Annotated in this window: 54 protein-coding genes (2 of these 54 only partly in view); 23 read left to right on the top strand and 31 right to left on the bottom strand. The window is 61.1% G+C overall.

Annotated elements, in window-relative coordinates; genetic code table 11:
• From PYR65_RS01605 to PYR65_RS01585, 5 genes are all read left to right on the top strand, one after another.
• Positions 1 to 216 carry the final stretch of an ABC transporter permease gene (locus PYR65_RS01605; protein WP_060640309.1) on the top strand. Its footprint begins 759 nt before the window's first position, so 216 of the gene's 975 nt are visible here — the last part of the coding sequence; its start codon lies beyond the left edge, outside the window; its stop codon occupies positions 214 to 216.
• An 81-nt stretch (positions 217 to 297) separates the two neighbouring features.
• A complete protein-coding gene (locus PYR65_RS01600) occupies positions 298 to 1317 on the top strand; it encodes a zinc-binding alcohol dehydrogenase family protein (protein WP_276119633.1) in 1020 nt (339 codons plus the stop codon).
• Between the two features lie 208 nt (positions 1318 to 1525).
• Positions 1526 to 2800: a polyhydroxyalkanoate depolymerase gene (gene phaZ / locus PYR65_RS01595; RefSeq protein WP_276119632.1), complete on the top strand. Its 1275-nt coding sequence runs from the start codon at positions 1526 to 1528 to the stop codon at positions 2798 to 2800.
• A gap of 144 nt (positions 2801 to 2944) precedes the next feature.
• Positions 2945 to 3373 carry a DUF2852 domain-containing protein gene (locus PYR65_RS01590; protein ID WP_060640311.1) on the top strand — a complete coding sequence of 143 codons (429 nt, stop codon included), beginning with the start codon at positions 2945 to 2947 and terminating at the stop codon, positions 3371 to 3373.
• Positions 3374 to 3493: 120 nt separating this feature from the next.
• Positions 3494 to 4252 (top strand): M48 family metallopeptidase, encoded by a 759-nt coding sequence (locus tag PYR65_RS01585; RefSeq protein WP_276120934.1) that lies wholly within the window; start codon positions 3494 to 3496, stop codon positions 4250 to 4252.
• Between the two features lie 35 nt (positions 4253 to 4287).
• Here PYR65_RS01585 and PYR65_RS01580 read toward each other — a convergent pair whose 3' ends face one another.
• Genes PYR65_RS01580 through PYR65_RS01570 form a run of 3 tightly spaced genes read right to left on the bottom strand, consistent with a single transcriptional unit; the run spans position 4288 to position 5121 of the window.
• Positions 4288 to 4488 carry a YqaE/Pmp3 family membrane protein gene (locus tag PYR65_RS01580; protein WP_276119631.1) on the bottom strand — a complete coding sequence of 67 codons (201 nt, stop codon included), beginning with the start codon at positions 4486 to 4488 and terminating at the stop codon, positions 4288 to 4290.
• 58 nt (positions 4489 to 4546) lie between these two features.
• Entirely contained in the window at positions 4547 to 4912 is a 366-nt protein-coding gene (locus PYR65_RS01575) for a type II toxin-antitoxin system VapC family toxin (protein WP_276119630.1), read from the bottom strand.
• Positions 4906 to 5121 (bottom strand): ribbon-helix-helix protein, CopG family, encoded by a 216-nt coding sequence (locus tag PYR65_RS01570; protein ID WP_276119629.1) that lies wholly within the window; start codon positions 5119 to 5121, stop codon positions 4906 to 4908. The genes PYR65_RS01575 and PYR65_RS01570 overlap by 7 nt, the downstream gene beginning before the upstream one ends.
• 130 nt (positions 5122 to 5251) lie before the next feature.
• Between PYR65_RS01570 and PYR65_RS01565 the strand changes: the two genes are divergently transcribed.
• From PYR65_RS01565 to PYR65_RS01540, 6 genes are all read left to right on the top strand, one after another.
• Entirely contained in the window at positions 5252 to 5932 is a 681-nt protein-coding gene (locus PYR65_RS01565; RefSeq protein ID WP_276119628.1) for a phosphoribosylanthranilate isomerase, read from the top strand.
• Positions 5929 to 7149: a tryptophan synthase subunit beta gene (gene trpB / locus PYR65_RS01560; RefSeq protein ID WP_060640315.1), complete on the top strand. Its 1221-nt coding sequence runs from the start codon at positions 5929 to 5931 to the stop codon at positions 7147 to 7149. The genes PYR65_RS01565 and trpB overlap by 4 nt, the downstream gene beginning before the upstream one ends.
• 4 nt (positions 7150 to 7153) lie before the next feature.
• On the top strand, positions 7154 to 7993 hold the full coding sequence (gene trpA / locus PYR65_RS01555) for a tryptophan synthase subunit alpha (RefSeq protein WP_276119627.1): 840 nt from the start codon (positions 7154 to 7156) through the stop codon (positions 7991 to 7993).
• 50 nt (positions 7994 to 8043) lie between these two features.
• On the top strand, positions 8044 to 8958 hold the full coding sequence (gene accD / locus PYR65_RS01550; protein WP_276119626.1) for an acetyl-CoA carboxylase, carboxyltransferase subunit beta: 915 nt from the start codon (positions 8044 to 8046) through the stop codon (positions 8956 to 8958).
• Positions 8959 to 9086: 128 nt separating this feature from the next.
• Complete coding sequence (locus PYR65_RS01545; RefSeq protein ID WP_276119625.1) at positions 9087 to 10430, top strand: bifunctional folylpolyglutamate synthase/dihydrofolate synthase; 1344 nt, start codon at positions 9087 to 9089, stop codon at positions 10428 to 10430.
• 44 nt (positions 10431 to 10474) lie between these two features.
• A complete protein-coding gene (locus PYR65_RS01540) occupies positions 10475 to 11104 on the top strand; it encodes a GNAT family N-acetyltransferase (RefSeq protein WP_276119624.1) in 630 nt (209 codons plus the stop codon).
• A gap of 60 nt (positions 11105 to 11164) precedes the next feature.
• Here the strand turns inward: PYR65_RS01540 and trxA are convergent, their stop codons facing one another.
• The 12 genes from trxA to PYR65_RS01480 all read right to left on the bottom strand — a co-directional run bounded on the left by trxA (position 11165) and on the right by PYR65_RS01480 (position 29103).
• Positions 11165 to 11488 carry a thioredoxin gene (gene trxA, locus PYR65_RS01535; RefSeq protein WP_060640366.1) on the bottom strand — a complete coding sequence of 108 codons (324 nt, stop codon included), beginning with the start codon at positions 11486 to 11488 and terminating at the stop codon, positions 11165 to 11167.
• Between the two features lie 90 nt (positions 11489 to 11578).
• Entirely contained in the window at positions 11579 to 15145 is a 3567-nt protein-coding gene (addA, locus tag PYR65_RS01530; protein ID WP_276119623.1) for a double-strand break repair helicase AddA, read from the bottom strand.
• On the bottom strand, positions 15135 to 18326 hold the full coding sequence (gene addB, locus PYR65_RS01525) for a double-strand break repair protein AddB (RefSeq protein ID WP_276119622.1): 3192 nt from the start codon (positions 18324 to 18326) through the stop codon (positions 15135 to 15137). The genes addA and addB overlap by 11 nt, the downstream gene beginning before the upstream one ends.
• 1 nt (position 18327) lies before the next feature.
• The gene (locus tag PYR65_RS01520; protein ID WP_276119621.1) at positions 18328 to 19065 is read right to left on the bottom strand and encodes a nucleotidyltransferase family protein; all 738 of its coding nucleotides are present in this window, start codon (positions 19063 to 19065) and stop codon (positions 18328 to 18330) included.
• 41 nt (positions 19066 to 19106) lie between these two features.
• The gene (tsaE, locus tag PYR65_RS01515; RefSeq protein WP_276119620.1) at positions 19107 to 20594 is read right to left on the bottom strand and encodes a tRNA (adenosine(37)-N6)-threonylcarbamoyltransferase complex ATPase subunit type 1 TsaE; all 1488 of its coding nucleotides are present in this window, start codon (positions 20592 to 20594) and stop codon (positions 19107 to 19109) included.
• A complete protein-coding gene (locus PYR65_RS01510; protein ID WP_060640324.1) occupies positions 20594 to 23074 on the bottom strand; it encodes a sensor histidine kinase in 2481 nt (826 codons plus the stop codon). The genes tsaE and PYR65_RS01510 overlap by 1 nt, the downstream gene beginning before the upstream one ends.
• A gap of 401 nt (positions 23075 to 23475) precedes the next feature.
• Entirely contained in the window at positions 23476 to 24876 is a 1401-nt protein-coding gene (gene ahcY / locus PYR65_RS01505; protein WP_276119619.1) for an adenosylhomocysteinase, read from the bottom strand.
• A 185-nt stretch (positions 24877 to 25061) separates the two neighbouring features.
• A complete protein-coding gene (locus tag PYR65_RS01500) occupies positions 25062 to 25334 on the bottom strand; it encodes an HPr family phosphocarrier protein (RefSeq protein ID WP_060640326.1) in 273 nt (90 codons plus the stop codon).
• 13 nt (positions 25335 to 25347) lie between these two features.
• Positions 25348 to 25749: a PTS sugar transporter subunit IIA gene (locus tag PYR65_RS01495; protein ID WP_037096714.1), complete on the bottom strand. Its 402-nt coding sequence runs from the start codon at positions 25747 to 25749 to the stop codon at positions 25348 to 25350.
• A gap of 145 nt (positions 25750 to 25894) precedes the next feature.
• Positions 25895 to 26362 carry an HPr kinase/phosphorylase gene (locus PYR65_RS01490; RefSeq protein ID WP_276119618.1) on the bottom strand — a complete coding sequence of 156 codons (468 nt, stop codon included), beginning with the start codon at positions 26360 to 26362 and terminating at the stop codon, positions 25895 to 25897.
• Positions 26359 to 28140 (bottom strand): sensor histidine kinase, encoded by a 1782-nt coding sequence (locus PYR65_RS01485; RefSeq protein ID WP_276119617.1) that lies wholly within the window; start codon positions 28138 to 28140, stop codon positions 26359 to 26361. The genes PYR65_RS01490 and PYR65_RS01485 overlap by 4 nt, the downstream gene beginning before the upstream one ends.
• A 228-nt stretch (positions 28141 to 28368) precedes the next feature.
• Positions 28369 to 29103 carry a response regulator transcription factor gene (locus PYR65_RS01480; RefSeq protein WP_200953636.1) on the bottom strand — a complete coding sequence of 245 codons (735 nt, stop codon included), beginning with the start codon at positions 29101 to 29103 and terminating at the stop codon, positions 28369 to 28371.
• 341 nt (positions 29104 to 29444) lie between these two features.
• Here PYR65_RS01480 and PYR65_RS01475 point away from each other — a divergent pair, with 341 nt between their 5' ends.
• From PYR65_RS01475 to PYR65_RS01455, 5 genes are all read left to right on the top strand, one after another.
• Complete coding sequence (locus PYR65_RS01475; RefSeq protein ID WP_276119616.1) at positions 29445 to 31055, top strand: phosphoenolpyruvate carboxykinase; 1611 nt, start codon at positions 29445 to 29447, stop codon at positions 31053 to 31055.
• 139 nt (positions 31056 to 31194) lie between these two features.
• On the top strand, positions 31195 to 31629 hold the full coding sequence (gene arfB / locus PYR65_RS01470; protein WP_276119615.1) for an alternative ribosome rescue aminoacyl-tRNA hydrolase ArfB: 435 nt from the start codon (positions 31195 to 31197) through the stop codon (positions 31627 to 31629).
• A gap of 85 nt (positions 31630 to 31714) precedes the next feature.
• Positions 31715 to 32188, top strand: coding sequence for a peptidoglycan-binding protein LysM (gene lysM, locus PYR65_RS01465; protein WP_060640332.1), 474 nt, complete (start codon positions 31715 to 31717; stop codon positions 32186 to 32188).
• A 2-nt stretch (positions 32189 to 32190) separates the two neighbouring features.
• Positions 32191 to 32631 (top strand): hypothetical protein, encoded by a 441-nt coding sequence (locus tag PYR65_RS01460; protein ID WP_276119614.1) that lies wholly within the window; start codon positions 32191 to 32193, stop codon positions 32629 to 32631.
• An 8-nt stretch (positions 32632 to 32639) separates the two neighbouring features.
• Positions 32640 to 33251 carry an alpha-ketoglutarate-dependent dioxygenase AlkB family protein gene (locus PYR65_RS01455; protein WP_276119613.1) on the top strand — a complete coding sequence of 204 codons (612 nt, stop codon included), beginning with the start codon at positions 32640 to 32642 and terminating at the stop codon, positions 33249 to 33251.
• A gap of 4 nt (positions 33252 to 33255) precedes the next feature.
• Here the strand turns inward: PYR65_RS01455 and coaA are convergent, their stop codons facing one another.
• The 7 genes from coaA to hisB are packed head-to-tail and all read right to left on the bottom strand — an operon-like array spanning position 33256 to position 37873.
• Positions 33256 to 34251 (bottom strand): type I pantothenate kinase, encoded by a 996-nt coding sequence (gene coaA / locus PYR65_RS01450; protein ID WP_060640335.1) that lies wholly within the window; start codon positions 34249 to 34251, stop codon positions 33256 to 33258.
• Positions 34252 to 34258: 7 nt separating this feature from the next.
• Positions 34259 to 34573 (bottom strand): phosphoribosyl-ATP diphosphatase, encoded by a 315-nt coding sequence (locus tag PYR65_RS01445; RefSeq protein ID WP_276119612.1) that lies wholly within the window; start codon positions 34571 to 34573, stop codon positions 34259 to 34261.
• 19 nt (positions 34574 to 34592) lie between these two features.
• Entirely contained in the window at positions 34593 to 35369 is a 777-nt protein-coding gene (gene hisF, locus PYR65_RS01440) for an imidazole glycerol phosphate synthase subunit HisF (RefSeq protein WP_276119611.1), read from the bottom strand.
• Positions 35366 to 36109: a 1-(5-phosphoribosyl)-5-[(5-phosphoribosylamino)methylideneamino]imidazole-4-carboxamide isomerase gene (gene hisA / locus PYR65_RS01435; RefSeq protein ID WP_276119610.1), complete on the bottom strand. Its 744-nt coding sequence runs from the start codon at positions 36107 to 36109 to the stop codon at positions 35366 to 35368. The genes hisF and hisA overlap by 4 nt, the downstream gene beginning before the upstream one ends.
• 1 nt (position 36110) lies before the next feature.
• Positions 36111 to 36761 (bottom strand): imidazole glycerol phosphate synthase subunit HisH, encoded by a 651-nt coding sequence (hisH, locus tag PYR65_RS01430; RefSeq protein ID WP_276119609.1) that lies wholly within the window; start codon positions 36759 to 36761, stop codon positions 36111 to 36113.
• The gene (locus PYR65_RS01425) at positions 36761 to 37237 is read right to left on the bottom strand and encodes a DUF2628 domain-containing protein (protein WP_276119608.1); all 477 of its coding nucleotides are present in this window, start codon (positions 37235 to 37237) and stop codon (positions 36761 to 36763) included. Before PYR65_RS01425 ends, hisH begins: the two co-directional genes overlap by 1 nt.
• Positions 37238 to 37264: 27 nt before the next feature.
• Positions 37265 to 37873, bottom strand: coding sequence for an imidazoleglycerol-phosphate dehydratase HisB (gene hisB, locus PYR65_RS01420; protein ID WP_060640342.1), 609 nt, complete (start codon positions 37871 to 37873; stop codon positions 37265 to 37267).
• Positions 37874 to 38094: 221 nt separating this feature from the next.
• On the opposite strand from hisB, the gene hslV reads away from it, so the two are divergent.
• From hslV to PYR65_RS01400, 4 genes are all read left to right on the top strand, one after another.
• Positions 38095 to 38619 carry an ATP-dependent protease subunit HslV gene (gene hslV, locus PYR65_RS01415; protein ID WP_060640343.1) on the top strand — a complete coding sequence of 175 codons (525 nt, stop codon included), beginning with the start codon at positions 38095 to 38097 and terminating at the stop codon, positions 38617 to 38619.
• A complete protein-coding gene (locus tag PYR65_RS01410; protein ID WP_276119607.1) occupies positions 38609 to 39106 on the top strand; it encodes a GNAT family N-acetyltransferase in 498 nt (165 codons plus the stop codon). Before hslV ends, PYR65_RS01410 begins: the two co-directional genes overlap by 11 nt.
• Positions 39107 to 39121: 15 nt before the next feature.
• Positions 39122 to 40429, top strand: coding sequence for an ATP-dependent protease ATPase subunit HslU (gene hslU / locus PYR65_RS01405; RefSeq protein ID WP_060640345.1), 1308 nt, complete (start codon positions 39122 to 39124; stop codon positions 40427 to 40429).
• Between the two features lie 369 nt (positions 40430 to 40798).
• Positions 40799 to 41749: a DUF1402 family protein gene (locus PYR65_RS01400; RefSeq protein ID WP_407951265.1), complete on the top strand. Its 951-nt coding sequence runs from the start codon at positions 40799 to 40801 to the stop codon at positions 41747 to 41749.
• A gap of 41 nt (positions 41750 to 41790) precedes the next feature.
• On the opposite strand, the gene PYR65_RS01395 is transcribed toward PYR65_RS01400, so the two are convergent.
• Entirely contained in the window at positions 41791 to 42405 is a 615-nt protein-coding gene (locus tag PYR65_RS01395) for a hypothetical protein (protein WP_276119606.1), read from the bottom strand.
• 141 nt (positions 42406 to 42546) lie between these two features.
• On the opposite strand from PYR65_RS01395, the gene PYR65_RS01390 reads away from it, so the two are divergent.
• Together PYR65_RS01390 and PYR65_RS01385 are read left to right on the top strand one after the other, a co-directional pair.
• Positions 42547 to 44547, top strand: coding sequence for a hydantoinase/oxoprolinase family protein (locus tag PYR65_RS01390; protein WP_276119605.1), 2001 nt, complete (start codon positions 42547 to 42549; stop codon positions 44545 to 44547).
• Between the two features lie 109 nt (positions 44548 to 44656).
• Positions 44657 to 46825, top strand: a complete 2169-nt coding sequence (locus PYR65_RS01385; protein WP_276119604.1) for a malate synthase G — start codon at positions 44657 to 44659, stop codon at positions 46823 to 46825.
• 69 nt (positions 46826 to 46894) lie between these two features.
• Here the strand turns inward: PYR65_RS01385 and PYR65_RS01380 are convergent, their stop codons facing one another.
• The 3 genes from PYR65_RS01380 to PYR65_RS01370 all read right to left on the bottom strand — a co-directional run bounded on the left by PYR65_RS01380 (position 46895) and on the right by PYR65_RS01370 (position 49990).
• Positions 46895 to 48055, bottom strand: a complete 1161-nt coding sequence (locus PYR65_RS01380) for a YeeE/YedE family protein (protein WP_276119603.1) — start codon at positions 48053 to 48055, stop codon at positions 46895 to 46897.
• A 78-nt stretch (positions 48056 to 48133) separates the two neighbouring features.
• Positions 48134 to 49063 (bottom strand): sulfurtransferase, encoded by a 930-nt coding sequence (locus tag PYR65_RS01375; RefSeq protein ID WP_407951264.1) that lies wholly within the window; start codon positions 49061 to 49063, stop codon positions 48134 to 48136.
• Positions 49064 to 49327: 264 nt separating this feature from the next.
• Positions 49328 to 49990, bottom strand: coding sequence for a L,D-transpeptidase (locus PYR65_RS01370; protein WP_060640348.1), 663 nt, complete (start codon positions 49988 to 49990; stop codon positions 49328 to 49330).
• A gap of 181 nt (positions 49991 to 50171) precedes the next feature.
• On the opposite strand from PYR65_RS01370, the gene PYR65_RS01365 reads away from it, so the two are divergent.
• A complete protein-coding gene (locus PYR65_RS01365) occupies positions 50172 to 50711 on the top strand; it encodes an MmcB family DNA repair protein (protein WP_276119602.1) in 540 nt (179 codons plus the stop codon).
• 3 nt (positions 50712 to 50714) lie between these two features.
• Here the strand turns inward: PYR65_RS01365 and PYR65_RS01360 are convergent, their stop codons facing one another.
• The 5 genes from PYR65_RS01360 to PYR65_RS01340 form a co-directional block, all read right to left on the bottom strand.
• A complete protein-coding gene (locus tag PYR65_RS01360) occupies positions 50715 to 51299 on the bottom strand; it encodes an ActR/PrrA/RegA family redox response regulator transcription factor (RefSeq protein ID WP_276119601.1) in 585 nt (194 codons plus the stop codon).
• 78 nt (positions 51300 to 51377) lie between these two features.
• Complete coding sequence (locus tag PYR65_RS01355) at positions 51378 to 52682, bottom strand: ActS/PrrB/RegB family redox-sensitive histidine kinase (protein ID WP_060640351.1); 1305 nt, start codon at positions 52680 to 52682, stop codon at positions 51378 to 51380.
• Between the two features lie 54 nt (positions 52683 to 52736).
• Complete coding sequence (hrpB, locus tag PYR65_RS01350) at positions 52737 to 55199, bottom strand: ATP-dependent helicase HrpB (protein ID WP_407951298.1); 2463 nt, start codon at positions 55197 to 55199, stop codon at positions 52737 to 52739.
• Between the two features lie 17 nt (positions 55200 to 55216).
• Complete coding sequence (locus PYR65_RS01345; RefSeq protein ID WP_276119600.1) at positions 55217 to 55867, bottom strand: ATP-binding cassette domain-containing protein; 651 nt, start codon at positions 55865 to 55867, stop codon at positions 55217 to 55219.
• A gap of 12 nt (positions 55868 to 55879) precedes the next feature.
• Positions 55880 to 57293, bottom strand: partial view of an ABC transporter permease gene (locus PYR65_RS01340; protein WP_276119599.1) — the 3' portion only. The gene runs 275 nt beyond the window's last position; 1414 of the gene's 1689 nt are visible here — the last part of the coding sequence; its start codon lies beyond the right edge, outside the window; the stop codon is at positions 55880 to 55882.

Raw genomic sequence — 57293 nt, 5'->3', positions numbered from 1 at the left:
TTGCAGGCGATCGCCTCATCGGTGATCGGCGGCACCAGCCTGTTTGGCGCGGTGGGGTCGGTGCATGGGCCGCTGCTCGGCGCCTTCATCCTCGCAACCATCAACAATGGCGCCAATCTGCTCAACGTCAATGCGTTCGTGCAGCGCATCATCACCGGCGTGCTGATCATCGTCATCGTCTATTTCGACCAGCTGCGCCGCCGCGGTTCGCGCTGATCCCTGCGGCAAGCGGCGGTTCGATCCCAACGTTTGCCGTTACCATCCATCTGTGACCTGAGACTGCAAGGAATGCCTGCCATGAAAGCGGCCATCTGCCCGGAGCCCGGGCGCCTGGATATGATCGACAGACCGGCGCCGGGTTCGCCGCCAAAAGGCTGGGCGCGCCTTGCGGTCAGCCATGTCGGTATCTGCGGCACCGACTATCATATCTTCGAGGGCAAGCATCCCTATCTCGAATATCCCCGCGTCATGGGCCACGAAATTTCGGCAACGGTGATCGAGCCCGGCGAAGGCGTATCCCTGACGCCGGGCACGCCCGTCATCGTCAATCCCTATCTGTCCTGCGGCACCTGCGGTGCCTGCCTGAAGGGCAAGCCGAACTGCTGCACGGCAATCAAGGTTCTGGGCGTGCACACGGACGGCGCGCTTTGCGAGGAAATCCTCGTGCCTGAGAAAAATCTCTATCCAGCCGGCGATCTGTCGCTGGAGGCTGCGGCAACGGTGGAGTTCCTGGCGATTGGCGCCCATGCGGTGCGCCGTTCGCTGGCGCCGGCCGGCTCACGGGCGCTCGTCATCGGTGCCGGACCGATCGGACTTGGCACGGCGCTGTTCTCGCGCATTGCCGGTCATCAGGTAACGCTGCTCGACGCCAGTGCCGAACGTTTGCAGATGGCGGCCGAACGGCTTGGTTTTGCGGAGGGAATATTGGCGGGAGACGGCGCGCTTCAGGCTGTGCAGTCAGCTACGGGCGGCGACGGGTTCGACGTGGTCTTCGATGCAACCGGCTTCGGCGGCTCGATGGAGAAATCCTTCTCCTTCGTCGCGCATGGGGGCTGCCTGGTCTTTGTCAGCGTCGTGAAGGACGACATCCGCTTCTCCGATCCCGAATTCCACAAGCGCGAAATGATGCTGGTCGGCAGCCGCAATGCGACGCGGCAGGATTTCGAGCATGTGGCAGCCTCCATTCGCGCAGGCCATGTGCCGGTCTCGTCGCTGATCACGCACCGCACCACGCTGGATGCGGTGATCACCGACCTACCGCGCTGGGCGCTTGAAAAGACCGGGCTGATCAAGGCTGTGGTCAAGATTTCCGCTTAACATCGGCGGCATCAAAACCCTTTACCGACTATCAAGGCCTCTGTGGCAGGCTTGTCAGGCCTTGTCAGAGAGGCTTTGCGGCATATTTATTGCGTCGCACAAAAAAGGTGCTAGTGTCGGCCTTGCTTGCGGACACGAAAAACAAAATGCAAAGTTGCATCCCGATGGAGCGGCGTTGTCGTTTACGGTAACAAGGAGAACGCTGCCGATGTTCTACCAGCTTTACGAACTCAACCACGCGATGATGGCGCCCTGGCGCGCGGCGGCAGACGCCATGCGGCTTGCCTATGCCAATCCGCTGAACCCGATTTCGCACACCTATATGGGCAGGGCCGCCGCTGCCGGCCTCGAAGTTTTCGAGCGCACGACCCGCCGCTACGGCAAGCCGGAATTCGGACTGCCCGAAACGGTCATCGACGGCGACGCGGTCAAGGTGCGCGAACGGACCGTCTGGCGTCAGCCCTTTTGCAATCTCATTCATTTCGAACGCGCTGTTCCGAAGGGCAGGGCTTCCGATCCGAAAGTGCTGATCGTTGCCCCGATGTCCGGTCACTACGCAACGCTGTTGCGCGGCACCGTCGAAGCGCTGCTGCCGCAGTCCGATATCTACATCACCGATTGGATCGATGCCCGTACGGTTCCCTTGACCGAAGGCACGTTCGACCTCGATGACTACATTGATTACGTCATCCAGATGCTGCATTTCCTCGGCCCCGACACGCATGTCATCGCCGTCTGTCAGCCGGCAGTGCCGGTTCTGGCCGCCGTCGCGCTGATGGAAGCCAATGACGATCCGCTGTCGCCGTCGTCGATGACGCTGATGGGTGGCCCGATCGACACGCGCATCAACCCAACAGCGGTCAACCAGCTTGCCAAGGAAAAGCCGCTCAGTTGGTTCCGCGATAATGTCGTGATGCCGGTGCCCTTTCCGCAAGCCGGCTTCATGCGCCCGGTCTATCCGGGCTTCCTGCAGCTCTCAGGCTTCATGTCGATGAACCTTGACCGCCATTTGACGGCGACCAAGGATTTCTTCGAGCATCTCGTCAAGAACGATGGCGACGCCGCCGAAAAGCACCGCGATTTCTATGATGAATATATGGCGGTGATGGATTTGACCGCGGAATTCTATCTGCAGACCGTCGAGATCGTCTTCATGCAGCATGCTCTTCCGAAGGGCGAGATGATGCATCGCGGCCAGCGGGTGGATACGACGGCGATCCGCAAGGTGGCGCTCTTGACGGTGGAAGGCGAGAACGACGATATTTCCGGCGTCGGCCAGACGCAGGCCGCACAGACGATCTGCACCAATATCCCGGAGAACATGCGCCTGCACTATATGCAGCCGGATGTCGGCCATTACGGTGTTTTCAACGGCTCGCGTTTCCGCCGCGAAATCGCGCCGCGCATCGCCGCTTTCCACCGCGAACATGCCCGCAACGCCAAGCCGGTGCGCCAGGTGATCAAGGGCGGCAAGACGGGCTGACCGGAAAACATATCGATTTCATCGATCGATATCAGACGCTTGCCGGATTTTGCGGACAATTGTCTTGCAGACCGGCAGGCGTCTTCCCATCTCGTAATAAGCGGGCCCGAAGGAGAGGCCCACTTTTAGCGAGGACTTCTGAACATGAACCAATCTGCATTGATCCGTCCGGACTGGACGCCAGCGACCATTGCCATGATGGTGCTCGGTTTCGTGATTTTCTGGCCGCTTGGGCTCGCCATGCTTGCCTATATTATTTTCGGCGAACGGCTGAAGAGCTTCAAGAAGGACGCCAACAGCACCGTTGACGGTTTCTTCTCGTCCTTCAAGCGCAAGGGCCAGCGTTATGGCCGCCCAAACTTCGGCACCGGCAATGTTGCCTTCGACGACTGGCGTGATGCCGAACTGTCCCGCCTCGACGAAGAACGCCGCAAGCTCGACGAGATGCGTGAACATTTCGACGAATATGTCCGCGAACTTCGCCGCGCCAAGGACCAGGAAGATTTCGACCGCTTCATGCGCGATCGCAATTCCGGCGGTTCCGGCTCGGTCCCGGGCTTCCCGGCCAACTGATCTTGCCATCGGCAACACATCCAAAACCGGCATCCCAAAAGGTGCCGGTTTTTCTTTTTGATGTTGTCTCATCTGATCGGGATCATGCGCCCGTCAAACGAATCGGTTATCAAGACAGTCATGTTCTCCCTGCTTCGAAAGCCGCGTCAGCCCAAATCTCCGCCGCCTCCGGTGAAGCGGACGATCGACGTTGCCGGAAAGGTCATGCCGCTGACCATTCGCCAGAATGCGCGGGCAACGCGGATGACGCTCCGCATCGAGCCCGGTGGCCGTGCCTTGAAGATGACAATTCCGGCCGGATTGCCCGAACGCGAGATCAACGCCTTTCTCGATCGTCATCAGGGATGGCTGATGACCAAGCTAGCCCGGTTTTCCGGCGAGAGCGTGTTGGAGGAGGGCGGCACGATTCTTCTGCGCGGTGTCGCGCACCGGATCGAACGCACGGGCAAGCTACGCGGCCTGACTGAAGCGGTTGTTGTCGATGACGAACCGGTCTTGCGGGTCAGCGGTGCCGAGGAGCATCTGCGCCGACGGATTGCGGATTTCCTGAAGAAGGAAGCGCGCAAGGACCTGGAACACCTGGTATCGATCTATGCGCGCATGGTTGGCCGCAAGGTGAAGTCGCTGAGTTTCAAGGATACGCGAAGCCGCTGGGGGTCCTGCGCTGCCGATGGCGCCTTGAGCTTTTCCTGGCGCATCGTCATGGCGCCGCCAAAGGTGATCGATTATCTTGCCGCCCATGAGGTTTCGCATTTGCGCGAAATGAACCACGGGCCGGATTTCTGGGACCTGTGCGAAGAGCTTTGCCCTGCAATGGACGATGCCAAGCGCTGGCTCAAGCGCAATGGCACCATGCTGCACGCAATCGACTTCGATTGAGCCCCTGGGCTTAAGGCTCATCGACGTTAAGCGCCTCAACGCCGGTACTGATTGCCCAGCGCATTCCTGATCTTCTCGTCGGTTTTGTATTGGCTGAGCGCATAGACCGACCAGATCGCAGCCGGAATCCAGCCGACCAGAGTCACCTGCAGAATAAGGCAGATAATACCCGCAATGGGCCGGCCGATGGTAAAAAACTGAAGCCAGGGCAGGATGATGGCGAGCAGAAGGCGCATGGTACTCTCCGTTATGTCTGCTTGGGATATAGGAAGCCTTAGGAGCCTTGCAACGGGTCTATAACGCATAGGGCACGCGCACGAACGGCGAATCGGCTGCAAAATCCTTGATATTTCTGGTGACGAGCAACAGGCCGTTTGCCTGTGCCGAGGCCTCTATTATCGCATCCGGAAGCTTGATGCGCCGCTTGCGGCGAAGCGTCACGGCGAGATCGGCAATTGGTGCAGTCAGCCCGACCAGGGTAAAGCCGTTGAGAAAGGCACGCGTTCCCGCCTCAGCCTCTTCGCCCGCACCGGCCATCACCTCCATCCATGAAATGATGCTGATGACCTTTTCCTCATAAAAATCAAACTCGGTGCGTGCCTGAGAGATACCATTGAGATAATCAATCAGGATGTTGGTATCGAACAGCGCCTTCACCATTCGCTGCGCACTTTCTCTTGATAAGACAGACCGTCCATTCCGCTTTCGCCCCAGAGCCCGAAAGCATCTTGAATATCGACGCGCCGCCTGCGTTCGACGTAATCATCGATGGCAGCACGTATCACTGCCGCGCGCGACAATTTTTCTGTCCTGGCAATATCTTCCAGTGCTTGAACTTGAAGCTCGGTTATGTCGATCAAGGTTCTCAACGCGTCGTCCCATACATATATCGATATATGATATCGTTTTAACATTACCTTGTCATCGGAGTGTCCTGCAAGCCCTGATATGTCGGTTTTAAGCTCGACTCCGGCCCCATTTCATGTCAGTGCGCTGTGCATGAAAACGGAAGTTAAAATTTGCGGGCTGAAGACTGCCGAGGCGGTGGATCGGGCCGTGGCGCTGGGGGCTGGCTATACGGGTTTCATCTTCTTTCCCAAGAGCCCCCGCAATATCGAGCCCGACGATGCGGGCCGGTTGGCGGAGCGCATTCGCGGCAAGGCCAAGATCGTCGCCGTTACCGTCGATGCCGACAATGATGATCTCGATGAGATAGTCTCGGCACTGTCCCCGGATATTCTCCAGCTTCATGGGAACGAGAGCCCCGAGCGGGTCTTGAACGTCAAGGCCGTCTACGGATTGCCCGTCATTAAGGCATTGTCCGTTCGCGATGCTGATGATCTCAGGCGGATCGAACCCTATATAGGAATAGCCGACCGCTTCCTGTTTGATGCCAAGCCGCCAAAAGGCTCGGATCTGCCGGGTGGCAATGGCGTTTCTTTCGACTGGACGCTCCTGGATACGCTTGACGAAAGCGTGGATTACATGCTTTCCGGTGGTTTGAATGCGCAGAATATCGGTGAAGCCCTGGCGCTGACGGGCGCCAAGGCGATCGACACGTCCTCCGGCGTCGAAAGCGCGCCGGGGATCAAGGATCTGGGCCGCATGGAAGAGTTTTTCGATGCCGTCGCCCGCGCGGACGCGGCCGGAGCCAAAGCATTGGCAGGGAGAAGCAAGTGAACGAGACACCAAACCTGAATTCGTTCAAGACCGGACCTGATGAGGATGGCCGCTTCGGCATTTTCGGCGGCCGTTTCGTCGCCGAAACCCTGATGCCGCTGATCCTCGACCTGCAGGCGGAGTGGGATAAGGCCAAGACCGATCCGGAATTCCAGGCGGAACTGAAGCATCTCGGCGCCCATTATATCGGCCGCCCGAGCCCGCTTTATTTCGCCGAGCGCCTGACCGAGCATCTGGGCGGCGCTAAGATCTATTTCAAGCGCGAAGAGCTGAACCATACCGGCTCACACAAGATCAACAATTGCATCGGCCAGATCCTGCTCGCCAAGCGCATGGGCAAGACCCGCATCATCGCCGAAACCGGTGCCGGCCAGCATGGCGTGGCCTCCGCCACCGTTGCCGCCCGCTTCGGTCTTCCCTGCGTCGTCTATATGGGCGCAACCGATGTCGAGCGTCAGGCGCCGAACGTGTTCCGCATGAAGCTGCTCGGTGCCGAGGTCAAGCCGGTCACCGCCGGGTCCGGCACGCTGAAGGACGCGATGAACGAGGCCCTGCGCGACTGGGTCACCAATGTCGATGACACCTATTACCTGATCGGCACCGCTGCCGGTCCGCATCCCTATCCTGAAATGGTCCGCGACTTCCAGTCGGTGATCGGCATCGAAGCCAAGCAGCAGATGCTGGAGGCCGAAGGCCGCTTGCCGGACCTGGTCATTGCCGCCGTCGGTGGCGGATCGAATGCGATCGGCATCTTCCACCCGTTCCTGGACGACGACACCGTCAAGATCGTCGGCGTTGAAGCTGGCGGCAAGGGGCTGGAAGGCGACGAACATTGCGCGTCGATAACAGCGGGCTCGCCAGGCGTTCTGCATGGAAACCGGACCTATCTGCTCCAGGACGGCGACGGCCAGATCAAGGAGGGCCACTCGATTTCGGCCGGTCTCGATTATCCCGGTATCGGCCCCGAACATTCCTGGCTCGCCGATATCGGCCGTGTCGATTACGTGCCGATCATGGACCATGAGGCGCTGGAGGCCTTCCAGCTTTTGACGCGCCTGGAGGGCATCATTCCGGCGCTGGAGCCGAGCCATGCGATCGCCGAGGTGATCAAGCGGGCGCCGACGATGGGCAAGGATGAAATCATCCTGATGAACCTGTCGGGCCGTGGCGACAAGGATATCTTCACCGTCGGCAAACTGCTTGGAATGGGGCTGTAACAGCATGACTGCACGCATGGACAAACGATTTGCCGATCTGGCCACTGAAGGCCGGCCGGCACTGGTCACCTATTTCATGGCAGGCGATCCGGATTTCGAAACCTCGCTGGCGATCATGAAGGCGCTGCCATCGGCAGGGTCCGATATTATCGAGCTGGGAATGCCCTTTTCCGATCCGATGGCCGATGGCCTGGCAATCCAGCTTGCCGGACAGCGTGCGCTGAAAGGAGGCCAGACTCTGATCAAGACGCTCGAAATCGCCCGCCGCTTCCGCGAGGACGACCAGGACACGCCGATCGTCCTGATGGGTTACTATAACCCGATCTATATCCATGGCGTCGAGCAATTCCTCGACGATGCCCTGGCAGCCGGTATCGATGGCCTGATCGTCGTCGATCTGCCGCCGGAAATGGATGACGAGCTGTGCATTCCGGCGTTGAAGAAGGATATCAACTTCATTCGCCTGGCGACGCCGACCACAGACGACAAGCGTTTGCCGAAGGTTCTCGAAAACACCTCCGGTTTCGTCTATTATGTGTCGATGAACGGTATTACCGGCTCGGCTCTGCCCGATCCCGCGCTCATTGGCGGCGCCGTGCAGCGGATCAAGGGCCATACGAAACTTCCGGTCTGCGTCGGCTTCGGGGTCAAGACGGCAGAACATGCCCGCGCCATCGGCGCATCGGCGGATGGTGTCGTCGTCGGCACGGCCATCGTCAACCAGGTGGCGTCCAGCCTGACAGAGGACGGAAAATCAACAGGGGCGACGGTACCGGGCGTGGAAACGCTGGTTCGTGGCCTTGCAGCCGGCGTTCGTTCCGCAAAGCTTGCCGCGGCCGAATAAATGCCCACATTGTGGGGCACGACCGGTTTTGACACTTCAGGAGTTTGGATTTGAACTGGATCACAAATTACGTTCGGCCGAAGATCAATTCGATGCTGGGCCGCCGCGAGGTTCCGGAAAATCTCTGGATCAAATGCCCGGAAACCGGCGAGATGGTGTTTCACCGCGATCTCGAGGAAAACAAATGGGTCATCCCCGCCTCCGGCTTCCACATGAAGATGCCGGCCAAGGCGCGGTTGAAGGACCTGTTCGATGATGGCGTCTACGAGGCCCTGCCGCAGCCGAAGGTGGCGCAGGACCCGTTGAAATTCCGCGATTCGAAAAAATATGTCGATCGCCTGCGCGACAGCCGCATCAAGACCGATCTCGAAGACACGATCGTTGCCGGTGTCGGCCGTTGCCGTGGCGTCAAGCTGGTCGGTGTCGTGCATGAATTCAACTTCATGGGCGGCTCGCTTGGCATCGCTGCCGGAGAGGGCATCATCAAGGCGTTTGAAAAAGCGATTGCTGAAAAATGCCCGCTGGTGATCTTCCCCGCGTCAGGCGGCGCACGCATGCAGGAAGGCATCCTGTCGCTGATGCAGCTGCCGCGCACCACGGTTGCGGTTCAGATGCTGAAAGAGGCCGGCCTTCCCTATATCGTCGTGCTGACAAACCCGACAACCGGAGGCGTCACTGCGTCCTATGCCATGCTCGGCGACCTGCATCTGGCTGAACCTGGCGCGGAAATCTGCTTTGCCGGCAAGCGCGTCATCGAGCAGACCATTCGCGAGAAGCTGCCGGAAGGGTTCCAGACCTCGGAATACCTGATGGAACACGGCATGATCGACATGGTTATCAAGCGTCATGATATTCCCGATACGCTGGCCCGCGTCCTGAAGATCCTGATGAAGAAGCCGGTCGATGCCGCCAAGCTGAATGGTTCGACGGCCATCGCCGCTGTTCCGATGGCTGCCAGCGCCTGAACGTCAAAAAGATGAGGGGTGGCCGGAACCGTCCGGTCGCCCGTTCGCAATGAAATCACGTCCGTTGGCGCGTCTTGAGCGCGCTTGCATGAGCGCCCGGAGCTCCAGCGGCAGTTGGAGGAGCGGTGATGACGCAGGTTCACGTGTCCGAGGCCGGGCAGGAAATCGACAAGCTGCTGGCGCTTCACCCGAAGGGCTTCGACCTCTCGCTTGACCGGATCACCCGGCTTCTCGATGTCCTCGGCAATCCGCAGGATAGGCTGCCGCCTGTCATTCATGTGGCGGGCACCAACGGCAAGGGCTCGGTGACCGCCTTTTCCCGCGCCATCCTGGAGGCTGCCGGTCTCAGCGTTCACGTCCATACGTCGCCGCATCTGGTCAATTGGCACGAACGTTACCGCATCGGTCAAAAGGGCGGGCGCGGCGCGCTGGTTAGCGATGCCGTTCTGGCGGACGCTGTGCGCCGCGTGGGCGAAGCCAATGCCGGGCAGATGATCACGGTCTTTGAAATCCTGACGGCCGTCACTTTCGTGCTGTTTGCCGAGCATCCCGCCGATGCCGTCATCATTGAAGTTGGTCTTGGCGGACGCTTCGATGCCACCAATGCCATCAAGAACCCTGCCGTTTCGGTCATCATGCCGATCTCGCTCGATCACCAGGCCTATCTTGGCGATCGCGTCGAGCTGATTGCCGCCGAAAAGGCCGGGATCATGAAGCGCGGCTGCCCGGTGGTCATCGGTCACCAGGAAGAAGATACCGCGCGCGACGTCCTGATCTCCATTGCCGAACGGCTGAAATGCCCACTCTCGGTCTATGGCCAGGATTTCATGGCCTATGAGGAGTTCGGCCGTCTGGTCTATCAGGATGAGTTTGGCCTTGCCGATCTGCCGGTGCCGCGCCTGCCTGGCCGCCATCAATATGCCAATGCTGCCGCCGCGATCCGCGCCGTCAAAGCCGCCGGGTTCGATATATCCGATGCCGTCATCGATAAGGGGCTGGTTACCGTCGAATGGCCGGGACGCCTGCAGCGGCTGACAGAAGGCAATCTGGCACGTCTGGCACCAGTGGGATCGGAAATCTGGGTCGACGGCGGGCATAATCCGGGCGCCGGCCAGGTCATCGCCGAAACCATGGCCAATCTGGAAGAGCGTGACCCACGGCCGCTGTTCATGATCATCGGCATGATCAATACAAAAGACCCGGTCGGCTATTTTCAGGCGTTCAAGGGCTTGGCCGAACAGGTGTTTACCGTGCCGATTCGCGGCTCCGACGCTGGAATAGATGCGGTCGTGCTGGCCGACGATGCGGCTTCAGCAGGTTTTGAAGCCGGTGCGATGTCCACGGTGGCCGAAGCTCTTGCCGCCATCACGGCCATGTTTGACGACGATCCCGTCGCCCCGCGTATCCTGATCGGCGGCTCGCTCTATCTGGTGGGCGATGTGCTTTCCGATAACGGCACGCCGCCGAAATAACGGCGCTGCAGCGCCCCATTCATATGTCTGAACAGAGAAAATCAATGCAAGACGATCATCCCGAACTGCCAGATGGCTATTCCCCTGTCCCGGCTGGCAAGGTCGCCAATGTGGTGACATTTCTGGAAATGCGGGAGCGGCCAACAGGCGCGGCCAACGCAGCCGAGCGGCCTCTGACGCTGGTGCGGCTCGGTCCGCAGAACCTCGATATCTACCGGCGACTGTTTCGCGATGTCGGTGAGGACTGGCTATGGGGATCGATGCTGGGCGTCGGCGATGACGAGGTGCGCGGCATTCTCGCCAGTCCTTTAATGGAAACCTACGCACTGCGCGACGGTGAGCGTGATATCGGCCTGCTCGAACTGGATTTCCGCACCGCCGGCGAATGCGAGGTCGTCTATTTCGGCATCGTCAAGGAAGCGATCGGCAAGGGTACGGGCCGTTTCCTGATGAACCAGGCGATCGCCAGGGCCTTTGCCCATCCGATCAAGCGGTTCTGGCTGCACACCTGCACTTTCGATCACCCCTCAGCGCTCGGCTTTTATCAGCACCTGGGCTTCAAGCCCTATAAGCTCATGGTCGAGATCCATGACGATCCGCGTCTGATCGGCCTTTTGCCGAAAACCGCCGCTCCGCATGTGCCCTTGCTGGAGAAAGCCCAAAGCGGGAAATGAGCCTGCAGAAACGAGAAAAGCCCGGTCTCCCGGGCTTTTTTGATTCCATCTGGAATTCACTTACGCAGCAGCGTTGGAAATCCAGGAGGTCAGGGCTGTCTTCGGTGCGGCACCGACCTTGATGTCGGCAACTTCGCCGGCCTTGAACATGGCGAGGGTCGGAATGGAACGCACGCCATACTGGGCGGCGATTTCCGGGTTCTCGTCGATGTTGACCTTGGCAACCTTGACCTTGCCGGCCATTTCAACGGAAATTTCTTCCAGGCTCGGAGCGATCATCTTGCACGGGCCACACCATTCGGCCCAGAAATCCACGATGACAGGCTCGACGGAGTTCAGGACTTCGTCCTGAAAATTGGAAGTATCGACTTTTACGGTAGCCATAGGCTGCTCCTTGGTTTCGAAATCGGCGTTCTTCGAACGGTTGTCCATCATGTGATGGTTGAGCGTCAGCTTTTCAATCCCATTCCTATCTCACTTTGTCGCGAGCTCCACAAGGCTTGCGTCCAGCATCGCCGCCGGCAGGGTGAGCACGGTAGGGCCGCCGGTATAGATCAGGACACATTGGATGGTGTGATCCGGATAAAGCGGCTGCAGCAGCGCGCGGTAGATAGCGAGCTGCGCCCTGTAGACAAAGGGAACCGCCTCTGCAGAGGGAGGGATTTCGCGGTTGGTCTTGAAATCGGCAATAAGGACGGTTTTTTCCGAGACGGCCAGCCGGTCGATCCGGCCAGAGACCGCAAAGTCCTTAGGCCCCAGCTTGAGCGTCCCCATGACGGACACTTCCGCCCGGCTGCCGTCGGAAAACAGCGTTGAGAGTTCCGGATGCTCGATCACCTTCAGGACTGATTCGGTCAACGCCTGCCGTTGGGCGATCGGCCAGCGTGGAACGAAACGAAGCAGATAACGCTCGGCCGCAGCCCGGCGTTCGCCCAGTGCGATCGATGGCAGTATTTGCAGAAACCGGTGCAGGATCGCGCCGCGCAGCAGGGACGTATCGGCGCTGGGCTTTTGCGAGAACAGGGCGGAACCTGTCATGGCTCCGTTCTCGTCCTCATCGATCACCGCGCCCGCGCCGGAAGGGCTGAGCGGCCGTGGCAGATGCTTTTGCGGCGGCAGCGGTTGCAGGAGCGCCGGTGGCAGGCTGCCGCGTTGAAGCTCGTCAGGCTGCATGTCCTGTTCGAGCGTCTGAAGCTCGCGGCCGGACGTGGAAACCTGCCAGCGATAGCCGGTCCATTCCTGGCCGCCGGCCGAAAACGTCATCGGCGCACTGCGCCCGCGTTCATCGGCCGAAAGGCTGGCCGTGACCATGGCATGCCAGCTTTCCGGATTGGCGCGCTTGCCCTGATAGCCGCAGACGATCAGCCGGTCGGCGGCCCGCGTCATCCCGACATAAAGCAGCCGCCGGTATTCTTCTTCGGCCGCCGTCTTCAAGCGGTCCGTATCCGCATCCACCAGCAGGTTCGATGCAGCGCCCGGCGGACGCCAGACGGGCAGGGCCATGGCGCCCTGGTGGTCGTCCTGCTTGATCATGCGCAGGCCTGACACGTGTTGGGAATTGAACGCCTTGCCACCGCCATCGACAAGGAAGACCACGGGCGCTTCCAGTCCCTTGGCGGCATGGACCGTCATGATGCGGACCTCGTTGCGTTCCTTGTCCTGTTCGCGCTTGACCGTCGGCGCTTCCATTTCCAGCCCGGAAATAAAGGCCTGCAGGCCGGGCAGGCCGTTCTTTTCATGGTCGAGCGCAAAGGTCAGGAATTCGTCGAGGATATCGCTGACCTCGGTGCCGAGCCGTCCGAGATAGGCGGCGCGTCCACCATCCTGGCCGAGAATCTGCGCGTAGAAATCATGCACGGGCAGGGTGCGCGACAGCGATCTGTAGCGCTGCAGCTTGCGCAGGACGGGATGATAACGGCTGGTCTCGTCCGCGCCGGAATCCAGAAGCTTATTCCAGACGCTGACGGAGGGCGGCCGGCCCACCGCCAATGCGGCGATATCGTCTTCGCCCAGATTGAACAGCGGGCTCTTCAACACTGCCGCCAGCGACAGGTCGTCCGGTGGCAACAGCACGAAGCGGCCAAGCGCCATCAGGTCTTGAACGGCGATATGGTTGGTCAAAACCAGCCGGTCGGCACCGGCAACGGGAATGTTCTGCCGTGTCTTCAGGGCCCGGGTCAGCGCGTTGACGAAAGCGTCGCGCTTGCGCACGAGCACGATGACGTCGCCCGGCTGCATCGGCCGCTTGACGCCCTTTTCGATCACCGTTTCGTGGCCGATCCAATGGGCGAGCGTGGCGGCAATGCGCTGCGCCAGGATATTGGCGGGTGCATCTTCCGGCGTTGCGTCAAAGGCTGCCGTCCAGTCGTCTTCCTGGATGCTGTCGGCCGGCACAATCGCATCCCAGACCTCCACGACACCGGGATGGCCGATGCGGTTGGATGCGTGCACCACGGCGTCATTGCGGGCGCTAAGGCCACGCGCATGAAGCGGATTTTCGAACACGGTATCGACGGCCGAAAGCACATCCTCGGTGGAGCGGAAGGAGAGCTGCAGCCGGATCGGACTAAAGGCCTTGCCGCCATAGCGAACCCGCCTCGCGGTCTCAATGCTCTCGTTGGAAAAGCGCTCGGGCCGGGCGCCCTGAAACGAATAGATCGACTGTTTCTCGTCGCCGACGGCAAACATCGTCCGGTTGCCGCCGCGCGCCGTTTCGCCGGAGAAGAAATCCTCGGCCAGCGACTGGATGATCGTCCATTGCACCGGGCTGGTGTCCTGCGCCTCATCGACAAGAATATGATCGATGCCCTGGTCGAGCTTGTAGTGAACCCAGCGGCTGACATCGCCCCGCGAAAGGAGCGTTGCGGTGCGGTTGATCAAATCGTCGAAATCCAGCTGGCTGCGGCTTTTCTTGATGTCCTCATAGTCGCTATTCAACCGGTCGGCGAGCACCAGGGCTGCCTTGGTGGCCTCGAACATCGATATCAGGTTGAGCCGGTCGGTGGCGGTGGTAATATGATCGCGGGCCGCGTTGACCATATCTTCCAGGTCCGGCGCCTTGTCGCGCATGCCCTTGGAGAGAAAGGCCGAATCGGCTTTCGGCTTGCCCGCTTGGGTGAAGAACAGCCCGTTCAGTGCTGTGTAGCGCTGCAGCGGGTCTGTGAGCTTGGACACTGCGCGCAGGCCATCGGCAAAATCCGTAACCTTGGCCCCTCCGGCCGAAAGCGCCATGCTGATATAGCGTTCGAGTGCTACTCCGTTCAAACCCTTCAAAGGCCAGAATCCGGCTAACGCCGTGTGTGCGGTCTCATCTGGCCCGAGCCTCAGGGCCAGGCGAAGCGCTGGATCGATGCCCCCCTTGTTGGCAGCGTCATCGAGAAATACCTGGATCGGCGTGCGCTGGGCAACGATGGCCGAGAGCAGTTTTTCAAGGCCGGTATCGTCGGCAAGGTCGAGCACCGTCGCAAAGGCCTCGGTCAGTTCGCGGTCATCCTCGCTTGCAGTGGCCGTCAGCAATGCGCGCCGGGCATCGGCCAGAAGCGTGGCCGAGGCCCGGTCGTCCAGCACCGAGAAATGACCGGCGACATTGGCCTCCAGCGGAAATTGATGCAGGAGCGCCTCGCAGAAGGCGTGGATCGTCTGGATCTTCAAGCCGCCGGGCGTTTCCAGTGCGCGCGCAAACAGCCGGCGGGCCTCCTGGCGCTTTAAAAGATCCGGCCTCTCGCCCTCGATCGCGGCGATCCGGGCATCCAGGGCGTCGTCGTCCAGCGTCACCCATTCGGCCAGCCGCTCGAACACGCGGTTGGACATTTCCGATGCTGCCGCCTTCGTATAGGTAAGGCACAGGATCGCCGAGGGCCGGCATCCGGACAACAGAAGCCGGATAACGCGCTGGGTCAGCACATGCGTCTTGCCGGAGCCGGCATTGGCGGAAACCCAGGCGGAGCGGGCGGGGTCGGAGGCAAGCGCCTGTTTGGCCGAGGTCCAATCCAGCCAGGCCTGCGGCGTCGGCTCCAGCGGGCCGAAATCGTCATCCTTCATGGACGTCATCCTCGCCTTCGGCCGTCGCCCATTCCGCAACGCGGGCCAGATGGTCATATTCGCCGCCGTAATCGCGTTCCTTCTGCACGATCAGTCGCGAGGCAAAACCGTATTTGCCGCTCATCAGGGCAGCGAGAAGTCCCGTCAGCTCTTTCAACGAATCCTCGGCCAATTGTTCAGCCGACTTGGTCTCGACATTGGCGCGCGCCTTGGCCAGCTCATTGTTGACCTCCTGCACGGCAAAGCGTTCGCCGGGTTTCAACCGCACATAGACGAGCGACTGCGGCTGTCTTGTCCCCGCTTTCTGGAAAGCCCCGGCCTTGAGTGCCGCCGCCTCCAATGCCAGCTGCGGATCGAGCAGCGCGCGAGCCTCGTTGATCGAAGGGTTCGATCCCGTCTTGTAATCGACGATCACGGCGCTTCCGTTGCCGAGAATATCGATCCGGTCGGCAATGCCGGTCAGCTTGATGCCGGAAACCCCAAGCTCCATGGATGCGTAAAGTTCGGTAAAGCTCTGGCGGATATCGCCCTTTCGGCTCATTTCCCAATTGATAAAGGCCTTGCCGACTGCAGCAAAGCGCGGTCGCCAGACGATATCGATATGGGCAGGCAGGGCTTGTTCATCAAACGCCTCGTTGAGAATCCGGCTCATTTCCGCCTGTGCCTGCGGCGAGGCCGCGTCCAGCCCGGCGCGCACAAAACGCTCGACAATCTTGTGATACAGCGTGCCGCGCTCGGCAGCGCCGGGATCGCGGTTGAAGGGATCGATCGGCTGCAAGCGCAGGATACGCCGCGCGTAGACGGCATAGGGGTCGCGCCGTAGCCGGCTCACTTCGCTAAACGAATAGCTGCGCGGCTGATGTTCCGCCGATGGCTTCGGTTCCGGCCTCTTGGCCAGCGACTGGGTGACGCCCTGATCCAGCATACCCGCCCATTGCTGATAATCGCGCCCGTTATCCCGCAAAGCCGCCGCAAAGGGCTTGCCGCCGACGGCCAAAAGCCGCTGTAGCCAGCGGGAAGCAACCGTTGGGGTTGCGCCCTTGCGCATGGCGCGGGTCAAGATGAGTTTGCGCGTGCCGCACGCCATTTGAAAATCATGGGCGAGCTGGCCGATGCGCCGCTCCGGCGGCTCAAGCCCCATCGTCGTCTTCATCGTTCGCGACAGGAAGGGATCGTTCGCCGTCTGGCCAGGCCAGGTGCCCTCGTTCATGCCGCCGAGAACGACGAGATCGACGCTTTGCAGGCGCGATTCGAGCGCGCCGAAAATGAACACGCGCGGATGCCGCATCGAGCGCGGCTTGATCGATTCGCTTGCGGACAAGGCTTCGACAATATCGCTCCATTGTGGCCCGTCCGCCGTCAGCTGACCTTCGGTATCGATGACCGAACGCAGCTGCGTCGCCAATGCTTCGCCGGCTTCATCAGACCACAGACCGGCGAGGCTGCCGTGCTCGTCGATAGCAACCGCCTCCAGCGCAGTTCCGGTCTTCTCCGCCCATTGCGACAGCGGCAGGGCTGCGGTCAGCCCCCGGCCGCTTCGGTGGTGGCGCACCAGGGTGCCCGCCAGAGGCTCGGCTGCCGCAGCAATACGCCGGGCGAGATCGCGGGCCTGCTCGATCGCACCATCGTCGATCTGGCCGCGCCATTCCGGCAGGTGTTTCTTGCCGATTTCATGCTGCAGCGTCTGGTCGAGAAGGGCTTCAAGCTCGGAAATATCGGCGCTGCCGGTGCCGCCGCGCAGCGCCATCAGCTCCAGCGTCGTGGCCGCCGCATTCATCACCTCGGAGGACAGGCCGAAACGGGCGAGTGGATGTTTGAGCAGCGCCACGATCGACACGGGATCGCCAGGCCGCAACGAAGCCTCAAGCAGCAGGCGCGTCAGGCTGCCCGGTCCGGTGGACGAAAGCGGCGTTCCGGCGGAATCGTCGGCCTCGATGCCGAAACGCATCAGTTCCGCCGCCACCCGGCGGGCAAGGTCTCGATCGGGCGTGATCAGCGCCGCCTGGCTTTCGTCGTTATCATGCAGCGCGAGGCGAAGCGCGATCGCGATGGCCGTTGCCTCCTCACGCTCATTGGCTGTTTCGATCAGGGCCGCATCGGCAAAGGCGGCGGTCAGGCGGATTGGATCGACGTCGCCGCGCAGGGCCGTCCAGCTGCTGGTCGCCTGCACCGGCAAAAGGGCGTGTGACATCAGCTCTGCCCGGTAATCCAGATCAGGCTGCGAGGCGCCGAGCACCGCAACATCCTGGCGGGAAACGTCCATGCGCTTCAGCAAGCGGAAGAACCCGTATTGCGGATGGCTGCGGCTTGACGCGTCCGGCCGGCCGCTCAGCATTGCCGTTTCCGGGGCGATCATCATCCATTCGGCATCGCTCATCGTCTGGTCGAGACCGGGCAGGACGATCGTGCCGTTCGGCAGTTTCTGGACTGTGGCGATCAGCTTGGCGGTTGCCGGAATGGAACCGGTGGAACCGGCAATGATGATCGGGCCGGTCACCTTGCCGCTGGCAATGCGTTGGGCCTCGGCTTCCAGAATGGCGTTGCGGTGACGGGCGGGCGAGGATTGCTTCAGCTCCTCCAGCCGTGCCGGCCAATAGGTGCTGGCAATTTTCAGGAAGGCCAGCGTCAGCTGCCACCAGAGCGCATGGTCGGCATCATCGAGCTTGTCGAGCGCGTCCCAGTCCAGCTCCTCCGTTTCCATCGCGTCGATGATCTCGGAAAGATTGCGTGCCAGCCAGATCGCATCGGCGGGGCTTGCCGGAGCAATCAGCGGGCTCTCCGCATGCACATCGAGCACAGCCTTCGGCAGCTGGTTTCGCCAGGCCAGGATAAGGCAGCCAAGCTCGATCAGCCGGGCGATGTTGGGCAAGGGCGGCGCGAGATCGAGGATCGCCGGGATTTCGGCGTCAAAAAAGCCGCTGTCATCATCGGTTTCGCCCAGCGCCCGAATCATCGGCAGGATGGCCGAGCGGCCGCCCAGGCAATCCACCAGTTCGGAGCGCAGCACGCGGGCCGAGCGCCGCGTCGGCACGAAAATGGTCACGCCGGCCAGCGACAGTGGATCGGCCGTGTCATAGCGAAAACCCGGGACCAGATCGCCGGAACACAGCTTTTCCACCAGCGTCTTCAGGAAGGGAAGGCCGGGTGGAATGGTGAAGACGTTGGAGACGGGGTCCGTCACGTCATCCGGCTCCTGTTGAAAACTGCTGGATAGCGTCTTCGGCCTGGTCAATTGCTTCCGGCGTTCCAACCGTCAGCCAGTGGCCTTCGAGGGTAATGCCGAAGAGCCTGTTCTTTGCGATTGCCCGATCGAAATAGATATTGAGGTTGAAGGCATCCTCCGGCGCGTCCGCAAAAAGGCGGCTGTGGAGGGCGATGGCGCCGGCATAGACGACGGGATTGTCCATGCCGTGCCTGTAGCGCGACAGCCGTCCCTGCGGATCAAGCGAGAAATCCAGCTTGCCATTATGGCCGGTCGTGTCTTCGTTGCGCACGCACAAGAGCGCCATGTCCATGGTGCCGGGGTCGAAGAAGGATGCGAGCCTGTCAAGATTGGACGGAGAACCCGGCTTTTCGCCGACCCAGAACAGGTCGGCATTCATGACGAGGACCGGACCCTCCGGTAGCAGTTTCAATCCCTTGACCAGGCCACCACCGGAATTCATCAGCGTAGCGCGTTCGTCGGAAATCACGATGCTTGGCCGGCTTCGATCGGCCAGATGCGCTTCCATCTGATCGGCGAAATGATGGACGTTGACCGCAGCGGTGGTCACGCCTGCTGCCTCAAGGAGATCGAGCACATAGTCGATCATCGGCTTTCCCGCGATCGGAACCAGCGGTTTCGGCATGGTGTCGGTGATGGGGCGCAGACGGGTTCCAAGTCCCGCAGCGAGCACCATGGCATTTTCGATGATGGGCATGGCAGCACGGATTCCACTGAAGCCTTGGCCGCTGATTCGGCCTAAAGGATTCCAGCCTTTATGCACCAATCGCGCAAGGGTGCGAGTGCTTCGTGTTGAAGCGCCACCTCGAGATAGGAAAATGTGCGCGGCATATGCTTCATATAGAAGGGCTTGCCGTCGCGCTGCATCAGCCGGACCCAAATGCCGACAAGCTTGCAGTTGCGTTGCGCCGACATCAGGTGCCAGTCGCGCCGGAACAGCGTCTCGTCGAACGCGCCGAGCGCGTTGCGTTCCGCGTAGTAGAGCGACAGCATTGTGTCGCGCAGATCCGGTTCGATCGTGACGCGGGCATCCTGCGTGATCGAGGCGACGTCATAGGCTGTCGGCCCAATCATCGAATCCTGAAAATCAATAATGCCAATGCGCTCGAAGCCGGAACGCTCGCCCCGCCAGATGATATTGGGTGAATGGAAGTCCCGAAGCAGCAGCTTCTTTTCCGAGGACGCCATGAGATCGATCAGCTGGTCCCAGACGGCGAAATAGCCGGTGCGCTCGGTGTCAGATGCTTTTTCGCCGCGCTTCCAGGGCAGATACCAGTCGAGCAGCAAGCTGGTCTCGATCTTCATCGCCCTGCGGTCGAAATCAGGGATATGGTGGGTGACGGTTCCAAGCGATATGTCCCGCGTCACGGGCTGCGCATGCAGATGGGCAAGGACACGCACACTTTCCAGGTAACGCTCAGCGATCGGCCGCCCGTCCGTATCCAGAATACCGTCGCTGCCGAGGTCTTCGATCAGCAGGATGCCGGCATCAAGATCACTTTCATAGATCTCCGGTGCGCAAAATCCCTTATTCCGGATATCGCTGTCGATGGCGACGAACGGGATAACGTCCTCGGCCAAATGCGCCAGCTGCTGGTAATATTTGCCCTCCTGAAGAATGGGCCCTGGCGCATGGCGTGCCGAGTCCATCAGGATGCGGACCGGCTCGCCCGCAACGAGAATGCGTTCATAGGCGCGCGCCGACGCGTCGCCGCTCAGATGCCGGCGTTTGGCATGGCCATATCCGCGCTCCCTGAGAAAGGCGCGGATGGCAAGGCTGCGTTCGATCCGGCTAAGGGCGGCGGCTTCGCCGGTGATCCTGACGGTACGTCCGTCACCGAGATGTGAAAACGTGGCGGTTAGCCGTGATTTCGGCAATGCCGCCAGCGCATTTTCGGGCCATTCCACCAGGCAGATACCGTCCGACAGGGCCTCATCAAAACCCAGCTCATCGAGCTCTGAAACATCGGCGAGGCGATAGAGATCGAAATGCGAAACCGGAATGCGCAGATCATAGGTCTGCACCAGCGTGAAGGTGGGGCTTGGAACTTCGAGCGCCTCATCGTCGGCCATGGCGCGCAGAAAGGCGCGGGCCAAGGTGGATTTGCCGGCGCCAAGATCACCCGAGAGCGCCAGGCAATCCCCGGCTTTCAGGGCCAGTGCCAGATCCTCGCCAAGCTTGATCGTGGCTGCCTCGTCCTGGAGGGTGAGCTCGATCCCTTGCATTATTCCGCCGCAGCGATTTTCGGCAGGTCGCCGGTTGGGATGCGGCAGGTCACTTCCGTGCCTTCGCCTTCGCGGCTGCGGATTGAGACGGTCCCGTGATGCAGGCTGACAAAACTTTCGACGATCGACAGGCCAAGGCCCGCGCCGCCATGTTGGCCATGGCTCTCGAAGCGCTTGAAAACGGTATCGAGCACATCCTGCGGAATACCGGCGCCATTATCGGTAACGCTGAAAACAAAATCGCTGCCTTCGCGGCGGCATTTCAGGCTGACCATGCTGCCATCCGGGGCAAAATTGGCAGCATTGGTCAAAAGCTTGATGAGGATCTGTTTCAGCCGCTGGTGATCGGCAACGAACAGGCCCAGCATATCCGGCGTATCGATCTGCAAGGTGACGGCGCTTTCCTGAAGCCTGTCGGCCATTTGTAGCGACACTTCATCAAGGAAATCCGTCAGGTTGATTTCCGACAGGTCAAGCTCGACGATCCCGGCATCAACGGTTGCCAGATCGAGGATGTCGTTGACAATCGTCAAAAGCAGCGAGGACGAGGTCGAGATATGCTCGACATATTCCGCCTGCCGCTCGGTCAAGGATCCAAAAGCCGGCGTTTTCAGGAGATCGGCAAAACCGATGATATTGGTGAGCGGCGAACGCAACTCGTAGGAGACGTGCTGGACGAAATCGTTCTTCAGATGGTCGGCCATCCGCAAAGCATCGTTCTTTTCCGTCAGCGCGCGCTCGACCCGTGCGCTGTCGGTAATGTTGACGAAGGTCAGCATTGTCTGGGCGTTGGGCAGCGGAATGACGGCGAAATCGAGAATCAGCCCGGTGCGCAGCTCCAGAATGCCCTGGCAGGACGGCCGTTCGTCGTCGAAGCTGGTGATGAGATGCGAAAACTGCTTCCAGCCATCCGGCTGATCGTAGGACGGCGCGCAGGCCTGCTCGATGGCGCGGATATGCGTTCCGGGCTTGGCCTCGGTCTCGGTAACACCCCACAATGCGCGAAAGGCCGGATTGGACAGCTTGATGCGGCCATCCGGGCCGAACACCGCGACGCCTTCCGAAAGGTGGTCGATCGTCTCGCCCTGGACCTGAACCAGCGTGTTGTAGCGGGTTTCCAGATCCACCTTTTCCGTCAGGTTCTCGAACACCCAGGTTGCTCCGCCCTGCGGGCGGGCGGTGGCGAAGACGCGCAAGGTCTGGCCATTGGGCAGGTGCCAGAGGTCGGATTGCGTCTCGATCGCCTGATAGACGGCGAGCGCTGAATCCTTCCACTGCTTCCAGTTCAGCTGCTCCGGCAGCTTGCCGGCGGCGCGCAGCCGGTCGAGGATCTCGCCATTGCCAGGCTTGCGCTCGAGGAAACCCATGTCGAGGTCCCATAGCCGCTGGAAAGCCTGGTTGTAGAATTGCAGCTGCTGGCTGCCATCGAAGATCGCCACCGGCGTTGCCAGATGATCGAGCGTTTCGGCGTGGCTCTTCAGCGTCCGGTTCAGCTCCTCGCGAACGGCCTCCACGTCGGAGACGTTGATCGCCATGCCCGCCGTTCCGCTGGTGCTCTTGGTATCCACCACATCGTAGAATGTCCGGTTGCCGCGCACCACGGTGGAAACCTTTTCGCGATACGGCGAGTCATAGGTGCTGATGACCCGGATTTTTTCGCGTGCCACTGTCGCCAGAAGTTCGCGGGCCTCCTTGACGGCGCCGGAGGGATCGTTTGCCTCAACCGCCTCGGCATAGGCGTCGTTGACCCAGAGAAGCGCGCCATCCGGCCCGCGCTGCCAGACAGGCAGGTCGATCGCATCGAGCAGCGTATGCAGATTGGACAGCGATCCATGCAGCCGGTCGCGCTCCATCTTCACTTCCGCAAGCTCCGCGCGCAGATTGTTCAGCGCCACGAACCGGACAAAGGCGCGGCCGCCGGAAACGCGGCCCTGGGCTTCGATGATTTCGCTGCGGCTGGTTTCGACGACGAGGTCAAAGCTTTCGGCATGCGAGCGCAGCAACTCGATGGCCTTCTCCAGCTCGGATGCCGATTGCGACTTGATCCAGCGGCCAAAAGCCAGGAAGTCGCGGTCGTCCTGTGGCGCGCCGGTCTCGGCAGGCAGCTGGCCTAGAAATTCCGGCTTGTTCGACTGGCCTTCCCACACGACGATACGGCGGTTCTTGTCGGCAATCAGGGCCTGGAACCGTGAGATCCGGTGGTTGGCATCGGCGAGCGCCGTGTTCAGCTCGCGATTGTCGGCCTCCATATTGCCGCGCTGGCGGATCAGCCAGATGGCCGACAGCATGGCTGCCGAAATTACGCCGATGAGGAGGGAAAATGTAACGACTTCCGAGGAGCCGAACAGGTTGGCGGTCGCCGCACCCTCGACCGCTGCACAGGCAGGGCCGGCGAAAGCGACCAGCGTCGAGCTTGCCATGAACCGTCGCAGCAGAGACGGAATCCGGCCGCCGGCGCGTTTCAAAGAACCTGTTTCCATGGCGTGCTTCCCCGTTTGCACCACAGATGACCGGTGTGCCGGGAAACCCGAATCACATGATCATATGTGTATTCAATACCTTGAAGCGTGCCCCGGCCTTTCGGCTGGGTGCGTTCAGGGTCATTCGTCCGGTTGCAAATCGCCACGCAGTGCTAAATCGAAATCCCACTGACGCGGGCCTCGTTCAATTCCGATTGCAGTCCGGCATGTCTTCGTCTGTTTGCCGCCTCAACGACAAGACATCCCATCCGCGACGCGTCTGTTCCGCATCTTCGTCACGAATCATTGTGCCAAAAACATACGCCTTCGGGGAATCCTCGGGAAGGGCGGAGCAAAAAAAGAGGCCGCGATCTCCTGTCAAGATCGCGGCCTCTATATGTTGTGGATTATCCGGGTAAGGACTAGTAGCGGTAGTGTTCCGACTTGAACGGGCCCTGCGGCGTCACACCGATATAGCCGGCCTGTTCTTCCGAAAGTTCGGTCAGCCTGGCGCCGAGCTTGGCCAGATGCAGACGGGCGACCTTCTCGTCGAGATGCTTGGGCAGGATATGAACGCCCTTGTCATATCGCTCGCCCTTGGTGAACAGCTCGATCTGGGCCAGAACCTGGTTGGAGAACGATGCCGACATCACGAAGGACGGATGGCCGGTTGCGTTGCCGAGATTGAGCAGGCGGCCTTCCGACAGAAGGATCATGCGGTTGCCCTTGGGGAACTCGATCAGATCGACCTGCGGCTTGATGTTGGTCCATTTCAGGTTGCGCAGTGCGGAAACCTGAATTTCATTGTCGAAATGGCCGATATTGCCTACGATGGCCATGTCTTTCATCTCGCGCATGTGGTCCATGCGGATGACGTCCTTGTTGCCGGTCGTCGTGATGAAGATGTCGGCCGAGGAGACGACGTCTTCGAGCTGAACGACTTCAAAGCCGTCCATGGCGGCCTGCAGGGCGCAGATCGGATCGACTTCCGTCACCTTGACGCGGGCGCCGGCGCCGGAAAGCGAAGCGGCAGAACCCTTGCCGACATCGCCGTAACCGCAGACGACGGCAACCTTGCCGGCCATCATCACGTCGGTGCCGCGGCGGATACCGTCAACCAGCGATTCCTTGCAGCCATACTTGTTGTCGAACTTCGACTTGGTCACCGAATCGTTAACGTTGATGGCCGGGAAGGGCAGAAGGCCCTTGGCATGCAGCTGGTAGAGACGGTTGACGCCGGTGGTGGTTTCTTCCGTCACGCCCTTGATGGCATCGCGCTGCTTGGTGAACCAGCCCGGCGAAGCGGCCAGGCGCTTCTTGATCTGGGCGACGAGGATTTCCTCTTCTTCCGATTCCGGCTTCGACAGCACATCTTCACCGGCTTCGGCGCGGGCGCCGAGCAGGATGTACATGGTGGCGTCGCCACCGTCATCGAGGATCATGTTGGAAACGCCGCCATCGGCCCATTGAAAGATCTGGTCTGTGTAGGTCCAGTATTCTTCCAGGCTTTCGCCCTTGACCGCAAAGACCGGAACGCCGGTGGCGGCGATCGCGGCTGCAGCGTGGTCCTGCGTCGAGAAGATGTTGCAGGATGCCCAGCGCACGTCGGCGCCGAGTGCAGTCAGCGTTTCGATCAAGACGGCCGTCTGGATGGTCATGTGCAGCGAGCCGGTGATGCGGGCGCCCTTCAGCGGCTTTGCAGTGCCGAATTCTTCGCGGCAGGCGATCAGGCCCGGCATTTCGGTTTCGGCGATGGTGATTTCCTTGCGGCCAAAATCGGCAAGGCCGATATCCGCAACCAGATAGTCGTTTGTCGTGCTCATGAGATACTCCGGGCTGGTGCCGTGAACGGCGTCCTGACATTTTGGCAGGGCCGGGCAGGGCGCACTTAGAATTCGCGCTTCCCGCCGTCAGCAGGAAGTTTGTTCCTCAATTATCAGGAAATGCGAAAAGGAGCAACAGGACATAAAGAAGTCTTTATATCTTTATGTCTCTTACCCGGCCAAGGTCAGATTTCTTCGCCGAACTTGTCGGCAACCAGAGCGTCGAGGGCATCAAGCGCTTCCTGTGCCTGGCGGCCGCTGGAGGTGACGGAAACCGAGGAGCCGGTGCTGGCTGCCAGCATCATCAGGCCCATGATCGAGGTGCCGCCGACAGTCATGCCATCCTTCGAGACATGGATCTCGGCATCATAGCCCTCGACCGTCTGCACAAACTTGGCGGAGGCGCGGGCATGCAGGCCACGCTTGTTGACGATCAGAAGGTCGCGGGAGAGCGTCATGGCCTCAGTCCCGTTACTTGCCACTGAGGACACGGCTTGCGACATTGATGTATTTCCTGCCTGCTTCGGACGCTTCGACGAGGGCCTTGTCCATATCGCTTTCGCCACGGACGCCGGCCAGTTTGATCAGCATGGGAAGATTGACGCCGGCAATGACTTCGACGGTGCCGCTTTGCATGACCGAGATCGCCAGATTGGACGGTGTGCCGCCGAACATGTCAGTCAGGATGATCACGCCATTGCCTTCGTCGGCGGCGAGAACCGCATGCAGGATGTCCTGCCGGCGCTGATCCATATCATCCTCGGGGCCGATGCAGACAGTCTCGATTGACTTTTGCGGACCAACGACATGCTCCAGCGCATGACGAAACTCTTCAGCCAGCTTGCCGTGTGTGACAAGCACAAGTCCGATCATGGTGTCTTCGCTCCAACTGCATCTGCAAATCTAAGGATGGTCAGATATCGCAATGCAGCAATTCCGTCCACCTTTAGGGCGGCCATCTTGGCAAGGAAAAGGCGAATGGCAAGTTAAAAATCCGCAATTACTGCCTTAAGAAGCATCATTGTCCTTGAAAATTGGCATTTTGAGGCAAAATAAGCCGCAGAATTTCAAAGGAATTCAAGCCTTCGCCAAAGGGAAGCCGGCACAGCGGCAAAAAATCGCCGGATGGCAAAGAAAACTGCTCATTTTCCGGCGCCAGACGCGGTTCAAACGGCGATTTGACCGGCAGAATGGCGAAATCGATGACGGCCGCCGGGATGGTCTCGACAGCAATGATGCGTGAACCGCGGATTTCGGCAAGGCCGGCAATCGAGGCCGGGCGACGGGCGATAGCGCGTCCATTGTGCCTGGACATCAGCACCTGGTCGTCCGAGACGAGGGCTGCAAACAATCCGCAATGACGTGCCGCCGCTATGCAGGAGAGCGCCAGCATCGTCTTGCCCGAACCGGACGGGCCGACAAACAGAAAACCGCTGGTTCCGATCACGGCGGCGGTCGCGTGAACATTGACCGCCGGGTTCGTCACGCGTGGTTCTCGATCGGAAGCGACAGGATGAAGCGGGCGCCGGTGATCTTGCCGCTCGCATCCATCATGTTCTCGGCCTTCAACGAGCCGCCATGGGCCTCGGCGATCTGGCGGGAGATGGAGAGACCCAGGCCCGAATTCTGGCCAAAATCTTCGCCATCCGGACGGTCGGTGTAGAAGCGTTCGAAAATCCGGTCGATATCTTCGGCCTGGATGCCCGGGCCATTATCCTCGACATAGATGATGCAGCGGCTTCGGGTCCGGGTCAGCCGCAGGACGATGCGCCCGCCCTGGTCCGGAACAAAGGAGCGGGCATTCTCGATCAGGTTCGTGATGATCTGGCCGATGCGCAATTCATAGCCGCCGACATCGAAGCGCGCCTTCGGATTGTCCTTGCGCTCGACGGCGAAACTCATCTCGACGATCTTCTTGCCGCTGCGGATCTGGCGCGACAGATCGACAAGGCCGCCGAGCAGTTTTTCCAGGTCCACTGCCTTCGCATCACTGCGGGCAAGCTCCGCATCGAGCCGGGAAGCATCGGAGATATCGCTGATCAAGCGGTCGAGACGGCGCACGTCATGTTGGATGACGTCCATCAGCCGCTTCTTGGAATCGTCGGTGCGCGCCAGCGGCAGCGTCTCCACGGCACTGCGCAGCGAGGTCAGCGGGTTCTTCAGTTCGTGGCTGACATCGGCGGCAAAATTCTCGATGGCGGCAATACGGTCATACAGCGCCGTGGTCATTTCGCGCAGGGCAACGGACAGGTTGCCGATCTCATCCTGGCGCGACGAGAAATCCGGAATTTCCTCGCGTTCCTTGGCGCCGCCCCGCCGCACCCGGATGGCGGCGGCCGACAGGCGACGCAGCGGGTTGGCGATCGTGCTGGAGAGCAGCAGCGACAGGATGACGTTGACGAGGGCGGCGACGCCGAAAACCCGGATGATGGCCAGCCGCTCGGCATGGACGATCTTGTCGATATCGCCGGCCTGCGTCGACAAAAGCAGCACGCCGAGAACCGCGCGGAAACGCTGGACGGGCACGGCGACGGAGACGATCAGCTCGCCCTTTTCGGTGACCCGCACGACGGCGCCGCGAACGCCGGTCAGCGCATTCATGACTTCGGGGTAGATCGCGCCGTTGCCACCCGGCGGCTCCTTGTAGAGCGGCAGGTTGCCCGGCTGCAGCACCCGGTTAAACCAGGAGTTCAGCCGTTCCGACCAGGTCACGGCCTCCGGCTCGATCGGCGGGAGGTCGAAGCGCAATACCTGGCCGCCGGTATAGAGATGACGCGAATCCAGCAGGAGATCGGCATCGGCGTCAAACAGGCGGGCACGGGTGCGGGTCGGCGATATCAGCCGCCGCAGCACCGGCGCCACTCGTTCCTGGTTGATCGGGAATTCCAGATCCTCGTCGCTCGGCAACGGCGTGATGCTTTGGCCCGCCTGCAGTTCCAGTAGCTTTTCGGGATCGATGGTAATCGAATTGGTATCGACGGAGGCAGATGCCGCAATCGCGCCGGCGATAATTTCGCCCTGCGTCAACAGGCTTTCGACGCGCGCATCGATCAGCCCTTCGCGGAATTGATTGAGGTACATGATGCCGCCGACGAGGACGACGAGCGCGACGAGATTGAAAAACAGGATCCGGCGCGTCAGGCTGGAAAACACGGCATTGCCGAAGATGCGGCGAATCAGCGTGAACGGATGCGCCCACTTGCGGCCGGAAGCCGCCCGTGTTTCGCCCTCATCCAAATCGATATTGCGCAAGACTTCGACCAAGCCTTCAACTCCCGCTTTCGCGGCCCCTGTATGTCAATGGCAACAACTGCCGTTCAATGGCAGCAACTGCCGTGCAATGGCAGATTTGCCTGCCGTCCGCCGGAGGGCGGAATGGAGATCACGCTTGCGTCTCTCCTGGCGCGGAGCCGTATCATACAGCTCAACCCAAGGCCACGCCAGATTGCACGAAGGGCAATGCCCGGCGTGGCGGGGAGACCAAAGTCAGCCTCAGGCGGATTCGCGGAAGCGGTAGCCGACGCCGTACAGCGTTTCGATCATGTCGAAGTCGTTATCGACCATCTTGAACTTCTTGCGCAACCGCTTGATGTGGCTGTCGATGGTGCGGTCATCGACATAAACCTGTTCGTCATAAGCGGCGTCCATCAGGGAATCGCGGCTTTTCACCACGCCGGGGCGCTGCGCCAGGGAATGCAGGATCAGGAATTCGGTGACTGTCAGCGTCACCGGCTCGTTCTTCCAGGTGCAGGTGTGGCGCTCCTGGTCCATCGACAGCTGGCCGCGCTCCAGCGAGCGGGCCTGGATATCGGCGGCACTTCTGGCGGCGCCAGCACCGGTGCTTGCAGCGGCGGCTGCCTCGCGATTGGCCGAGCGGCGCAGGATCGCCTTGACGCGCTCCACCAGAAGGCGCTGCGAGAAAGGCTTGGTGATGAAATCGTCGGCACCCATCTTCAAGCCGAACAGTTCGTCGATCTCTTCATCCTTGGAGGTAAGGAAGATCACCGGGATATCGGATTTCTGCCGCAGGCGGCGCAGAAGCTCCATGCCGTCCATGCGCGGCATCTTGATATCGAAGATTGCGAGCTGCGGCGGCCGCGCCAAAAGACCGTCGAGAGCCGAGGCACCGTCGGTATAGGTTTCGACCTTGTAGCCTTCCGCCTCCAGCGCAATCGACACTGAAGTCAGGATATTCCGGTCGTCATCGACAAGTGCGATCGTCTGCATCGTATAGGGCTCCACCATTTCGCTGCGCCTCCGAGGCCGGCCCGGTTTTCCGGGGCTCTGCTGCGGTCAGAGGCGTTTCATGAGTATAAAGGTGGAACAAATTGTGGCGAAGTAAAATGCAAAAGCAACGTGCATGACGCCAAGCGGGTGTTTCCGGCCAAAAATCGGCACTCGAAAAGCTTCATTTCAACCGATTAAAAAAGCGATATTTTCTTTTAAATCGATTAATATACTGATATCATTGTATTTTTTACGACAGCAATCTTGTCTTTTCTCCGTTCTCCTTCTATGGTCCCGCATCTCAAACGTTCTGTCGGCAAACCACGGAGGAAAGCTGGACCATGCAGGAACTCGGCATTCGCAACCCATCCCTTGGGCTGGAATCAATCGGTTTCACCAACCTGGACATGGTTCGGTACAACTTTGGCACCGCTGAACTCTATGAGGAAATCCTGCGCCGCGGCGAAGCGCAGCTGACCGCCGACGGTGCCGTGCGCGCCTTGACCGGCCAGCACACCGGCCGCTCGCCGAAGGACAAGTTCGTCGTTCGCGATGACACGACCGCCGATGAAATCTGGTGGGACAATAACAATGCGATGTCGCCGGAGCATTTCGCCGTGCTGCATCAGGACATGCTCGACCATGCCAAGGGCAAGTCGCTCTATGCGCAGGACCTGATCGGCGGCGCCGATGCGGAAAACGCGCTTGCGACCCGCGTCATCACGGAATTTGCCTGGCACTCCCTGTTCATCCGCAATCTCCTGATCCGCCCGGAAAAAGCAGAGCTCGCCGCCTTCACGCCGAAGCTGACGATCATCGATCTGCCGGACTTCAAGGCCGATCCTGCCCGCCATGGCTCGCGCACCGAAACGGTGATCGCCTGCAACTTCTCCAAGGGCATCATTCTGATCGGGGGCACGTCCTATGCCGGCGAGATGAAGAAGGCCGTCTTCACCATGCTCAACTATCTGCTGCCGGCCAAGCGCGTCATGCCGATGCATTGCTCCGCCAATGTCGGCCCCAACGGTGACGCAGCCGTCTTCTTCGGCCTGTCCGGCACTGGCAAGACGACGCTGTCGGCCGATCCCAAGCGCACGCTGATCGGCGACGACGAGCATGGCTGGGGCGAACATGGCATCTTCAATTTCGAAGGCGGCTGCTATGCCAAGACCATCCGCCTGTCGGCGGAAGCCGAACCGGAAATCTTCGCGACCACCCGCCGCTTCGGCACAGTGCTCGAAAATGTCGTGCTCGATGAAAACCGCAAGCCGGATTTCAACGACGGCTCGCTGACTGAGAATACCCGTTGCGCCTATCCGCTGGATTTCATCCCGAATGCCAGCAAGTCTGGAACGGCCGGACATCCAGGCACGATCATCATGCTGACCGCTGATGCATTCGGCGTCATGCCGCCGATCGCCCGCCTGACACCCGATCAGGCCATGTATCACTTCCTTTCCGGCTACACCGCCAAGGTCGCCGGCACCGAAAAAGGCGTGACCGAGCCGGAAGCAACCTTCTCGACCTGCTTTGGCGCCCCCTTCATGCCGCGTCATCCATCGGAATACGGCAATCTGTTGAAGGCGCTGATTGCCGAGCACGGCGCCAATTGCTGGCTGGTCAATACCGGCTGGACCGGCGGCGCCTTCGGTGTTGGAAGCCGCATGCCGATCAAGGCGACGCGTGCGCTGCTTGCGGCGGCCCTCGACGGGTCGCTCGCTTCTGCCGATTTCCGCACCGACAGCAATTTCGGCTTTGCCGTGCCGGTTGCGGTCCCGGGTGTCGATAGCAGCATCCTCGATCCGCGCTCGACTTGGAGCGACGCCGTCGCCTATGACGCGCAGGCCCGCAAGCTCGTCGATATGTTCGTCGCGAACTTCGCCAAGTTCGAGAGCCATGTCGATGGCAGCGTGCTCGATGCGGCGCCGGGCGTGAAGCTCGCAGCCGAATAAGCAAGCCCCCTCAGAGGGTTGCAGACCATGATTCACGTGAAACCCGGCGCGAAAGTGCCGGGTTTTTGCGTGGCTGTCCTGTTCGCGCGTTTTCAAGTCCGCCATCCTGTGAGATAGAGCGATGGAAGGATGAAACACCATGGCCAGCGATCCGCTCTACATCAACGACCGCATTGTCATCGCCGGCTGGGAGCTGACGGAGCAATTCGTGCTGGCCGGCGGCCCCGGCGGCCAGAATGTCAACAAGGTCTCGACGGCGGTGCAGCTGTTCTATGGCCTCGCCGCCTCGCCAGCCCTGCCGGAGCGGGTGCGCGATAATGCCATCAAGCTGGCCGGCCGCAAGGTCTCCAAGGATGGCGTGCTGATGATCGAGGCGAGCCGGTTTCGCAGCCAGGAGCGCAACCGCGAGGATGCGCGCGAGCGGCTAAAGGAGCTGATACTTAAGGCTGCCGAACCGCCGCCGCCGCCGCGACGCAAGACCAAACCGACCAAGGGATCGATCGAACGCCGCCTGAAGGAAAAGACCGGACGCGGCGAAGTCAAGAAGATGCGCGGCCGTCCGGAAAACGATTGATCGCCGCAATTTTCATCCGGGCCTTGTTTTTTCCGCATCACTGCACTCTGTTGGGGTTGAAGAAACCCGCAAAAGGAGATGCGCCATGGGTCTGTTCAGCTTTATCAAGAATGCCGGCAAGAAGCTCGGCATCGGCGGCGATGACGATGCGCCGGATGTCGAAGCGGTGAAGAAGGAGCTGGCGTCCCACGATCTCGGCACCGACAAGGTCGATGTGGCGGTCGAGGGCGACAAGATCGTGCTCAAGGGCGTGGTGAAGGACCAGTCCGCCTTTGAAAAGGCCGTCGTTGCGGTGGGCAATACGCTCGGGATTTCAAAGGTAGAAGCGGCCGACCTGAAGGTGGCCGATGGCGCAGCCACCCCCGCAGCAGCCAAGGACCCGGTCTTTTACACGGTGAAAAAGGGCGACAACCTCTGGAAGATCGCCGAAGCGCAGTATGGCAAGGGCAAGGGCGCGAAGAACACCGTCATCTTCGAAGCCAACAAGCCGATGCTGACCCATCCGGATAAGATCTATCCCGGCCAGGTCCTGCGTATTCCGGCTCTCGATCAGGCCTGATCATGAAAACAGCCGGCGCAGTTTTGTCGATTGCCGTTGCCGTCATGATGATGGCAATCAGCGGGCCTGCGCTGGCCCTGACGTTCCGCGAGCCCGCCAAGGGCTCGGCGGAGCGGGCGGCCATCATGGATACCTTGCGCCCCGCCGTCGAGGCAGAGATGCGCGGACCCGTCGAATTCGTCGTCACCACCATCCGGGTGACGCCCAATTGGGCCTTCGTTCAGGTCGAGCCGCAACGGCCGGGTGGCGGCGCGATCGATCCCGAGGAGACCGGCTTTGCCGGTGAAAGCGATATGATGGATGGGCTTACGGTCTATGGCCTGATGGGCTTTCAGGCCGGCCGGTGGAACCTGATCGATCATATGGTCGGGCCGACGGATGTCGGCTATGCCGATTGGCAGCAACGCTATGGCGTCCCGGCTGCTTTGCTCGGGCTGGAATAGGCTTTCCGATGCAGGTTCTGCCAAAGGGTATCCGGCATATTCCCGGTTTTCTCGACCGGCCGCGCCAGGAGGCCCTCGTCGAAAACATCCGCGCGATCGTTGCCGATGCCCCGCTCTACGTGCCGGTGATGCCGCGCACCGGCAAGCCGATGTCCGTGCGGATGACCAATTGCGGGTCTCTCGGCTGGGTAACGGACAAAGAGCGCGGCTATCGCTATCAGCCGCTGCATCCCGTCACCGGCAAGCCCTGGCCGGTAATACCCGATGCGCTTTTGGACATCTGGCGCACCGTCTCTGGAACCTCCAAGGAACCCGAGGCCTGCCTCGTCAATTTCTATGCTGACGACGCCCGTATGGGCCTGCACCAGGATCGTGACGAAAAAGACCTGGAAACGCCCGTCGTATCGATTTCGCTTGGGGATAGCTGCCTGTTTCGCGTCGGCAATACCGAGCGCAGCGGCGGAACGCTGTCGTTCAAGCTGTCGAGCGGCGATATCGTCGTTCTCGGCGGCGAGGGGCGGCTCGCCTTTCATGGCGTCGACAAGATCTACCCGAACACATCGACGCTGTTGAAGAAGGGCGGCCGGATCAACCTGACGCTCCGCCGTGTCACGCTTTAAAGCGTTAGAGCTTGCGCAGCGCCACCGTCTCGGTGAGGTGGTTGGGGCCTTTTTGCAGGATCAGGTCGGCGCGCGGCCGCGTCGGCAGGATGTTCTGGCGCAGGTTCTTCAGGTTGATGTTCTGCCAAAGCCCTTCGGCGATCGCCAGCGCTTCGTCCTCGCTCACCTGCGCATAGCGCTTGAAGAAGGATTCCGGATTGCGGAAGGCCGTCTGGCGCAGGCGCATGAAGCGGTTGACATACCAGGTGTGGATCAGGCTTTCCTCGGCATCGATATAGATCGAGAAATCGAAGAAATCCGAGACCATCGGCACGATCTTGCCATCGGCCGGCAAATGGCGCGACTGCAGGACGTTGATGCCCTCAAAAATCAGAATATCCGGCCGGTCCACGACCTGGAACTGGTCGGGCAGCACATCATAGGTCAGGTGCGAATAGGTTGGCGCCTGGACATTCGGCTGCCCAGCCTTGATCGCCGACAGGAAGCGCAACAGCGCACCAATATCGTAGCTTTCCGGAAAGCCCTTGCGGTCCATCATATTGTCCCGCAGCAATGTCGCGTTGGGATAGAGGAAGCCGTCTGTGGTCACCAGATCGACCTTCGGGCTCGATGGCCAGCGTGACAGGAGCTCGGCCAGAATACGCGCCGTGGTGGATTTGCCAACCGCCACGGAACCGGCAATGCCGATGACGAACGGCGTCTTGGCGTCGTTCGACATGCTGAGAAACTGCTGGCGCTGGGCAAACAGCCGTTGCGAGGATTCCACATGGGTGGACAGGAGACGCGACAGCGACAGGTAGATGCGCCGGACCTCGCTCAGATCGATCGGGTCGTTCAGCGACCGCAGCCGCTGGACCTCGTCGGCCGACAACGTCAGCGGCGTATCGGCCCGGAAATGCGACCATTCCTCGGCGGAAAAGAACCGGTAGGGCGAATAGTCCTTGTTGTCGAAATGATCCGGAATATCGGCCGGCGCGATCTCTTTGGCGACGATTGTCATGACGTGTCTACCGGCTTGCCTTTTCCTGGAGCCCTGACTGGCTTGTCCGCCGCTCAAGTTCGTTCATCACATCCTGCAATGGAATGTCAGCAATTTTCAATACGACCATAAGATGATAAATCAGATCGGCGCTCTCCGCGACCAGGTTGGCGCGGTCGTTGCTAATGGCGGCAATCACGGTTTCCACCGCTTCCTCGCCCAGCTTCTTGGCCGCCTTCGCCTGCCCATGGGCCACCAGTTTGGCTGTCCAGGATTCGTCCGGCGAAGCCTTGGCCCGCAAGGCAACGATCGCTTCGAGATCGGAAAGGCTGAAATTGCTCATCTGTCTTCTATCCTGAGGCTCAATCGAGCCGCATGGCAATGCCATGCTCTGCCATATAGCGCTTGGTTTCGCCGATACTATAGGTGCCGAAATGGAAGATCGAGGCCGCCAGCACCGCCGTCGCATGGCCGTCGCGAATACCCTCGACCATATGATCGAGCGTGCCGACGCCGCCGGACGCGATGACCGGGACGGACACACGGTCGGCAATCGTGCGTGTGAGCGCGATATCGTAGCCCGCCTTCGAGCCGTCGCGGTCCATCGAGGTGAGCAGCAGCTCGCCGGCGCCGAGCTTCACCATCTTTTCAGCAAAGGTGACGGCATCAATACCGGTTGCCTGGCGGCCGCCATGGGTGAAGATCTCCCAGCGGTCCTCCTCGCCGGCTTGCGACACTTTCTTGGAATCGATCGAGACGACGATGCACTGGTTGCCGAACTTGTCGGCCGCTTCGGCAACGAAGTCCGGATTGCTGACGGCAGCTGAATTGATCGACACCTTGTCGGCACCAGCCAGGAGAAGCTTGCGGATATCGGCCACACTGCGCACGCCGCCGCCAACGGTCAGCGGCATGAAGCAATGATCGGCCGTGCGGGCAACGACGTCGAAGATCGTGTCACGATTGTCCGAAGACGCAGTGATATCGAGGAAACAGAGTTCATCGGCACCGGCCGCATCATAGGCCTTGGCCGATTCGACGGGGTCACCAGCATCGATCAGATCGAGGAAACTGACACCCTTGACGACACGGCCGTCCTTGACGTCGAGGCAGGGGATAACGCGGGCTTTGAGGGTCATGCCGCTTGTCCTTTGGCGTTACGGATCAGCGCCAGCGCTTCCGCCGGATCGATGCGGCCGTCATAGAGCGCTCGGCCGGAAATTGCGCCTTCGAGTTTGGCGGCGTTCGGTTGCACCATGCGGCGGATATCGTCCATCGAGGCGAGGCCGCCCGAAGCGATGACCGGGATGGAAACGGCATCCGCCAGTTCCAGTGTCGAATCCCAGTTGATACCGGTCAAGATGCCGTCGCGGTCGATATCGGTATAGATGATCGCGGAAACGCCGGCGCCTTCGAATTTGCGTGCCAGTTCGATGACGCCGAGTTCGGAAGCCTCCGCCCAGCCCTCGACAGCCACCTTACCGCCCTTGGCATCGATGCCGACGGCGACCTTGCCGGGAAACGTTTTGCAGGCCTCGATCACCAGCGCCGGATAGCGCACGGCGACGGTGCCGAGAATGACGCGGGCAAGGCCGCGCGACAGCCAGTTTTCAATATGATCGAGCGTGCGGATGCCGCCGCCCAGCTGCACCGGGTTCTTCGTCGATTGCAGGATCGCATCGACCGCAGCCCCGTTGACGGTTTCGCCGGCAAAGGCGCCGTTGAGATCGACCACATGCAGCCATTCGAACCCTTGGTCCTCGAAGGCCTTGGCCTGCCCGCCGGGATCGGCATTGTAGACGGTTGCCTGCTCCATGTCGCCGAGCTTGAGGCGAACACACTGGCCGTCTTTGAGGTCGATGGCGGGAAAAAGGATCATGTCAGGGTTTCCAGCGCAGAAAATTCGAGATGAGGGCGAGGCCGAGCGTCTGGCTTTTTTCCGGATGGAACTGAGCGCCGGCCTTGTTGCCGCGTGCAACAAATGCCGTCACCGGGCCGCCATAAGCGGTGGTGGCAATCAGGTCGTCCGGATTTTCGACGGCGAGATGGTAGGAATGGACGAAATAGGCATGCAACCCGTCGGTACCCGTCCTGATCCCCTCAAACAGTGGATGCGGCTTGTTCAGCGTCAGCGTGTTCCAGCCGATCTGCGGGATCTTCAGTGTGGGATCGGAAGGCTCCATCTTGACGACGTCGCCCTTGATCCAGCCAAATCCTTCCGTGGTGGTCTTTTCAAGCCCGCGCGATGACATCAGCTGCATGCCGACACAGATGCCGAGAAACGGGCGGCCGGAAATCTCCACGGCCTCGTTCAGCGCCTCGCGCATGCCATCGACGGCATCGAGCCCGCGGCGGCAATCGGCATAGGCGCCGACGCCGGGAAGGACGATCCGGTCGGCGCTGGCAACGCGGTCGGCCTTGTCGGTGAGTTCGATATCAGCCGTGATCCCGGCTTCGCGCACTGCCCGCTCAAATGCCTTGGTGGCCGAGCGCAGATTGCCAGATCCGTAATCGATGATCGCAACGCGCATCAGCGTTCTCCATAATGTTCAAACAGGCCGACAGCGGCCCGGCCATCGGCGGGCTTTGCAACGGCCACCGGCAGCACCGGCGGTTGCCACGCCGTTTCAGCTGCGACAGGCGTGGTTTCAGCCGCCTCGTGATTGTAGATCATTTCGGCTGTTACCAGATCGTCGGCGGTGACGATCGCCTGCATCGTCCAGCCCCTTGCCTGCAGGCGGCTGGCAACGAAGGCTGGACCTTCGAGCGCGACAAGAAGGCGCAAAGCCAGCTCGATCAGGAAACCGGCCGCGCTTGACTCGGGCGTCGCAAAGGCTATGAGCCCCTGCAGGAGGGCAACAGCGATACCAGCCACCCATTGGCGCTGGAACAGCAGCCAGAATGCCGGAAAGACGAAGGCGATCCAGGAAAACCTGTCGGCGATGAAGCGCGCTTTGTCATCGCTCTTTGGAGCGCCGGGAGACGTCAGAACCAGATAGGAGGCCATATCAGCCAACTTTCACTATGGGCCGGATCAGACCAGCGTTCCCTTGGTGGAAGGAACACGGCCTGCCTGGCGCGGATCGATCTCTGTTGCCGTGCGCAGCACGCGGGCAACGGCCTTGAAGCAGGTTTCGGAGATATGATGGTTGTTGGCGCCGTAGATATTCTGCACATGCAGCGTGATGCCGCCATGCTGGGCCAAGGCCTGGAAGAACTCGCGCACCAGCTCCGTGTCGAATGTGCCGATCTTGGGGGCGGAGAAATCGACGTTCCAGACGAGGAACGGCCGGCCGGAAACATCAACGGCAGCGCGGGTCATCGTTTCGTCCATGGCAAGATCGAGCGAGGCATAGCGGGTGATGCCGCGCCGGTCGCCGAGCGCCTTGGAAAGTGCCTGGCCGATGGCGATGCCGGTATCCTCGACGGTGTGATGATCGTCCACATGGCGGTCGCCGTCTGCCACGATATCCATGTCGATCAGCGAATGGCGCGAAAGCTGCTCCAGCATATGGTCGAAAAAGCCGACGCCGGTCGCAATCCGCGACGTGCCGGTGCCGTCGATATTGACGGACACGGTCACCGAGGTTTCGTTGGTCTTGCGCGAAACGCTTCCGGTGCGGCTCACTTGCTTGTCGGCCATCAGGTTCTCCCGAATGTAATAGAGCCGCTCCTTATCAGGCGGTGGGCGAAATATCCAGAACTGCCGCCATGATTCTCGCAGGCGCGAAACAGGCCGGAGTTCCAAACGCCGGAGCATGCGATGGCGGGCTATTTGCAATCGGCAAAAGCGCTCTTACATAGGTTTCAACAGGGCCGGTGTGCGGCTCTTCGAAAGGCCCGGAAACCGGGCAGGGTGGTTTCATGACAACGATTATTACCGTCCGGAAGGGCGGACAGGTGGTGATGGCCGGAGATGGCCAGGTGAGCCTCGGCCAGACCGTGATGAAGGGTAATGCGCGCAAGGTCCGCCGCCTTGGCAAGGGCGACGTCATCGCCGGTTTTGCCGGCGCGACCGCCGACGCCTTCACGCTTCTGGAGCGGCTCGAATCCAAGCTCGAACAATATCCCGACCAGCTGATGCGCGCCGCCGTCGAGCTGGCCAAGGATTGGCGCACCAACAAATATCTGCGCAATCTGGAAGCGATGATGCTGGTGGCCGACAAGTCGATCACACTGGCCATCACCGGCAATGGCGATGTGCTTGAACCCGAACACGGCACGATCGCGATCGGCTCGGGCGGCAATTACGCCTTTGCCGCCGCGCGGGCATTGATGGATACCGACAAGTCGGCCGAAGAGATCGCCCGCCGGGCAATGGAGATCGCCAGCGATATCTGCGTCTACACCAATGGCAATGTCGTGGTCGAAAAGCTCGATGCCGCGTGATCCGCGCTATCATTTCCGCGACGTGCGCCGGGAGGATTTCCCGCTGCTTCGCCGCTGGCTCGCCGAGCCGCATGTCGCGAAATGGTGGGGCGATCCGGACGAAGAGCTTCAAGGCATCGAAGCTGCAATGACCAGCGCGGAAACGCGCCCGTTGATCGTCGAGCTGGACGGTGTGCCGGTCGCCTATTTGCAGAGCTATGATCCGCATCTGGAGCCTGAGCATCCCTATCAGGACCAGCCGCCGGGCACGCTCGGCATCGATATTTCGATCGGCGAGCCTGATCTGACCGGAAAGGGTCATGGCAGCGCAATCATCCGCCAGTTCTGCGCCGACCTGTTTGCTAGCGGCGCATCGCGCATCGTGATCGATCCCGATCCGCAGAATGCGCAAGCCATTCGTGCCTACGGGAAAGCGGGCTTCCGTTTCCTTGAGACACGCCATTCCATTTACGGTCCTGCCCATGTCATGGTGCTGGACAAAATCTGAAGAAACGGATTTGCCATGACCACATTTTCACCCCGCGAAATCGTGTCGGAGCTCGACCGGTTCATCATTGGCCAGCACGACGCCAAGCGCGCCGTTGCCATCGCCTTGCGCAACCGCTGGCGCCGCCAGCAGCTCTCCGATGAGCTGCGCGACGAAGTGATGCCGAAGAACATCCTGATGATCGGACCGACCGGCGTCGGCAAGACGGAGATTTCCCGCCGTCTGGCCAAACTCGCCGGAGCCCCTTTCATCAAGGTCGAAGCGACGAAATTCACCGAGGTTGGCTATGTCGGCCGCGATGTCGAGCAGATCATCCGCGATCTCGTCGAGGTCGGGATTGGCTTGGTGCGCGAAAAGAAGCGCGCCGATGTCAAGGCCAAGGCGCATCTGAACGCCGAAGAGCGCGTGCTCGATGCCCTGGTCGGCGCGACCTCCTCACCCGCCACCCGGGACAGTTTCCGCAAGAAGCTGCGGGCCAACGAGCTCGATGACAAGGAAATCGATATCGAGATCGCCGATACGGCAACGCCCGGCGGCGGCTTCGAAATCCCCGGCATGCCCGGGGCCAATATCGGCGTTTTGAACCTGTCGGAAATGTTCGGCAAGGCCATGGGCCAGCGCACCAAAAAAGTCCGCACCACGGTCAAGGAGAGCTATGGCATCCTGATCAACGACGAATCCGACAAGCTGCTCGACAATGAGGAGATCCAGCGCGAAGCCGTGCGTTCGGCGGAAAATGACGGCATCGTCTTCCTCGACGAGATTGACAAGATCGCCGCCCGCGATGGCGGCATGGGTGCCGGCGTTTCCCGTGAAGGCGTGCAGCGCGATCTTTTGCCGCTCGTCGAAGGTACGACGGTCGCGACCAAATATGGGCCTGTGAAGACCGACCATATCCTGTTCATCGCATCTGGCGCCTTCCATGTCTCCAAGCCGTCTGATCTCCTGCCGGAACTGCAGGGCCGCCTGCCGATCCGCGTCGAGCTGAAGGCGCTGACCAAGGAAGACTTCCGCCGCATTCTGACGGAAACCGAAGTCAGCCTGATCCGCCAGTACAAGGCGCTTCTGGAAACCGAAGGTGTCAATCTGGATTTCACCGAAGACGCACTGGATGCGCTGGCCGATGTCGCGGTCAAGCTCAATACCAGCGTCGAAAATATCGGCGCGCGCCGTCTGCAGACGGTGATGGAACGGGTCCTCGATGAGATCTCCTATGCGGCTCCGGACAAGTCTGGCGAGGCACTGACGATCGATGCGGACTATGTGCAGAAGCATGTCGGCGATCTCGCCGCCAATACGGATTTGTCGCGCTACATTCTGTAAGGCGCGCGCAAACCTGTAGAAACTGTCTATTGACTGCTTCTGTCAGGCCGCCGGGAAGCGCAAAAAGCGGTTGCTTGGCTCTATCCCACCCTCCGTCATCCTCGGGCTTGACCCGAGGATCTGCGATGGAGCCGGATGGCCCGTTGTCGAAAACTGAAATTCCATCAAATGGGCTGCGGAAAGAGGTCCTCGGGTCAAGCCCGGGGATGACGAAGGATGGGGGTGATGCATCCGCAAACCGATGCCCGGCTTGTTTGCATTACCCGCACGCGATAAACCTTGTCCGTGCCGGGCATGATTCCGACACGATTTTGCCGCATGCGTCCCGGCACGTCAGGAACGTTCAGACAGGTTCACAGGAAACACAGCGTGCGCCCCATTCTTCAGATGCTTCTCGTCGCGGCTATCATGGCCGTTACCGGCCCGGCCCTTGCGGACGGCATTCGTGTGGTCCCGGAAGGCAACCGGTATCAGGAGCAGCCGGGTGTTCCCGGCGCATCCGTGCGCCGCACCAAGGCCGGCAGAACCTCGTTTGATGCCAAATACGAGAAGGTCCACAATCTGCTTGCCAATGACGGCAAGCTGATGAGCAAGATCAAATCGACAGCGCGCGCCTATGGCATCGATCCGATCCACATGATCGGCGCCATCGTCGGCGAGCATACATATAACGTTGATGCCTATGACCGGCTGCAGTCCTATTACGTCAAGGCCGCCGCCTATGCCGGCGACAGTTTCCGCTTCGGTTATGAGGGCGAAACGGTGGCGCAGTTCGTGGCGCGTCCGGAATTTTCCAAATGTCAGAGCAAGAAGAGCTCCTATGCGCTGTGGAGCTGCCGCGAGAGCGTCTGGGACAACCAGTTTCGCGGCAATAGGGTCGGCGGCACCGCCTATCCGAACAATCGCTTCAGCGCGGTGTTCTTTCAGCCCTTCTTTGCTGGCCAGACTTTTGGCCTTGGCCAGATCAACCCGCTGACGGCCCTGATGCTGACCGATATGGTGTCGCGTGTCTCCGGTTTTGAACGGTTGGACGAAAACGATGCCGCTGGCGTCTACAAGGCCATCATGGATCCAGACCAGTCGCTCGCCTATATGGCCGCCTCGATCCGCCACTCGATCGACGCCTACAAGTCGATCGCCGGTATGGATATTTCCGATAATCCCGGCGTTACCTCGACGCTTTACAATGTCGGCAACCCCGATCAGCGCGCCGCCGCCTTGGCCGCGAGAAACAAGGGTGGCGATGTGCATTGGCCGGAGGAAAATTATTACGGCTGGCTGGTCAACGACAAGCTCGCAGAACTCAAGGCTCTGCTTTAGCGACTTGCCGAATGCGCCGCTGCGAGCGGCCGCCTTGCGATCTAGGGGCGGGCTGCCGATGAGGCTGGCGGCGCCACAAACGTTTTTCCCGGTGTTTCCGATTGCACGGCGCGGATCGGCGAATCCGTCGCCACCGGTTCCTGCATCTGCTTCTTCGGTCGCTTGATCGTTTTGATTGCGGCGCAGGTCGCGTCCCCAACGCCCTCGCAGGGCTTGTAGACGACGATCTCGCTGCCGGCGCCATCGTCCCAGACGGCCTGGATGGCGAGCGTCTTTGCCTCGCCGGCCTGCAGAGAAATATAGATATACTCGTTGGTGTCGCTGTCCGGCAGGTTGAAGGGGATCTGCGGATTGCAGGTGCCCAGCGGAAAGCGCTTGTCGAGCGCGTCGGAATTGATCGAATAGCGGATTTCCGAGAGGCGGCAATGCATGGTCTGCAGCGCCGTGAAATAGATCAGCTGCTTGTCGTCGTAATTGCGGAACTGGATCCACCCGGTCTGCTTGTTGGCATCGAGCATCGCCTTGTAGATGCCGACGTCCGGAAGCACCGGCTTGTACTCCTCGTCGTCGGTATCTTGCGCAAGGACGGGCAGTGAGAGGCATGCAACGCCTGCAATCGCGAGGACGTGGAAGAGCGTGCGTGAGAAGCCGGTCATGCCATCATCCTTATTTCCGCTCTGTCGCGCAGCCTCGCCGTCCCTGTCGGCGAAGCGATAGCCTTTCGCTGCAAGATGTCATATCACCTCGTTGATATCCTTTGAAGCCGGGTTTCCGGTCCTGCCCGAATGGACGCTCTCGTGACTGACCATCTTCTCCTCGGTATCGATACCGGTGGAACCTATACCGACGCGGTGCTTTTCAGCGAGACCCACGGCGTCGTGGCCAAGGCAAAGGCGCTGACCACGCGTCACGATCTCTCGGTCGGCATTGCCGGCGCGGTCGAAGCCGTGCTGAAACAGGCCAAAGCATCAGCATCGGCCATCGGCCTGGTGTCGCTGTCGACGACGCTGGCTACCAATGCGCTGGTCGAAGGCCAGGGCGGGCGCGCGGGCCTCGTGATGATCGGTTTTGGACCGGATGATCTGAAGCGTGACGGTCTGCAGGAGGCGCTGGGAACCGATCCGGTGATCTTCCTGCCTGGCGGCCATAATGTGCATGGCGGCGAGACGCTTCTGGATATGACGCTGCTCGACGAAGCCTTGCCGCAGCTTGCAACAGAGGTCGCGTCCTTTGCCGTTGCCGGCTATTTTGCCGTGCGTAATCCGGCTCACGAACAGCGAGTACGCGACCGCATCCGCGAAGTCTCGCATCTGCCGGTCACCTGCAGCCACGAGCTGTCTTCCAAGCTCGGCGGTCCGCGCCGGGCGCTGACAACGTTGCTCAATGCCCGCCTGGTCTCGATGATCGACCGCCTGATCGGCGCCTGCGAGGGTTTTCTGAAGGCGCGTGGCATTGATGTGCCGATGATGGTGGTGCGCGGCGATGGCGCGCTGATCTCGGCGGCGGAAGCCCGGCTGCGGCCGATCGAAACCATACTGTCCGGCCCGGCGGCAAGCCTGGTCGGCGCGCGGCATCTGACAGGTCTCGACAATGCCGTCGTCTCCGATATTGGCGGCACCACCACGGATGTGGCGGTGCTCGACCAGGGCCGTCCGCGTCTGGATGGCGAAGGCGCTGTGGTCGGCGGGTTCCGAACCATGGTCGAGGCCGTGGCGATGCGCACTTTCGGTCTCGGCGGCGATTCGGAGGTCCGCATCAACGATCGCGGGCTGCAAGCAAAGATCGATCTCGGTCCACGCCGGTTCCTGCCGCTCAGCCTTGCCGCTGTCGCGCATGAGGAAGCGGTCATTTCCGTGCTGGAGCGGCAGTTGCGCACCGCCCATGTCGGCCGCCATGATGGCCGCCTGGCAGTGCGAACCGGACTTCCCGATCATCTGGCAAGCGGCCTCCAGCCACAGGAAACGGCGCTGTATGAGCGGATCGGTGCCGTGCCGGTGGCGCTGGAAAGCCTTTTGACCAGCACCTTGCAGAAAGCGACCCTGGATAGGCTGGTGGCGCGCGGTCTCGTCCATATCTGCGGCCTCACGCCGTCGGATGCCATGCATGTGCTCGGACGCCAGGATCAGTGGAACGCTACGGCCGCGAGGCTGGGCGCCGAGTTGGCCGCACGGGTCAAGGACGGCTCCGGCAAGCCGATTGCAGCCTCCGCCGAGGCGCTTTCGGACATGATCGTCGCCCGGCTCACCCGCCAGTCGGCCGAAGTCATTCTCGCCTCCTGCCTTGCGGAAGACGGTGCAGCCATCGATCCGGCGGTGTCGCTGGCTGTCGACCGGGCGCTGAAGCGCGAACCCGGCATTGTCGCCTTTTCGCTGTCGCTCGATCGGCCGCTGGTCGGTCTCGGTGCGTCCGCGCCGGTTTATTATCCGGCAATCGCCGAGATGCTGGGTGCGCAATCGCAGATCCCGGCCGAGGCCGGGGTGGCCAATGCCGTCGGCGCCATCGTCGGCCAGGTGCGCGCCTCCGTCACGGTTTTTGTCACGGCGCCGGATGAGGGTATCTTCATCGTGAATGGTGCCGGCCCGAGCAGCCGGTTCCTCGATCAGGATCAGGCTTTCGCAGCCGCGCGCGAGCGGGCGCAGGTTGCAGCACTCGCCTCGGCGCGTGCCAACGGCGCCGACGAGCCGGTACTGGTGATGCGCGAAGAGATCGACGCGCCGGAAATCGAGGGCAGCCGCAAGCTGGTCGAGGCAAGGTTCACCGCCATCGCCAGCGGCCGTCCACGCATAGCGCATGATTGATTTGTTCTGTTTTGGAAATAATTCTTCGCATTCTTGCTGGATTGACAGGGAATGAAAGCATGAGAGACTGCGCCATCTCATATTAGAGCATTAAATCATGGAGTTGCCGATGGGCCGGATTGACAGGAATGGGTTGGGAATCGATGCGGATCTGCACGCATTCCTCGTTGAGGAAGCGTTGCCCGGCACCGGTGTTGATGTGGACCGGTTCTTTGCGGCCTTCTCGCAGATCGTCCATGACCTCGCTCCAAGGAACCGCGACCTGCTGGCCAAGCGCGATGCGCTGCAGGAAAAGCTCGACGGCTGGTATCGCAAGAATGGCGCTCCGGTCGATATGGCCGCCTATGAAGGTTTCCTGAAGGAAATCGGCTATCTCCTGCCGGAAGGCCCGGATTTCACGGTGTCCACCAACAATGTCGATCCCGAGATCGCTACCATTGCCGGCCCCCAGCTCGTCGTTCCCGTCATGAACGCGCGGTATGCGCTCAATGCCGCCAATGCCCGCTGGGGTTCGCTTTATGATGCGCTCTACGGCACGGACGCGATCGCCGAGGATGGCGGCGCCGAAAAGGGCAGGGGCTACAATCCGGTTCGCGGCCAGAAGGTCATTGCCTGGGCGCGTGGATTTCTCGATGCGAGTGCGCCGCTGTCGGCCGGCAGCTGGAGCGACGTCACGGCCTTTGCCGTTGAAGGCGCATCCCTGTCGATCTCGACCGCATCCGGCACGGTGACGCTCGCCGATCCCAGCCAGTTCGCCGGCTATCGGGGTGACAAGACTGCGCCGTCACATCTTCTGTTGAAGAAGAACAACCTGCATATCGATGTTGTCATCGACGCCTCGACGGCAACGGGCAAGGATGACGGCGCGCATATTTCCGATGTCATTCTCGAATCGGCGATCACTGCGATCATGGATTGCGAGGATTCCGTTGCCGCCGTCGATGCCGAAGACAAGATCGTCGTCTATCGCAACTGGCTTGGCCTGATGCGGGGCGACCTGCAGGAAGAGGTCTCCAAGGGCGGCAAGACTTTCACCCGCAAGCTTAATCCGGATCTGGACTTTGAAGCGCCTGAAGGCGGCGAAATCTCGCTGAAGGGCCGCGCGCTGATGCTGGTGCGCAATGTCGGTCACCTGATGACCAATCCGGCCATCCTCGACCGCGACGGCAACGAGGTCCCGGAAGGCATCATGGATGCTGTGATCACCGGCCTGATCGCGCTTTATGACATCGGCCCGAACGGCCGCCGGATGAATTCGCGCGAAGGTTCGATGTATGTCGTCAAGCCGAAGATGCATGGTCCGGAAGAGGTTGCCTTCGCATCCGAAATCTTCGGCCGCGTTGAGAAGGCGCTCGGCATGGCTGACAATACGATAAAGATGGGCATCATGGATGAGGAGCGCCGCACGACGGTCAACCTCAAGGAATGTATCCGCGCCGCCAAGGAACGGGTCGTGTTCATCAATACGGGTTTCCTCGATCGTACCGGCGACGAGATGCACACGTCGATGGAGGCGGGTCCGATGATCCGCAAGGGCGACATGAAACAGGCCGCCTGGATTGCGGCCTATGAAAACTGGAATGTCGACATCGGCCTGGAATGCGGCCTGTCCGGCCATGCCCAGATCGGCAAGGGCATGTGGGCCATGCCCGACCTGATGGCGGCAATGCTGGAACAGAAGATCGCCCATCCGAAGGCCGGCGCCAACACCGCCTGGGTTCCCTCGCCAACGGCGGCCACGCTGCACGCGACCCATTATCACAAGGTCGATGTCTCAGCCGTTCAAAACGACCTGAAAAGCCGGGCGCGGGCAAAACTAAGCGATATCCTCTCTGTCCCGGTCGCCTCGCGCCCGAACTGGACGGCAGAGGAAATCCAGCGCGAGCTGGACAACAATGCGCAAGGGATACTCGGCTATGTCGTGCGCTGGATCGACCAGGGCGTCGGCTGCTCCAAGGTGCCCGACATCAACAATGTCGGCCTGATGGAAGACCGCGCCACGCTGCGCATCTCCGCCCAGCATATGGCCAACTGGCTGCATCATGGGGTGGTCAGTGAGGCACAGATCGTTGAAACGATGCAGCGCATGGCAGCAGTCGTCGATGGTCAGAATGCAGGCGACGCGGTCTATACGCCGATGGCGGGTAATTTCGACGGCTCCATCGCCTTCCAGGCAGCGCTCGAACTGGTGCTGAAAGGCCGCGAGCAGCCAAACGGCTATACCGAACCGGTCCTCCACCGCCGCCGCCTGGAGCTGAAGGCGAGCGAGGCGGCCTGACCTGCCGCGTAAAAAGCGCGTTCTGATATGTCCGGACGGTGCTTGTGCGTCCGGACATGGCGTCCCTGCTCAAGCGCCGAGACGGCGCAGGCCAGTGAGGCCTGCAAGCGCCCCGGCGGTGGCGGAAATCAGAAAGACCCATCCTGAAACGGCGCCCGCCTGGATCCCGGATAAAAGGACGCCGACCGTGCAGCCGAGCCCGGTCATCGCTCCCCATCCCATCAGGACACCGCCGGCAAAGCGCGCAGCAAGTCCACCGGCGTTTGGCCAGGATGGTCTGAACTGGCCGCTGGCAAGCGCAGAACTGAGGCTCGCCAGGACGAGCCCGATGACGAAAACCCCGTTTGGTGACAGCACAGCCGTCTTCACCGCGCTGAGACAACCGCGCACCGTATCCAGACCCACAAGTGTCTCCGGAACAAGACCTGCGGAAAGACCGGCTGTCCGCACCAGGCTGCCGAGTTCGGCGGTCACGCCGAGAGGGGCAACGCGAAGATAGGCGATAGCGCCGATCACGGCGACAAGCAGGCCCGTGATGACGGGTGGCCAGCGCCGGATGAAGATGGCCTCGAAAGGCTGGGGAGGGGATAGGCCGTTTTCCGGGCGCTGCGCACGGCGAAGCACCAGAAAGGCAATGAGCCCCAAAGCCGACAAGCTGATGCCCAACGCGGCCGCGTAGCCGAAAATGCCCGGAAGCCAGAGCGGCGGGTCATTAAAGACTGTAGAAGTGTAGAGGAAATTCCAGGTGGAAAAGCCAAGCAAAAATCCGAGACCCGCACCGGCAAGTGCGACGATTGAGCCGAAAGCGCCTTCGCCCAGCCGGTAGAGATGCGCCGACAGGCAGGAGCCGGAGATGGCCATTCCAAGCCCGAACGCAAAGGCCGCCGCTGCCAGAACCAGCCCGACCGGCCCGATATGGGCGCCGGGCGGCAGGCGATCCGGTTGCGGTACAGGAACCCAGGCGCCCAATATGACCTGATAGAGCACGATGCCTGCCGCCAGCGCCGACAGAATGGCGACGAGCCCGGCCGCGTCGCGCCTTTCCACGAAGTCGCGCAGGTTGCAGAGAAAGCAGAACCGGCCCCGCTGCAACACGATGCCGAAGGCACTGCCGGTGAGCAGCGAAAACGACAGGACGCGCCCAGCGGCATCCTGCGCCAGCCAGATGCCCCAGGCGATGAGGGCCGCCACGATCAGGAGCGACAGGCTACGGGAAGCAAGGATTGGCATGATGATCCGATGGTCAGACATCGAGGTGCGGGCGGACCTGTACCGCGTCCACCCGCTCCTTGATGTTGGAAGACAGCACTATTTTCCGGTCCAGACCGTTCCGGCAATATTGGTCACCGGAACGCCGACGGCATTCCCATACTCCGTCCACGACCCATCGTAATTGCTGACGTCATAGCCGAGGATCTTCTTGAGCGCGAACCAGGTGTGGCTCGACCGTTCGCCGATCCTGCAATAGGTGATGACGGGCTTTGAGCCATCAATGCCTTTTTCCGCATAGATCGCCTTGATCTCGTCTTCGGATTTGAAGGTGCCGTCTTCCTTGACGATCCTGCCCCAGGGAACATTGACGGCGCTTGGAATATGGCCCGCGCGGACCGAAAGCTCCTTGACGCCTTCGGGCGCAAATATCTTGCCGGCATATTCATCCGCTGAGCGAATATCGATGAGCTTGGCGTCGTTCCTGCCTTCCGCAACGGCGACCACGTCAACGAAACGCGCTCTCACCGAGTTGTCGCGGTCGGCAAGCGTCAACGTCGAATCGGCATGATCCGGTAAGGCCGTATCCAGCGGCAGGCCTTGTGCCTCCCAGAGCTTGCGGCCACCGTCGAGCAGTTTCACCTGATTGCCGAGACCGTAGACCTCAAATACCCATGCGCCCCAGGCGGCAAACCAGTTGTTATTGTCGCCATAGAGAACGATCGTCGTGTCCTTATCGACGCCCGCATCCCGAAGGGTTTTCTCGAAAGCCTCGCGGCTGGCAATGTCGCGCTTTTGCGGATCGACGAGGTCCGTGTGCCAATTGAGATGTGCAGCGCCGGGAATATGACCGCGTTCATAGACACCGGTATCGACGCTGACCTCGAATATCCGCACTTTCGGATTTTCTAAATTGTCCTGCACCCATTTGGAATCGACCAGTGCATCCGATGCAAGCACCGAGCCCGCAAACATTGCGGACGTGAGCGCGGCGGCTGCAAGTACAGTCATGCCTTTGATTGCCGTCATGTCATTCTCTCCTCAGCTTGAAGTGCAATGCAAGGCAACATGCCCGGCATCGCGACGACGGCCAAGAAAATAAATTCTATAAATTTTATGGATATTAAATTTGAGAAACTAAAGATTATGTCTGTCGATGTCTAACGCGACCATCCGGCGAGAAATACAGTAATTTCTAATGTAGATGGTGTCGTGGAGGCGCGATCCTCGTCCACATAATAAAAATCCCCGGACAAGCCGGGGATTTGACGACGTCTGGCGTTAAAATCAGCGTTACTGCTGAACGATGACGTGGGTGTTCTTGCCCGGACGGACACGGGCATAAAGGTCGATGATATCCTGGTTGATCATGCGGATGCAGCCGGACGAAGCGGCGGTGCCGATCGAGGCCCATTCCGGCGAACCGTGGATGCGGAACAGCGTGTCCTTGCCCTCATCGTTGAACAGGTACATGGCGCGCGCGCCGAGCGGGTTGCGCAGGCCAGGGCCCATGCCGTTCTCGACATATTGGGCAACGTCCGGCTTGCGCACGGCCATTTCCTTCGGCGGATGCCATGTCGGCCATTCCTGCTTCCAGGCAACATAGGCGCGGCCTTCCCATGCAAAGCCGGCCTTGCCGACGCCGATGCCATAACGCACGGCCTTGCCGCCGGGCAGAACGAAATAGAGGAAGCGATTCGGCGTGTTCACGATGATCGTGCCGGGCTTTTCAGCTGTGGCGTAATCGACGATCTGGCGGTGAAAACGCTCGTTGACCTTGTTGATCGGGATCGCCGGAAGGGCGTAGCCGTGATCTTCGACCGGGCCGTATCCATCGGAGAAGATTTGATTTGTCGCTACTTTTTCGCCGATGGGAGAGATCGGCGCCGTGGAGCAACTGGCCAAGGCGAGTGTAGCCGCGAGGCTGCACAGCAGAACTGCATTGCGGAAGCGCATGGGTGTCTCTTAAAATGAAGTTAAGAATATCTGGGTCGTTTTGACCATCAGCGATTATGGTTTATTTTCGATTAACATCCCGAAAGCAAGTGAATGCGGGGCAACATTGCGGCTGGGTGATCCGAAAACTCCACGGAGTGTTTTTTTGCAACAAAAGCCGCCTTGTGCCAGAGTTTAATGCATGGCGATTCTCTCTATCCACAACGATAGTCCTTTGATCGACGGCCGGCAGTCGCAGCGCGCACTCATGGTGCGCCGCGGCGTGCAGCGGTACTTGCATGAAATGCGTCACGCCGTCTTGCCGGAGCTGACGCTTGCCAGCGGCAGGCGTGCCGATCTGATCTCCATTTCGCCAAAGGGCGATATCTGGATCGTCGAAATCAAGACCTCGATCGAGGATTTCAGGGTTGACCGCAAATGGCCGGACTACCGGATGCATTCCGACAGGCTCTATTTCGCCACGCATAACGGCGTGCCGCTCGATATTTTTCCGCAGGAATGCGGGCTGCTTCTGTCGGATGGCTATGACGCGGAGATGATCCGCGATGCACCGGACCACAGGCTTGCAGCGCCGACGCGCAAATCCGTCACGCTGAACTTTGCCCGGGTCGCGGCCCAGCGCCTGATGCTGGCGGAATGGTCGGCCGACAGGGCCGGCGATACCAGCCCGAACATGCGCGATATCGTTTCCGGCTCGCTGGACGGCGACAGCGGAGCGTAACCGTTACTTCGGCGCGCGCTTGGCCAGGATGCGCTGCAGCGTGCGGCGATGCATGTTGAGCCGGCGGGCGGTCTCCGACACGTTGCGCTCGCACATTTCGTAGACGCGCTGGATATGTTCCCAGCGAACCCGGTCGGCCGACATCGGATTTTCCGGTGGTTCGGCGCGCTCGCCGGCCCTTTGTACGAGGGCGGCAAAGATATCGTCGGCATCGGCAGGCTTGGCGAGGTAATCGACCGCGCCCAGTTTCACCGCGTTGACGGCGGTGGCGATATTGCCATAACCGGTCAGCATGATGATGCGTGTGTCGTCGCGGCGCGTGCGGATCGCCTCGATCACGTCGAGACCGCTGCCGTCGCCAAGCCTCAGGTCCACCACCGCATATTTTGGCGGATGGGTCTTCGCCTTGGCAATGCCTTCGGCAACGGATTCGGCGATATCGACGGCAAAGCCGCGGGTTTCCATGGCGCGCGCCAGGCGGCGCAGGAAAGGCGCGTCGTCATCGACGATCAACAGGGACGTGTCAGTGCCGATCAGCGAGGCGTCCGTCGGCGTTTCGCCGGCCTGTTCGGGGAGTTTTTCCGTCATGTCGCAATCCTCGGTGCCGTCTCTTGGTTCATGCACTCTACGTAAGTTCGCATATTCCCGGTTCAAAACGCCGTAAAGTCATTTCGACAGATTTGCGTCCATCAGGATGCGCGGCCATTCGACGCTGACGCGGGCACCGGGCTTGTCCGGGCCACCGTTTTCGAAGCTCAGCTTGGCGCCCGAACGCTCCAGCAGCGTCTTGGCGATGAACAATCCAAGGCCCAGACCCCCGGCACTGTCATCCTTCTGGCGCTTCGTCACGTAGGGCTCGCCGATGCGGCTGAGAATATCCGGCGCATAGCCGTCGCCGTCGTCCTCGATGACAACCGAAACGATCGCCGGCGTATGGGTGACCGTCACGGTCACTTCCTTTTTGGCATAATCGACCGCGTTTTCCAAAAGATTGCCGAGCCCGTAGAGAATGCCGGCATTGCGGTTGCCGACCGGCTCCTTGGCGCGGTCGCCGCGTTCGACAAGATTGATCTGGATGCCGAACTCGCGATGCGGCGCCATCACCTCCTCGATCAGCGACGACAGCGGCAGGTGGCGCATATGCGCTTCGTTCTCCGACGACAGCGTCGTCAACCGCCGCAGGATGTCCCGGCAGCGCTCACTCTGGCTGCGCAACAGATGCACGTCTTCGCCAAAGCGCGGATCATTGCCGAGTTCGCGCTCCATTTCCTTGGCAACGACACTGATCGTGGCAAGCGGCGTACCAAGCTCGTGGGCGGCCGCAGCCGCAAGACCGTCGAGTTGTGAAAGATGCTTTTCCCGCTGCAGAACCAGCTCCGTCGCCGTCAGAGCTTCGGAAAGTTCGCTTGCCTCCAGCGAGACACGGTAGGTGTAGAAGGCGGCAAAAGCGGTGGTCGAAACAATGGCAAACCAGATACCGGCCGTGAGAACCGTCGGCACCAGAAGCACGACACCGGGATACCAGGGCAGGGGGAAGGGCGAGAAGGCGAGCCCGGTAATGCCGAGAATGGCAAGGAGTGCCAGCGCGATACTATGCCATTTCGGCTGCGAGGCAGACGAGATGATGACGGGAACGCAGACCAGCGGCGCAAACGGATTGGCAAGCCCGCCGGTAATGAACAGAAGCGCCGTCAGCTGGGCAAGATCGAGGCCGAGCAATGCAAAGGCCGCCGGCGGCTGCAGCCGGTGCGTCGGCGGATAGCGGATGGTGAGATAGGCATTCACCCAGGCAAGCAGCGCAATCAACGAGCAGCAGGCAATCAGCGGCAGCGGAAATTGCAGCCAGAAGGCGGTGATCATCACCGCGATCGATTGTCCGCCGACAGCCAGCCAGCGCAGCCGCACGATCGTCTGCAGGCGCAGAACCCGGCTTGTCGTAGCGTCTTCCCCGTCGAGTGCGGCGGTTGTCATCCGGTATCCTGTCGTCAATGCCATGCCGGCCTCACTCATTGTGAGGCCCCAGCCTCATGTACCACGCGGTTTCGCCCGTGTCGTCGGCATGGCGTTTGCCGGGTCTTCCGGCCAGGGATGTTTCGGATACCGGCCGCGCATATCGGCGCGGACATCCTTCCAGGACCCGGCCCAGAAGCCCGGCAGGTCACGCGTCGTCTGCATCGGCTTGTGACCGGGCGAAATCAGTTCCAGAAGCAGTGGCAAGCGGCCCCCGCCGATTGCCGGATGCGTCTTCAGCCCGAACAGCTCCTGTACCCGGATCGACAGGACCGGCTCGTCGCCGTCGTAGCGGATTGGGTGGCGCTGCCCGGTCGGCGCTTCGAAATGCGTCGGCGCCAGCTTTGCAAGATCGCGGGCGGCATCGTGCGGCACCAACGATTGCAGCCCTTCCGACAGGCTGCCTGCATTGATGTCGTCGATACCGCGCGTATCCCGCTGGAATGGCACGAACCAATTGTCAAGCCGCTTCAGCAGGCTGTCATCCGCCATATCGGGCCAGGGCTCGCCGAGTGTGCGATGGAGAAAGCCGATGCGGTCGCGCAATTGCGCGGCTTCCCTGGAAAAGGGCAGGACCGCAAGCCCCAGCTGGCGAACGCCATCGGCAAGCGCCCGGGCCGCCGCCTCGCCCTTCGGCTTGCTGAGCGGCGTTTCGTCGAAAATGATGGCGCCCAGCCGCGTCACCCGCCGCGCCCGGACCTGCCGGCTCGGCCGGTCGAAAAAGGTCTGGTCCTCCTGGACGATCGCCTGCGGCATATGCGCTTCTACATCGGCACGGGACATTTCCGCCGCAGCCAGAAGACGCTGCCCGCCGGCGCGGCCCGTAAGGTCGGCGATCACAAGCATGGCGGCACCCGCCAGCCGCTCGGTTTCCGGCAGTTCCGCTCCCCGGCCATTGGCCATCACGAAGCGCCCGCGTCCGCCGCGTTGCAGGGCGATGCGGTCCGGAAAGGCCTGCATCAGGAGAATGCCGGGTTGAACCGGATCGCTGGTCTGTTTGGCATCGCTCAGGCCCTTGGCCATCCGCCGGGCGAGCCCGCGCGAGGCGTCTGCACGGTCGCCGCGCTCGGATTTGAAACGGCGCAGCCGGTCTTCCAGATCGATGCTGTTTCCGCCCAGCCCCTGCTCGGTCAAAACCACGGCCAGCAGGCAGGCTTCATAGGCCTGGCCCTCCTCTGCCGCCGAAACCGCCATGGCGGCAAGCCTGGGCGGCAAAGCCAGCTGCCGGATCTGCTTTCCCCGTGCGGTCAGCGCACCATTGGGATCGAGCGCGCCCAGTTGACCCAGCAGAGCCTTTGCCTCCTGCCATGTGGTTGCGGGCGGCGGATCGAGAAAGGCAAGGCCCGCAGGATCCGTAACCCCCCAATGGGCGAGATCAAGCACAAGGCCCGACAGGTCGCTTGCAAGAATCTGCGGCGGCGTGAATGCCGGCAGGGCTGCCGTCTGACCCTGATGCCAGAGACGGATGGCGATCCCGGGCTCCGTGCGCCCGGCGCGGCCCGCCCGCTGATCGGCGGAGGCGCGCGATACCCGCACGGTTTCCAGCCGGGTAATCCCCGTCGATGCCTCGAAGGCCGGAAGCCGCTGCAGGCCGCTATCGATGATGATGCGCACGCCATCGATGGTGATGGAGGTCTCGGCGATCGAGGTGGCCAGCACGATCTTGCGGGTTCCCGCCGCTGCCGGGCGGATCGCCGCGTCCTGCTCCTTCTGGCTGAGATTGCCGAACAGCGGCGTGATGATGGTGTCTGCGCCAAACCGGCCCGCCAGCCGCTCGGCAGTGCGGGTGATTTCGGCCTGTCCGGGCAGGAAAGCGAGGATCGAGCCCGCTTCCTCGCGATGCGCCTCGACAATGGCCCGCGTCACGGCGTCTTCGACACGCTCGGTCGATGCCCGCTCGCGGTAGCGCACATCCACCGGAAAACTGCGCCCCTGGCTCTCGATGACGGGTGCCCCGCCCAAGAGCTGCGCCACCCGATCGACATCCAGCGTCGCCGACATGACGATCAGCTTCAGGTCGTCGCGCAGCGCCTGCTGCACATCGAGCGCCAGCGCCAATCCGAAATCCGCATCCAGCGACCGCTCGTGGAACTCGTCAAACAGCACCGCCGCCACGTCCGGCAATTCCGGATCGTCGAGCAGCATCCGCGCAAACACCCCTTCGGTGACCACCTCGATGCGGGTCTTCGCCGAAATCCGGCTATCGAGCCGCATGCGATAGCCGACGGTATCGCCGATATTTTCGCCAAGCAGGCTTGCCATGCGCCCGGCAGCGGCGCGGGCCGCCAGCCGGCGCGGCTCCAAAAGAATGATCTTGCCCTCGCCACGCCAGGGCTGATCGAGAAGAAACAGTGGCACCAGCGTTGTCTTGCCCGCTCCTGGCGGCGCCGAAAGCACGACGGCGGGCGCCGTCTTCAAAGCCTCGCCGAGCTGCGGCAGGATCGCCCGCACGGGCAGGTCGGGCAGGATCCCTGCCATGCTCATCGCCGTCACGCTCATCGGCCGGCCTCCTCGCCGATGACAAGAATTTCGCCGCCTGCCGCTTCGGCATCCGCCTGGTCATGGGTGACCAGAACGACCGGCAGCCGGGCGGATTTGGCGCGGGAAAAGATCAGATTGCGCGTCTGCTGCCGCAGGCCACTGTCGAGTTTGGAAAAGGGCTCGTCGAGCAGAAGCAGCCGAGGCGCCGACAGCATCACCCGCTGCAGCGCCACGCGGGCTTTCTGGCCGCCCGACAGCGTGGCCGGATCCCGATCGAAAAAGCCTTCAAGCTCCACATCGGCCAATGCCTGCTCCACCATGCGCCGCCGCTGCTCGCGCCGGACAATGGACGGCGTCAATCCGAACAGCAGGTTGCCGCCGACCGAGAGATGCGGAAACAGCAGCGGATCCTGAAACAGCATGCCGCAACGGCGCTTTTCCGCCGCAACACCGGTCAGGTCGTCGGTATCGATACGGATGTGGCCGCTCGCGGTAAAAGCCGGATCGAGAAAACCGCCGAGAGCGGCAAGCAGCGCCGATTTGCCGGAGCCGGACGGCCCCATAACCGTCAATATCTCGCCGGGCCGGACATGCGCCGACAAAGAGAGCAGCATCCGGCCGTTCAGGGCGATGGAAATCGCCTCCAGATGCAGTCCGTCTGTCATATCGGGTTTCATTCAAATCCTCATCGCGCGCCGGTCGCGGAATAGCAAGTGCGGCACCAGCGATGCAATCAGAAATCCTGCAAAGGGAACGAGCGTCTGCAACAGCGCATAGACGCCGATGGCACGCCGGTCGCCACCGGACGACAGCGCAACGGCCTCGGTGGTGATGGTGACGATGCGCCCGGCGCCGATCAAAAGCGTGGGCAGGTAGAGCCCGGCGGATACTGCAAACCCAACGGCAAAAGCCGTGAGGCAGGCCCGCGTCAGCATCGGCAGGCGGATATGGATCAGGATCTGCCACGGCGATTTGCCAAGCCCTGCCGCCAGCATGTCGTAACGCCGGTCGAGCGCCTGCCAGGGCGGCGATAGCGACAGCACGGCGTAGGGCAAAACGAAAATCAGGTGCACGAAAACCAGGAGCGGCATGGACGCGTCGACCCCAAGTCCAACGTTGAGGATCTGCAGGCCAAAGACGAAGCAGAGCTGCGGCACGATCAGCGGCAGATAGAGGACAACGCTGAACACGCGGCCTTTAAGGACAGGACGGTCGCGATGACCGCCTTGCCAGAGCAGACCAATGGCAAGGAGCATGGCAATGGCGGCCGAACTGCTGGCGAGCGAGATCGTCGTTGCAATCACAGCGGTGGCCTGCGGCAGGGCACGCATCCAGGACTGAAGCGTAGCACTATCCGGCAAAAGTGCCGGAAACGGCCAGAGACCGGCAATTGACCAGAGAAAGAGCACTGCAAGGCCCAGGAAAACCAGCGCCGCCGAGAGAGCGATCATGGTGGCCGCGACCCCGCGCAACACGCGGTCATCAGCCCGGCGAACGCCGGATTGCGACATGCGCCGCAGCAGGAAGGAACCGGCTTGCTCCATTGCCAGCCATGCCACCATGGCCGCAACCGTGAGCAGGAGCTGCAGAACTGCACCGGCCGATGCAAGGAACCGCATGCGCAGGTCACTATCGGCCATCCATCCGGTAATGCGCACCGCAAGCGGGGCAGGCAACGCCGGGCCGAGGATCATCGCCACATCGACGACGGAGCTTGAATAGGCGAGCACGGCAAAGACCGGCAGCCGGATTTGGACGTAGAGAAGCGGCCAGGTGCTGATCAGGAAACCCCGAATGCGGCCATAGCCCAGGCCGGCCGACAGCTGCCGCGCTTCAAGGAGCGGCAATTGCGGCAGCGCCGCCAAGGTCACCAGAAACAGAAACGGCATTTCCTTGACGATCAGCCCCGCCATCATCGTCAATCCCAGCGGGTCCTGCGGCACCAGCCAGTCGGGCGGACTGGTATAGCCCGTGAGACCAGGGGACACGAGACGCATGACCAGTCCGGACGGGGCGGCAAGGAAGGCAAGACCGAAGGCTGCAGCCGCATGCGGAACGGCCAATAGCGGCGACACCATATGCTGGATGCGC

Source organism: Pararhizobium qamdonense (genome assembly GCF_029277445.1).
GTDB classification, from domain to species: Bacteria; Pseudomonadota; Alphaproteobacteria; order Rhizobiales; family Rhizobiaceae; genus Pararhizobium; species Pararhizobium qamdonense.
The sequence above is the reverse complement of the archived record's forward strand: the minus strand, read 5'-3'. Positions and strand labels throughout refer to the sequence as shown.

Bases quoted from the DNA above. Each gene is read 5' to 3' on its own strand.
- PYR65_RS01600 (WP_276119633.1), top strand. From the start codon at position 298: ATGAAAGCGGCCATCTGCCCGGAGCCCGGGCGCCTGGATATGATCGAC.
- phaZ (WP_276119632.1), top strand. From the start codon at position 1,526: ATGTTCTACCAGCTTTACGAACTCAACCACGCGATGATGGCGCCCTGG.
- PYR65_RS01590 (WP_060640311.1), top strand. From the start codon at position 2,945: ATGAACCAATCTGCATTGATCCGTCCGGACTGGACGCCAGCGACCATT.
- PYR65_RS01585 (WP_276120934.1), top strand. From the start codon at position 3,494: ATGTTCTCCCTGCTTCGAAAGCCGCGTCAGCCCAAATCTCCGCCGCCT.
- PYR65_RS01580 (WP_276119631.1), bottom strand. From the start codon at position 4,488: ATGCGCCTTCTGCTCGCCATCATCCTGCCCTGGCTTCAGTTTTTTACC.
- PYR65_RS01575 (WP_276119630.1), bottom strand. From the start codon at position 4,912: ATGGTGAAGGCGCTGTTCGATACCAACATCCTGATTGATTATCTCAAT.
- PYR65_RS01565 (WP_276119628.1), top strand. From the start codon at position 5,252: ATGAAAACGGAAGTTAAAATTTGCGGGCTGAAGACTGCCGAGGCGGTG.
- trpA (WP_276119627.1), top strand. From the start codon at position 7,154: ATGACTGCACGCATGGACAAACGATTTGCCGATCTGGCCACTGAAGGC.
- PYR65_RS01545 (WP_276119625.1), top strand. From the start codon at position 9,087: ATGACGCAGGTTCACGTGTCCGAGGCCGGGCAGGAAATCGACAAGCTG.
- PYR65_RS01540 (WP_276119624.1), top strand. From the start codon at position 10,475: ATGCAAGACGATCATCCCGAACTGCCAGATGGCTATTCCCCTGTCCCG.
- trxA (WP_060640366.1), bottom strand. From the start codon at position 11,488: ATGGCTACCGTAAAAGTCGATACTTCCAATTTTCAGGACGAAGTCCTG.
- addA (WP_276119623.1), bottom strand. From the start codon at position 15,145: ATGAAGGATGACGATTTCGGCCCGCTGGAGCCGACGCCGCAGGCCTGG.
- PYR65_RS01520 (WP_276119621.1), bottom strand. From the start codon at position 19,065: ATGCCCATCATCGAAAATGCCATGGTGCTCGCTGCGGGACTTGGAACC.
- tsaE (WP_276119620.1), bottom strand. From the start codon at position 20,594: ATGCAAGGGATCGAGCTCACCCTCCAGGACGAGGCAGCCACGATCAAG.
- PYR65_RS01510 (WP_060640324.1), bottom strand. From the start codon at position 23,074: ATGGAAACAGGTTCTTTGAAACGCGCCGGCGGCCGGATTCCGTCTCTG.
- ahcY (WP_276119619.1), bottom strand. From the start codon at position 24,876: ATGAGCACGACAAACGACTATCTGGTTGCGGATATCGGCCTTGCCGAT.
- PYR65_RS01500 (WP_060640326.1), bottom strand. From the start codon at position 25,334: ATGACGCTCTCCCGCGACCTTCTGATCGTCAACAAGCGTGGCCTGCAT.
- PYR65_RS01495 (WP_037096714.1), bottom strand. From the start codon at position 25,749: ATGATCGGACTTGTGCTTGTCACACACGGCAAGCTGGCTGAAGAGTTT.
- PYR65_RS01480 (WP_200953636.1), bottom strand. From the start codon at position 29,103: ATGCAGACGATCGCACTTGTCGATGACGACCGGAATATCCTGACTTCA.
- PYR65_RS01475 (WP_276119616.1), top strand. From the start codon at position 29,445: ATGCAGGAACTCGGCATTCGCAACCCATCCCTTGGGCTGGAATCAATC.
- arfB (WP_276119615.1), top strand. From the start codon at position 31,195: ATGGCCAGCGATCCGCTCTACATCAACGACCGCATTGTCATCGCCGGC.
- lysM (WP_060640332.1), top strand. From the start codon at position 31,715: ATGGGTCTGTTCAGCTTTATCAAGAATGCCGGCAAGAAGCTCGGCATC.
- PYR65_RS01460 (WP_276119614.1), top strand. From the start codon at position 32,191: ATGAAAACAGCCGGCGCAGTTTTGTCGATTGCCGTTGCCGTCATGATG.
- PYR65_RS01455 (WP_276119613.1), top strand. From the start codon at position 32,640: ATGCAGGTTCTGCCAAAGGGTATCCGGCATATTCCCGGTTTTCTCGAC.
- coaA (WP_060640335.1), bottom strand. From the start codon at position 34,251: ATGACAATCGTCGCCAAAGAGATCGCGCCGGCCGATATTCCGGATCAT.
- PYR65_RS01445 (WP_276119612.1), bottom strand. From the start codon at position 34,573: ATGAGCAATTTCAGCCTTTCCGATCTCGAAGCGATCGTTGCCTTGCGG.
- hisF (WP_276119611.1), bottom strand. From the start codon at position 35,369: ATGACCCTCAAAGCCCGCGTTATCCCCTGCCTCGACGTCAAGGACGGC.
- hisA (WP_276119610.1), bottom strand. From the start codon at position 36,109: ATGATCCTTTTTCCCGCCATCGACCTCAAAGACGGCCAGTGTGTTCGC.
- hisH (WP_276119609.1), bottom strand. From the start codon at position 36,761: ATGCGCGTTGCGATCATCGATTACGGATCTGGCAATCTGCGCTCGGCC.
- PYR65_RS01425 (WP_276119608.1), bottom strand. From the start codon at position 37,237: ATGGCCTCCTATCTGGTTCTGACGTCTCCCGGCGCTCCAAAGAGCGAT.
- hisB (WP_060640342.1), bottom strand. From the start codon at position 37,873: ATGGCCGACAAGCAAGTGAGCCGCACCGGAAGCGTTTCGCGCAAGACC.
- hslV (WP_060640343.1), top strand. From the start codon at position 38,095: ATGACAACGATTATTACCGTCCGGAAGGGCGGACAGGTGGTGATGGCC.
- PYR65_RS01410 (WP_276119607.1), top strand. From the start codon at position 38,609: ATGCCGCGTGATCCGCGCTATCATTTCCGCGACGTGCGCCGGGAGGAT.
- hslU (WP_060640345.1), top strand. From the start codon at position 39,122: ATGACCACATTTTCACCCCGCGAAATCGTGTCGGAGCTCGACCGGTTC.
- PYR65_RS01395 (WP_276119606.1), bottom strand. From the start codon at position 42,405: ATGACCGGCTTCTCACGCACGCTCTTCCACGTCCTCGCGATTGCAGGC.
- PYR65_RS01385 (WP_276119604.1), top strand. From the start codon at position 44,657: ATGGGCCGGATTGACAGGAATGGGTTGGGAATCGATGCGGATCTGCAC.
- PYR65_RS01380 (WP_276119603.1), bottom strand. From the start codon at position 48,055: ATGCCAATCCTTGCTTCCCGTAGCCTGTCGCTCCTGATCGTGGCGGCC.
- PYR65_RS01375 (WP_407951264.1), bottom strand. From the start codon at position 49,063: ATGACGGCAATCAAAGGCATGACTGTACTTGCAGCCGCCGCGCTCACG.
- PYR65_RS01370 (WP_060640348.1), bottom strand. From the start codon at position 49,990: ATGCGCTTCCGCAATGCAGTTCTGCTGTGCAGCCTCGCGGCTACACTC.
- PYR65_RS01365 (WP_276119602.1), top strand. From the start codon at position 50,172: ATGGCGATTCTCTCTATCCACAACGATAGTCCTTTGATCGACGGCCGG.
- PYR65_RS01360 (WP_276119601.1), bottom strand. From the start codon at position 51,299: ATGACGGAAAAACTCCCCGAACAGGCCGGCGAAACGCCGACGGACGCC.
- PYR65_RS01355 (WP_060640351.1), bottom strand. From the start codon at position 52,682: ATGACAACCGCCGCACTCGACGGGGAAGACGCTACGACAAGCCGGGTT.
- hrpB (WP_407951298.1), bottom strand. From the start codon at position 55,199: ATGGCAGGGATCCTGCCCGACCTGCCCGTGCGGGCGATCCTGCCGCAG.
- PYR65_RS01345 (WP_276119600.1), bottom strand. From the start codon at position 55,867: ATGACAGACGGACTGCATCTGGAGGCGATTTCCATCGCCCTGAACGGC.